The sequence below is a fragment of the Pseudomonas sp. NPDC090752 genome (assembly GCF_055584805.1).
This window is the reverse complement of record NZ_JBVJLI010000025.1, coordinates 1-56,865: the sequence shown is the minus strand read 5'-3', so window position 1 is coordinate 56,865 and position 56,865 is coordinate 1. Positions and strand designations below refer to the sequence as shown.

The window sequence follows — 56,865 nt, the reverse complement described above, 5'->3', positions numbered from 1 at the left end:
GGTGGTTGCCACCTCTAACCAGCCGCCGCAGCAGTTGTACCTTGACGGTTTCAATCGCGAGCGTTTCTTGCCGGCCATCCGTGCCATCGAGCGGCACATGCAGGTGTTGCCGGTGGCGGGCGAGCAGGACCACCGTCTTCACCCCGGCGTCGCACGCCAGCGCTACTGGGTCGCTGAAGGGGGCAAGGCAGGGGCACTGGCGGTGGTGTTCCAGCAGCTCAGCGCGGATGATCCGGGTAGCACGACGGCGCTGGCGATTGGGTCACGGCAGATCCAAGTGGTCCGGCACAGCCCGCAAGCGCTTTGGTCCCGCTTCACCGACCTCTGTGAACAGCCCCTGGCGGCCATTGACTTCATGGCCCTGTGTGACCGTTTCCCGGCGATCCTGGTGGAGGGCATCCCTGCCCTGAGCGGCGAGCAGCGCGCCGGGCGAATCGCTCGCGGTACCGAGGACGGCGCTGCGCGGGTGGAGGCGGGTGATCGTCAGCTGCCGGCCTTGTCGCCCAAGGATGACGCCGTACGCCGCTTCATTGCCTTGGTCGACGAATGCTACGACCGCAGGGTGGCGTTGTACCTGGAGGCGCAGGTACCGCTGGAAGCGCTCTACACTCATGGGTATCTGGTGTTCCCGTACCAGCGGACCCTGAGCCGGCTACGGGAGATGCAATTGCAACGCTTCGCCTGAAGGAGCCGACCCATGGAGCCGCTGTCGCACCATCTGCTGACCCAGGCCTACAACAATGGCTGGGCCAATCACCGCCTGTACAAGGCCTGCCTGCAACTGACCCAGGATGAATTTGTCGCCCCCCGTTGCAGTTACTTTCCGTCGATCAAGGCTACCCTCAACCATTTGCTGACGGTGGACTGGTTCTACCTGCACATGCTCGAGTGCGAGCAGCGCGGCGAGGCGCCTGAGCCTGATGGCGAGCGTTTCTTCGAGCCGGAACAGCCGTTTGCCACCTGTACCGACCTGCATGCCCAGCAGGCCCAGGCAGACCGCCGGTTGATTGCCTACTGCAGCGGGCTGCACGACGATCAATTGGCGCGCTATGTGAGCATCGTGCGGCCCGACCGAGTACAACGCGAGCAGCGCCTGCGCTTGCTGGCGCACCTGTTCGAGCATCAGGTCCATCACCGCGGGCAGGTCCATGCGATGCTCAGCGACTCGGCGGTGCGGCCACCGCAGCTTGATGAGTTTTTCTGCGAGGAAGAGGCCGAGTTGCGCGAGGTGGACTTTGCCGAGTTGGGCTGGACAGAAAGCCAGATCTGGCGGGGTTAAGGAATACTGTGGGAGCGGCTTTCAGCCCCGAACTCCAGCAAAGCCGGTGCCATCCACCGGGTTGTCCGCTTTGCGGCTAAAGCCGCTCCCACAGGTTGGGCTGGGTTCTACCTTCCAAGCCACTCGATCAATGTCTTGTTGAAGCGTCGCGGCTCTTCGATCTGCGGCGCATGCCCCATGCCTTCGAAGGTCACCAGTTCACCCTGCGGAATCAGCTTGGCCACCTGTGGGCCGAGTTGCTTGTAGTGCCCCAACCGCGCCTTGACCTCCGGCGGGGCGATGTCACTGCCGATGGCCGTGCTGTCTTGATCGCCGATCAGCAGCAGGGTTGGCATCTTCAGGTCCTTGAACTCGTGGTACACCGGCTGGGTGAAAATCATGTCGTAGATCAGCGCCGAGTTCCATGCCACCACTTCATGCCCCGGGCCCTTGTTCAGCCCCACCAGCATCTGCACCCAGCGCTCATACTCGGGTTTCCAGCGCCCCGCGTAATAGGTCTTGCGCTCATACTCGCGCACGCCCTCGGCATCGAGTTTCAGTTCGCGGGCATACCACTGGTCCACTGTGCGATAGGGCACGCCCAGGGCTTTCCAGTCTTCCAGGCCGATCGGGTTGACCATCGCCAGGCGCTCGACCTGCTGTGGGTACATCAGCGCATAACGGGTGGCGAGCATGCCACCGGTGGAATGGCCGAGGATGATTGCCTGCTTGATGCCCAATTGTTCGAGCAGGGCATGGGTGTTGTCGGCCAACTGCTGGAAGCTGTACTGGTAATAGTCCGGTTTGCTCGACGTGCAGAAGCCGATCTGGTCAGGTGCGATGACCCGGTAGCCCGCCTGGCTCAGTGCTTCGATCGTGGTTTCCCAGGTAGCGGCGCAGAAGTTCTTGCCGTGCATCAGCACCACGCTGCGGCCATTGGCCTTGCCTTTGGCAGGCACGTCCATGTAGCCCATCTGCAGGCGTTGGCCCTGGGACTGGAAGTCGAAATGCTTGAGGGGGTGAGGGTAGCTGAAGCCTTCGAGCTGTTTACCGTAGGTGGGCGATTCGGCGGCGATGGCCGGGGCGCCGACGAGGCAGGCCAAGGCCAGGGCGGTTGCGCGCAGCATGGGGGCACTCCGTGTAGGACCATGTAGGAATTGGCGACTTTAGCAGCCGCAGACGCACCTTAAACGTTAAAGGTGTTACCAGGCATGAAACCAGCGGTGCGCGTGGGCCCCCAAAAACCGAGCATCAGTAGTTGGCGACCACGGTGTCCTGGCCATCCTGGGTCACCCCGATAACCTGGTAGGCGTCCTTGTGGTCGCCCATTTCCATGCCCGGCGAGCCCATCGGCATACCCGGTACGGCCAGCCCTTTAAGATCGTTTCGCTGGGACAGCAGACGTACCTGCTCGGCCGGCACATGGCCTTCGACGAACTTGCCGTCGATTACCCCGGTGTGGCACGACGCCAGACGTGGCGCTACCCCCAGGCGCTGCTTGACGGCGCTCATGTTGGGCTCGACATGGTCGTTGACGGTGAAGCCGTTGTCGCGCAGGTGGCTGATCCAGGCCTTGCAGCATCCACAGTTGGGGTCGCGGTAGACATCGATGATCTCGGCGGCCTGGGCCAGGCCGGAGATGGCCAGCAGGCCGAAAGCGATCAGGTGTTTGTGCATCATGGTCAAGCCACTCCTTTAGAATCGCAGACGCACGCCTGCCACCAGGCGGGTCTGGCCGAGGTCTTCATCGTCCTCGCGGGCCTGATCGGCACGTTTGCCGTGCAGGCGGTTGAAGCTTACTCCGATATACGGCGCCAAACCTCGGGTGATTTCGTAGCGCAGGCGCAGGCCGAGCTCGCTGTCGGCCAGCCCCGCGCCTTGCTCGCGACCGGCGTCGTTGCGGCCGAAGAAATTCACTTCCAAGGTTGGCTCAAGGATCCAGCGATTGGTCAGCAGCATAGCGTAGGCAGCTTCCAGGCGCAGCGCGGTCTGTTGCCGCTCGCCCGCATAGGCCGTAGCTTCCAGCTCCAGGCCATACAGTGGCGTGCCCTGGATGCCGAACGCGGCCCAGGTTTGGCCGCTGGCGGGCTTGAAGTCCTGGCGTAGACCGCCGACCACCTCCCACCAGGGGCTGATCGCATGCCCCCACAATGCCTGCAGTTCGGCATTGTGCGTTTTACCCTGCTCCCGCTCGCCCTCGCTGCGCAGCCAGAGGCGGTCGATATCGCCGCCCACCCAGGCGGTGGCGTTCCAGTTCAGTACGCCGCTGCTATCGAAATGCTGGTATTCCAGCTGATCGACGGTCACTGCCCAGTTGACGGCGCGATCATGCACCTGGTGATCGGTCAGGGGCGCAGAGACGGCCATTGCTCGCTCGCTGGCAAGCAGCGTCAGCACGGCGACGCCGGCCACGATGCAGCGGTTATTGAGCTCATTCATCGACCCGTACCTCGCGGAACATGCCGGTCTCCATGTGATACAGCAAATGGCAGTGGTAGGCCCAGCGGCCATGGGCGTCGGCGCTGACCCGATAACTGCGGCGGCTTCCAGGCGGGATGTCGACGGTGTGCTTGCGCACCATGAAGCGCCCATGTTCGTCTTCCAGGTCGCTCCACATGCCGTGCAGGTGAATGGGGTGGGTCATCATGGTGTCGTTGACCAAGGTGATGCGCACGCGCTCGCCGTAAGTCAGTCGCAGCGGTTCGGCGTCACTGGACTTGACCCCGTCGAACGACCAGGCGAAGCGTTCCATGTGCCCGGTCAGGTGCAGTTCGATCTCCCGCGAGGGTTCGCGACCGTCCGGGTCGGGGTAGGGGCTGCGCAGGTCGGCATAGGCCAGCACCCGACGGCCGTTGTCGCGCAGACCGATGCCGGGGTCGGCCAAGTTGGGCCGGGGGGTCATGGTCTGCATGTCGACCAGCGGGTTGCCGGTTTCGCTGGCCGGATGCTGCTGCATGGCCGACATCGCCGAATGGTCCATGCCCGCCATGTTGCCGTGATCCATGCCTGCCATATTGCTGTGATTCATGCCGGCCATCGTGCCGTGGCCCATATCGTCCATGTTCAGCACGGGCCGTGGGTCGAGTTGCGGCACGGGGGCCTGCAGACCGCTGGCGCGGGCCAGGGTGCCGCGGGCATAGCCGCTGCGGTCCATGCTCTGGGCATACAAGGTGTAGGCGGGTAGGTCACCGACGGTTACCAGTACGTCGTAGGTTTCGGCCACGGCGATGCGCAGTTCGTCCACGGTCACCGGCGTCACCGGCAGGCCGTCGGCGGCGATCACCGTGAGCTGCAAGCCGGGAATGCGGAAATCGAAGTAGGTCATCGCCGAGGCGTTGATCAGCCGCAGGCGCACGGTCTCGCCTGGCTGGAACAGGCACGTGAAGTTGCCGTCCGGGGGCTGGCCGTTGAGCAGGTAGGTATAGGTGGCAGCGCTGATGTCGGCGAGGTCGGTGGGGCTCATGCGCATGCGAGCCCAGGCCATGCGTTCGTCGACGGTGTTGCTCCAGCCCTTTTGCGCGACGTCGTCGATGAAATCGCCGACCGTTCGTTTGTGGTAGTTGAAGGCATCCGACTGCTTTTTCAGCGTTGCCAGCAGGGCTTCGGGCGGCTGATCCGACCAGTCGCTGAACAGCAGCACATGATCGCGCTGGTAGCGGTGCGTTTCGGGCTCGCGCGGCTCGATGACGATGGCCCCGTACACCCCGGCCTGCTCCTGTAGACCGGAATGGCTGTGGTACCAGTAGGTGCCGCTCTGGCGCACGGTGAAGTGGTAAAGGTAATCGCCACCCGGAGCGATGCCTGCGAAACTCAGGCCAGGTACGCCGTCCATATTGGCGGGCAGGATGATGCCGTGCCAGTGAATCGAGGAGTCCTGGTCGAGTCGGTTGCGCACGCGCAGCGTCACCGTATCGCCTTCGCGCCAGCGCAGCAGCGGCCCGGGCAGGCTGTCGTTGATGGTCAGCGCAGTGCGTGGGCGGCCGGTTATGTTCACCGGTGTCCGGCCGATGAACAGCTCGAAATGCTGGCCGGCCAGTTCTCGGCCGTCGGCAGCCTGGGCAAGCGGGCGCCACAGGCCGAGGCCCACTAATGTGGTGGCGGCGCCCAGGCCTTTGACAAAGGTACGGCGGGTGGGGTTGCGCAACATGGCGTGGCCTCTTGCGGAAGAGCCACGATCTTCGCCTGGTGCGGCTGTCAGCCAGCTGAGGCAGACATTACAGCGTTGTCAGCCATCCTGTTCGCTCAGGTCGCGCATCAGCAGGCCGTAGTCCAGGGCAACCTGTTCAGGGATCGGCAGATACACTACATGGCCGTCTCCAGGTGCGACCTCGATGGCCAGCTGCTGACGATCGCACAGGCGGTGCAGGTCGAAGTGGTAGTTGCCGCGCGGGGTCATCAGTTCCAGGTGGTCTCCGATGGCGAAGCGGTTCTTTACCTTGACCTCGGCCAGTCCGTCGACCCGCACACCCGTCAGCTCGCCGACGAACTGCTGGCGTTCGGACAACGAATTGCCCCGTAGGTAATTTTGGTATTCGTCATGCACATGGCGGCGCAGAAACCCTTCGGTATATCCGCGTTGTGCCAGCGATTCCAGGTTGTCCATCAAGGCCATGTCGAACGGCCGCCCGGCGGCGGCGTCGTCGATCGCCTTGCGGTAAGACTGCACTGCGCGGGCGCAGTAGAAGTGCGACTTGGTGCGGCCCTCGATCTTCAGCGAGTGCACGCCAATCACCGCAAGCCGTTCGACGTGCTGGATGGCGCGCAGGTCCTTGGCATTCATGATGTAGGTGCCGTGTTCATCCTCGAACGCGGGCATTTCGCTGCCAGGACGGTTGCTTTCCTGCAACAGGAACACCTGCTCAGTCGGTGCGCCACGGCCCAAGGTCGGCTCGACCTCGCGCACGATGTCGCCCGTGGCGTTCTCGGTGGCCGCTGTGGCGTCGTACTTCCAGCGGCAGGCGTTAGTGCACGTGCCCTGGTTGGCATCGCGCTTGTTGAGGTAGCCCGACAACAGGCAGCGGCCGGAGTAGGCCATGCATAGCGCGCCATGGACAAACACCTCCAGTTCCATGTCCGGTACTTGCTGGCGGATTTCCTCGATCTCTTCCAGCGAAAGCTCCCGTGACAAGATCACCCGGCTCAGGCCCATCTGTTGCCAGAACCGCACGCTGGCCCAGTTGACCGTGTTGGCCTGTACCGACAAGTGCACCGGCATCTGCGGGAAGCGCTTGCGCACCAGCATGATCAGGCCGGGGTCCGACATGATCAGTGCATCGGGGCCCATCTCGATGACGGGTGCCAAGTCCTTGAGGAAGGTTTTCAGCTTGGCGTTGTGCGGGGCGATGTTGACTACCACATAGAACCGCTTGCCCAGCCGGTGTGCCTCTTCGATACCCACTGCCAAGTTAGCGTGATCGAATTCGTTGTTACGCACCCGCAAGCTGTAGCGCGGTTGCCCGGCATAGACCGCATCAGCCCCATAGGCGAACGCGTAGCGCAGGGTTTTCAGCGAGCCGGCGGGGGCCAGCAGTTCGGGCTTGGCGGAGGTCTTCATGTGCGCACCGGGGCAAAAAGCGCGGATGCTAAGGCCTGCCCGCCGGAGCCATGTTGATTTGAATCAAGGGTGCGACGGCACTTTTGCGAATACGCCGTGCACTAATGTTCAGGACACTTGAGGACGCTCCATGAACCAGACCGCTCTACAGAACAAAGCCCTGGCAGTATTGCTGGCGCTGGTGACCATAGCCTTCGGCTGGATCCTGCTGCCGTACTACGGCGCTATCTTCTGGGCGGTGATTCTTGGCATCCTGTTCGCGCCGCTGCAACGCAACTTGCTCATACGCTTTGGCCGGCGGCGCAATCTGGCTGCCGGCACGACGTTGCTGGTGTGCCTGTTGGTGGCCATCATGCCGGTGATCATCACCAGCGCCCTGCTGGTGCAGGAAGGTGCTGTGCTCTATCAGCGCATCGAGAGCGGGCAGCTGGATATTGCCGGCTACGTCGAGCGCGGCATGGACATGCTGCCCCCGTTCATCCAGCACAGCCTGGACAGCATGGGCATGGGTAATCTGGATGGGTTGCGAGACAAGATAACCAAATGGGCAACGCAAGGCAGTCAGGTCCTGGCCAGCCAAGCATTCAGTTTTGGCCAGGGCACCTTCGAGTTTCTGGTGAGCTTCGGCATCATGCTGTACCTGCTGTTCTTCTTCCTGCGCGAGGGCGCCGACGTGGCGCGCCGTGTACGCCTCGCTGTGCCCCTGCCGGAACACCAGAAACGCCGCCTGCAGCTGAAGTTCAACCGGGTGGTGCGGGCTACGGTCAAAGGCAATGTACTGGTGGCCATTACCCAAGGGGCGCTGGGTGGGTTCATCTTCTGGGTGCTGGACATTCCCAGTGCGCTGGTCTGGGCGGTGCTGATGGCTTTCCTGTCGCTGTTGCCGGCAGTGGGCGCGGGGATCATCTGGGCGCCGGTGGCGGCGTATTTCCTGTTGAGCGGGGCGATCCTGCAGGGGGCGATCCTGACCGCCTTTGGTGTGCTGGTGATCGGCTTGGTGGACAACGTGTTGCGGCCGATTCTGGTGGGTAAGGATACGCGCATGCCCGATTACCTGATTCTGGTGTCTACCCTGGGTGGGCTGGCGGTATTCGGGCTTAACGGGTTCGTGATCGGGCCGCTGATCGCCGCGCTGTTCATGTCCAGTTGGGGGATATTCGCGGCGACCAAGCCGCAGGTGCAATTGCCGTGACCCTCAGGCTACCAGCGGTGCTTCAAGCATGTAGAACTGGAACAGGTGATCGCATCCAGGCAACCCGCCCAGTGAGCCTACAACACGCAACCCAGCCTTGCGGGCGTGTATATGGACATCGATCAGTATCGGAGTGTGGCCGAACAGGATAACCACGCCACCTGGCTTGACTCGCTTGACCAGTGAGTGGAACAGCGTGATGGCTTGGGCGCGTAACAGGACTTCGCTGTTGAGAAACCGCAACACAAGCACGTTGCACTGTGTTCCTGCGGTCATCGAGCTGGCGGCATCAGCGACGTGAAACGCCAGATTGGGTCGGGAGTTCTTGCGCTGGGCATGCTCGATCATACGTGGCGACAGATCCGAGCCAATGCAACGGGCACTGGGCATGGCATCGGCGAGGGTACTGATGAACGTGCCCGTCGAACAGGCAGGGTCGTGGATCAAACCGCTCGTGATCCCATGCTGTTGCAAGCACTCGATGGAAAATTGACGAAAATGCGATTCCTGTTCGTCCCAGCGGGCGGCCAGTTGCTCGGTATCATTCCAGAATGCTTGCGGGCAGATCATTTCTGCACCCTTTTCATCCAGAACTGGAAAGGGGAAGTGGAGCTGATTGCCAGGGCTGGCCAGCGCTCCCCTCACCACAGCCTGTTTGCGCTCGAGTGAGAGGTTGATGTAGCGGCACGACAGTTCGGCATCGCCCCACTGCGAGGACTGCAAGGTACCTAGCAGCATGGAGGGCGTTATCAGGCTGTTTGTTCGAGCCTGCATCTCTGCCGTCCTGCGACCGAGGTACGAAATACCATCCACCTTGAGAACGAACACTTCGTGCAACGGCTGGCCCGCACAGAGGTGAAGGGTGCTGGCCTCATGCATGGGCAACGCCTTGGTCGGACGATGTGCCCATTGCGGCTCCACGTGTCCCAGGGCAGACGACATTGCCACTGATAACCAGATGGAAAGCTTCCAGGCCGGGTATGACGACGTTCACCAGGCAGGGCCTGTTGCTTCCGCCGAATATATCGCATATGCCAACCATGCGGCCTTTGCAGTTCAGGTCGGCAATCAGACGCTGAACTTGATCGCTCACGCTGGGCTGGGTGGTCATAGGGGGTAGCATGCACTCAGACCGTTGCGCGGCAATGAGGGGCAGCAGGCTCAGTTGCAAGCAGCGATAAAGTCGGGGGAACGGGCGCAAGTGGCACTCTGCCAATTGTTGTTGGGCAATGAGTTCGGGTTCCCGACCATTGATCTGCAGCTGTACCAGTTCACCGACCGCTCGCTGTACTGCGTGCCATGGATCGAGTGAAGCACCGGTACCAAAGAGCGCGCCATGGGGTTTGCTCAGATCGTCCATGCGTAGCGCCAGGAAGGTGCGGCTGGCGAATTCGGTGCTGATATCCAGTACTTCTATGGGTGCCTGCAAATATTGCTCTGCCCGCCGCCAGAATGTTCCCAGCGGCGTCGTCTCTGAGGGCTTGTCGAGCCAATGCACTGGGGAGGAGCATTGATAGAAATAATGACGAAGCAGAAATAGTGAGAGGGCATCACGTTCTATACGCTGATTGAGCGCATGCAGGATTGCTTCGTCGCGAGCGGCGCCAATCGCCGAGCCGTCATTGTTGCAGTAACGCCTAAGGCCGCTCTGGCTGATGGTTGCCTCAGATGCCGACGGATGTCTGAAGTCGGGGGCCGTGAGATGAATGGGGTAGTCAAAGAGCCATTGGCCGCTGTAGTCCTGATAGGCTTGGCAAGTATGTTGGGCGTCCGGGTGCTCGAGCAGCCAGGGGTAAAGCAAATCGCATCTAAGGAGTGGGGATTGCCGGAGTGTGCTGGCTGAACGCAGTACTGGGCGGCGTTCGGTATGGTTATCAAGATAATGCTCGAGTGCTTCATAGAGTGCCCCAACCTGCGCCTGTGGCTGGTAACCTTTGCCGCAACCCTGGCTGGTTTGGCCACTGGGCCCATCGAGCCATACGCGAGCCACGCCTAAAGTGTCACCTGACCAGCTACTCTGCACCTGCAATGACAGCGCTTCAAGTTGCGTTTCGATGCGTTGCCTGGCGTCGGCCAGAGACAGTTCGCGTTCGGGTTCCAACATGTCGTATTCCTTGTTGAACGGGCAAGGTGACCTCGACGGTCACCTTGCCAGGTGCATCACTCAGCGAGCAGTTCTTTTTGCTCGCGCTCGCTCAGTTTCAGCGTCTCGATGCGCTGAGCCATTTGCTGATGCTGTTCTTCAGGCGTGAACTCTTTAACCTGTTCGTCCAGTTTCCAACTAATGCCGCTGAAAGTGTAACCCATGATCTAACTCCTTTTTTTATTGAGGTGCGATGGCACTCATCGCGTTTCAATTATTGGAGTTAGTTTGAGGTGAAGCAAGATATCAGGTGGTGACGCTCGCGCAGTGGTGTGACAGTTTTCGTCTGGAGGGGTCGCGAATAGGTTCGTGTATAAACTTTTGAAAAATCAGCTAGTTAAATGCTCGAAGTGCGTGCCGTTTGAGCTTTATAAGTAGGAATAATTACTGAGGTTTGCAGTTTTTTTGGTTATGACATTCAAGATTTTCGAGGTGGGTTGATTAGTCGTGTTGCCTTTGAAGGTTAATTCACACAATAAAGGCAACCTACGACTGGTATCAGTGTTCAAATCCTACTTAAAAGTGTAAGAAATCCCCATGTAAGCGGCAAAGCCCTCGCCTGGTGTAGAGCGGGCAATGTCGGCTCCGTTGTCGTCATATCCAGGGGTAACCGTTGCTGCATAACGCTTGTTGGTCAGGTTGCGTAAGTCCAACCAGGTCCGCCAGTCCTGTTTCTGCGAGTCCCAGCCCAACCGCGCACCCAGCAGCGCGTAGGCATCGGCGTGGTAGCTATTGGCGTAGTCGACCTGCACCTTGGAGGCCATTTGCGTATTGATCCCGGTGTAGAACCCGCTGGGCCAGTCATAGCGCAGTTCGGCCTGGTAGTAGTGCATGGGGATACCAGGAAGACGGTTATCGCCGAACTTGTTGTCGTCGCGGTAATGGAAGTCATTGAAGGTGTAAGCCTGGCGCAGGCTCAGCTTGCCAGTGCCCGGGCGCTCCCAGAGGGTGCTCTCCAGGCCGGCCTCTACGCCTTGGTGCACGGTGGCGCTGGCGTTGAACTCCTTGGCCGGCTGGCCTTGTACGATTTCCACAGCGAGCAGCTCGTGGCGCACTTGCGAGTAGTACCAGGCCAGGTCCCAACGGCCCAATGCTGAATCGCCACGTGCACCCAATTCAAGGGTGGTGGCGGTCTGGTTCTGCATCTCGATCGGTTGCGTGGCGACCGTCGAGCTCCAGATCAGCGACCACGGGTGAGGCGGCTCGACCGAGCGGCTCAGGTTGCCATACACCTGCAGCTGCGGGTTGATGTCATAGCGCAGGCCCAGGCGCGGCGCGTAGTCCCAATCGTGCTGGCTGACCTTGCCGCCGGTGGCGGGGTAGGTGACGTCGCTTTCGCGGCGGGTGTAGATCATCGCCAGGCCCGTGGTCAGCCACAGGTCAGGGATCAGTTCCAGGTCGTTGCCGACATGCAGGACGGTGTCCGAGCCTTGGTAGCTGAAGTCGCGGCTGCGCGCGCCGAAGTTGTCGCCACTGCTGCGGGAAAACTGCGAGGCGCCGCTGTTGGGCAGGTGCTTGGTGGTCCGCCAACCCACGGTGGTCTTGCTTTCATGGCCGAACAAGGTGTCGCGGCGCATGTAATTGAGCGTACCGCTGACATCGGTGTAGGCGACCTTCAGGCGCATCGGGCCTTCGCGCAGGTCCATCGGGAAGTCGTGATAGACCAGCCCGGCTTCTACTCGGGCATCGTCTTCGAGGTAAAAGGTCGTCTTGTTGGCGACCCAGGTGCTGCCGGGCTGAGGGCGGCTGTCGTCGCGGGCCCGGTACGCGGCGTTGGCGGCGCGCGGGTCATGCTGGATCTGCTCTTTGGTCAGGCGCCCGGCCAGGTCGTTCTCGGTTTCCCGGTAGCGCAGGTAGAAGCGTGTTTCCAGGTTTGGGTTGAAGCGATAGCCGACATTGGCGGCAATGCCTTTGGCGCTACCGCTGCTGTGGTCCTGGTAGCCGTCATACTCCGAGTCGGTCAGGGCCACGTAGTAGTCGAGGTTGCCCAATACCTGCCCCGAACTGATGTGCCGGTGCTGGTAGCCACGGCTGCCCGCTTCGTAACGCACCTGCAGCGGCGCTGCATCGTAACCGGTGTGGGTCACGTAGTTGATTGCGCCGCCCAGAGCCAGCGAGCCCACATCGAAGCCGTTGGCACCGCGCAACACTTCGGCGCGGCTCAGCCACAGCGGCTCGAACAGCTCGTAGGGCGTACCGCCAGGGCCGGTCAGCGGCAGCCCGTCGAACATCGTGTACACGCCTGAACCGTGCGCCCCGGGTGCGCGGTTGATGCCCGAGCCACGGATCGACAGCTTGATGCCGTCGTTGCCCGCCGACTGGGCGAACACGCCGGGCTGGTAGGCCAGCACATCCTGATTGTTGGCGACCCGACCCTGGCCCACCTTGTCCATGTCCACCAGGTTGCTGGCGCCGGGGATCTCCCGCAGGCGCTCGGCGGCGCTTTCCAGTTCGGTCTGTTGCTGGTCCTCGATCAACACCTGATCAAGTTCGACGCGGCCTGTGGCCTGGGCAGCGTTGGCAGCCAACAGGGCCAGCAAGGAGAGGGGGAGGGAGGGGCGCATTTCATGGGTTCCAGATCGATAAGCGGGAATCTGACGCTGCAACTGTCAGACGAAGCACAGCTTTCGTTCTGTAGCCCGGAAAAAGAAAAACCCCGCCGAGGCGGGGTATTCCGAATCGCTGAACAATCAGCCGATCAGTTGCAGGCCAGCCTGCTGAACCATTTCCAGCAGTGGCTGCGGGTACACGCCCAGAATGAAGGCGAGGATGGCGATGGCCAGCAGCATGACGCCACCGGTGCGCTGTTCCCACTTCAGTGGGGCATCGTGGCGACGCAGGTTCGGCTCGACCAGGTACAGGGTGACCATGACGCGCAGGTAATAGTACACGCCGATGGCGCTACCGATTACCAGTGCCCCGACCAGCCACCACAGGTGCGACTCGACGCCGGTGGCGATGATGTAGAACTTGCCGATGAAGCCAGCGGTCAGGGGAATACCAGCCAGCGACAGCATCATCACGGTCAGCACTGCGGTCAGGTACGGGCGGCGCCAGAACAGGCCGCGGTACTCGTACAGCGCGTCGGCGTCACGGCCGCCATAAGGCGAGGACATCAGGGTGATCACACCGAAGGCGCCGAGGCTGGTGATCACGTAGGTGACCAGGTACACGCCCATGGCTTCCAGGGCCAGGCCCTTGCTGGCGATCAGGGCGATCAGCAGGTAGCCGAAGTGGGCGATGGACGAGTAACCGAGCAGACGCTTGAGGTTGCTCTGGGTCAGCGCCAGCAGGTTGCCGATCAGGATCGAGGCGACCGCGATCACTGCCAGCACGGTGCTCAGCACGCCGCTGCTGGCAGCTGGGGAGAGCATGAACAGGCGCACCACCACGGCGAACACCGCGACCTTGCTGGCGGTGGCCAGGAACGCGGCGACCGGCGCCGGGGCGCCCTCGTACACGTCCGGGGTCCACAGGTGGAAGGGTACCAGCGACAGCTTGAAGGCCAGGCCGACCAGCATCATGCCCAGGCCCAGCTGGGCCACCAGGCTTGGCATGCTGGTGGCAGCCAGTGCCTTGCCGATCTGGTCGAAGCTCAGGCTGCCCGCATCGGCATACAGCAGCGCCATGCCGAACAGCAGGAACGCCGAGCCTGCAGCCGACAGCACCATGTACTTGATGCCGGCTTCCAGCGACCGCTTGTTGAAGAACGCGTACGCCACCAGGCCATACACCGGCACCGACAGCAGTTCCAGGCCGATGAACAGGCCGGCGAGGTGGTTGGCGCTGACCAGCACCAGGCCACCGAGGGCCGACATCAGCAGCAGCAGGTAAAGTTCTTCACGGTTGCCCGGGAAGCCCTTGGCGCCTTCGCCCAGGTAGGCGTGGGCGAGGGTGACGCAGGCCAGCGTGGCCACCAGGATGATCGCCATGTACAGGCAGGCGAACTTGTCGATGGTGATCAGCGGGGTAACCGCCAGGGGCGCGACCTTCAAGACCGGAAGAATCGACAGCAGGGCCAGGTTCAGGCCTACAGTGGACAGCAGGAAGGTCTGCGAGTGGTTGCGCTTCCAGGCGATCGCCAGCATCACCACCACCGTGGTGATGGTGGTGATCAGCATCGGCGCCAATGCGATGAAGTGTTGAGTGGTGAATTCCATAGCGCTCTTACCGGGCCGAAGCGAGTTGAGTGAAAGCGGAACCGAGCCACTGCTGCACACCGCTCATGGTGGCGGCAGAGGTGTCGAGGAACGGCTGCGGATACACGCCCAGAACGATCAGCAGCACCGCCAGGCCCAGCACCATGATCAGCTCGCGGCCGTCCATGCCAGCCAGCACGGTGTCGCTCTTGCTTGGGCCGAAGTAGGCGCGGTGGATCATGATCAGCGAGTAGACGGAGCCGAACACCAGGCCAGTGGTGGCGATCACGGTGATCCACGGCACGCTGGCGAAGCTGCCGATCAGGATCAGAAACTCGCCGACGAAGTTGCCGGTACCCGGCAGGCCCAGGGAGGCGGCGGCGAAGAACAGGCTGATCGCGGGCAGGTAGGCGATGCGGTGCCACAGGCCACCCATCTGGCGCATGTCACGGGTGTGCAGGCGCTCGTACAGCTGGCCGGACAGGATGAACAGCGCGGCAGCCGATAGGCCATGGGCCAGCATCTGGATCACCGCGCCTTGCAGGGCCTGCTGGCTGCCGGAGTAGATACCGATCAGCACGAAGCCCATGTGCGAGACGCTGGAGAAGGCGATCAGGCGCTTGATGTCGCTTTGCGCGAAGGCCAGGAAGGCACCGTAGAAGATGCCGATCAGGCCCAGGGTCATGGCGATCGGCGCAAACTCCGCCGAGGCGTTCGGGAACAGCGGCAAGGCGAAGCGCAGCAGGCCGTAGGCCGCAGTCTTCAGCAAGATACCCGCCAGGTCCACGGAACCCGCGGTTGGCGCCTGGGCGTGGGCATCAGGCAGCCAGGAGTGGAACGGCACGACCGGCAGCTTGACCGCGAAGGCGATGAAGAAGCCCAGCATCAGGATGTACTCGACGCCGGCCGGCAGCTCGGCCTTGAGCAGGTCGCTGTAGTTGAAGGTCAGTACGCCGGTGGTGTTGTAGTTGAACAGCACCAGGCCAAGAATCGCCACCAGCATGATCAGGCCGCTGGCCTGGGTGAAGATGAAGAACTTGGTCGCAGCGTAGATCCGAGTCTTCTTGCCGTCTGCGGAGCTGTGACCCCAGAGCGCGATGAGGAAATACATCGGCACCAGCATCATTTCCCAGAAGAAGAAGAACAGGAACAGGTCCAGGGCCAGGAACACACCGACCACGCCGCCAAGGATCCACATCAGGTTGAGGTGGAAGAAGCCGACGTGGCGCTGGATTTCTTTCCAGGAGCACAGTACCGACAGCACACCGAGCAGGCCGGTGAGCAGGATCATCAGCAGCGACAGGCCGTCGAGGGCCAGGTGGATGCTGATGCCGAAGCGCTTGATCCACTCGACTTTGTATTCGATGGCCCAAGCAGGTTCGGCGCCTGGCGCAGGCGCCAGGGTGTAGTCGCCGGTGCCCCACAGGTAGAGGCCGATGCCAAGCAGTAGGGACATGGTCAGCAGCGCGATCCAGCGCGGCAGGGTGGCGCCGAAGCGCTCACCCAGCCAGCACAGGAAGCCGCCGATGAAGGGGATCAGGATCAGCCAAGGCAAAATCATGACGGGTTGGTTTCCTTTGGCAAAGTCGCAAGATTCATAGTCATACCGCAGCCACTACCACAGCACCGAGTACCAGCACGGCACCGACGGCGATCGAGGCGGTGTACCAGCGCAGCTGGCCGGTCTCGGTCTTGCTCATGGCGACGTGGCCGCCACGCGCCATCCGAGGGATCAGGCCGATGCTGCGGTCAACCGGGTCCTTGCGCAGGACGTGGCTGATCAGCAGGTAAGGTTTGACGAAGAGCTTGTCGTAGATCCAGTCGAAGCCCCAGGCGGCGAACCACCAGGCCGACAGGACGCGGCCGATGCCGCTGTTGGCGATGGCGCTGACGAAGCGGCGCTTGCCCAGGAACAGCAGAGCCGACAGCAGGATACCGGCGATGGCGATAGCGCCCGAGGCGATCTCCAGCGAGTGCTTGGCGTCACCACCGGCGTGGCCGGCGCTTTCCGGCAGCACACCGGCCAGCGGTGGGGTGATCCAGGCGCCGACGAAGGTCGACAGCACGATCAGCACGCCCAGTGGTAGCCAGTGGCTGATGCCGTGGCCGGCGTGGGCTTCGGTCTTGGCTTCGCCGTGGAAGGCGATGAAGATCAGGCGGAAGGTGTACAGCGAGGTCATGAACGCACCGACCAGGCCGGCATACAGCAGGCCGGTGTTGCCGCTGGCGAAGGCTTCCCAGAGGATCTCGTCCTTGGAGTAGAAACCAACGGTCACGATCGGCAAGGCGGCCAGGGCAGCACCACCGACCACGAAGCTGGCGTAGGCCAGTGGCAGTTTCTTCCACAGGCCGCCCATCTTGAAGATGTTCTGCTCGTGGTGGCAGGCAACGATCACCGCACCGGAGGCAAGGAACAGCAGGGCCTTGAAGAAGGCGTGGGTCATCAGGTGGAAGATCGCCGCGTCCCAGGCACCCACGCCCAGGGCCAGGAACATGTAGCCGATCTGGCTCATGGTCGAGTAGGCGAGGATCCGCTTGATGTCGGTCTGCACCAGCGCGGCGAAGCCGGCCAGTACCAGGGTCACGCCGCCGACCACACCCACCAGGTGCAGGATGTCCGGCGCCAGCAGGAACAGGCCGTTGGTACGGGCGATCAGGTACACGCCCGCGGTCACCATGGTTGCCGCGTGGATCAGTGCCGAAACCGGGGTCGGGCCCGCCATCGCGTCGGCCAGCCAGGTCTGCAGCGGCAGCTGTGCCGACTTACCGACCGCGCCACCCAGCAGCATCAGGGTCGCCAGGACCATCCAGGTATCACCCGCCTGGAACTTCTGCGGTGCCAGCACCAGCAGTTCCTGCACGTTCAGGGTACCCAGCTGGACGAACAGGATGAACAGGCCGATGGCCATGAACACGTCGCCGATACGGGTGACGATGAACGCCTTGAGTGCGGCGTTACCGTTGTTGCGGTTGCTGTAATAGAAGCCGATCAACAGGTACGAGCACAGGCCCACGCCTTCCCAGCCGAAGTAGATGAACAGCAGGTTATCGCCCAGCACCAGGAACAGCATGCTGGCGATGAACAGGTTGGTGTACGAGAAGAAGCGCGAGTAGCCGGCCTCGCCACGCATGTACCAGGAGGCGAACAGGTGGATCAGGAAGCCCACGCCAGTGACCACGCCGAGCATGGTGACCGACAGGCCATCCACGTACAGGGTGAAGTTCGGCGCGAAACCGTCCACCGACATCCACTGCCACAGCAGCTGGCTGTACGCGCCGCCTTCAGGCGGGGCGACGTTGAACTGCCAGATCACGTAGGCGGCAGTGGCCGCCGAGAGACCGACCGAGCCGACGCCGATCAGCGCGGACAGGTTCTCCGAGAACCGCCCCCGCGAGAACGACAGCAGCAGGAAGCCGATCAGGGGGAAGACGAAAGTCAGGAAGATAAGGTTCATCCGCGCATCTCACTGGCAGCATCGATGTCGAGAGTGTGGAAGCGGCGATACAGCTGCAGCAGGATCGCCAGGCCAATACTGGCCTCGGCGGCTGCCAGGCTGATCACCAGAATGAACATCACCTGGCCGTCGGGTTGGACCCAACGGGCACCGGCGACGACGAACGCCAGGGCAGAGGCGTTCATCATGACTTCCAGGCTCATGAGCACGAAGAGGATGTTGCGGCGGACCATCAGGCCAACCAGACCTAAGCAGAACAGGATGCCGGCAACCGCCAGACCATGCTCGAGAGGGATAGCACCCATGATTTACTCCTTCGCCTCATTGCGGCCCAGGTGGAAGGCAGTGACCGCTGCCGCGAGCAGCAGCATCGAAGCCAGTTCGACCACCAGCAGATAGGGGCCGAACAGGCTGATGCCCACTTCTTTCGGGCCCACGGTGGTGCCGCTGATGCCAGCGCCGCTTGGTGCGACGAACAGCACGTACAGCAGCTCGAGCAGCAACAGCGTGCCGAGGATCACAGGCCCCGCCCAGATACCGGGTTTGAGCCAACCGCGCTCCTGGGCGACCGAAGCCGGCCCGAGGTTGAGCATCATCACCACGAAGACGAACAGCACCATGATGGCGCCAGCGTAGGCGATCACTTCCAGGGCGCCGGCGAACGGCGCACCCAGGGCGAAGAAGATCATGGCCACGGAAATCAGCGAAATGATCAGGTAAAGCAAGGCGTGCACGGGGTTGGTGCCGGTCACCACACGCAGGGTGGAGACCACGGCGATCCCGGATGCGAAGTAGAAAGCGAATTCCATCTTTCTGTCCTTATGGGAGCAAGCTCTTCACGTTGATCGGCTCGGCTTCGTTCTGTGCAGTGCCTTTTGGCTTGCCAGCGATCGCCATACCCGCAACACGGTAGAAGTTGTAGTCAGGGTTCTTGCCGGGGCCGGAGATCAGCAGATCTTCTTTCTCGTACACCAGGTCCTGACGCTTGAACTCGGCCATTTCGAAATCCGGAGTCAACTGGATCGCGGTGGTCGGGCACGCTTCTTCACACAAGCCACAGAAGATGCAGCGCGAGAAGTTGATGCGGAAGAACTCCGGGTACCACCGACCGTCCTCGGTCTCGGCCTTCTGCAGCGAGATGCAGCCCACCGGGCAGGCCACCGCGCAGAGGTTGCACGCCACGCAGCGCTCTTCGCCATCGGGGTCGCGGGTGAGGACGATGCGGCCGCGGTAGCGCGGCGGCAGGTACACGGGTTCTTCGGGGTACTGCAGGGTGTCGCGCTTGCGGAACCCGTGGGAGAACACCATGGCCAGGCTGCGCAGCTGTGTGCCGGTGCCCTTAACGATGTCGCCGATATACTTGAACATGGGTCAAATCCTCACTGGGCCGCGACGGCTGGCGTGTTGTAAAGCACGATCGCAGCGGTCACCAGCAAATTGATCAGGGTCAGCGGCAGGCAGAACTTCCAGCTGAAGTCCATCACCTGGTCATAACGTGGGCGCGGGATCGAGGCGCGCAGCAGGATGAACAGCATGATGAAGAAGCCGGTCTTCAGGGCAAACCACAGGAACGGCAGCTGCGGCAGCAGGTCGAACGGACCGTGCCATCCACCGAAGAACAGGGTTACCAGCAGCGCCGAGATCAGGATGATGCCGATGTACTCACCGACAAAGAACATGCCCCATTTCATGCCGGCATATTCGATGTGGTAGCCGTCGGCCAGTTCCTGTTCCGCTTCCGGCTGGTCGAACGGGTGACGGTGAGTCACGGCGACGCCAGCGATGAAGAAGGTGCAGAAGCCGAAGAACTGCGGAATGATGAACCACAGGTTCTGGGCCTGATATTCAACGATGTCGCGCATGTTGAACGAACCCACCTGCACCACCACGCCCATCAGCGCCAGGCCCAGGAATACTTCGTACGACACGGTCTGCGCCGAAGCCCGCAAGCTGCCCAGCAGGGCGTACTTGTTGTTCGACGACCAGCCGGCGAACAGCACCGCATACACCGAAAGACCGGCCATGGCGAAGAAGAACAGCAGGCCGATGTTCAGGTCGGCGACGCCCCAGCCTGGGGTGATCGGGATGATCGAGAAGCCGATCAGCAGGGCGCTCATGGCCACGACCGGCGCCAGGGTGAAGATCATCTTGTCGACGAAGGGCGGGTTCCAGTCCTCCTTGAAGAACATCTTCAGCATGTCGGCGGCGATCTGGAACATGCCGAACGGGCCGACACGGTTCGGACCATAGCGGTCCTGCCACCAGCCCAGCAGGCGTCGTTCGACGAAGCTGAGCAGTGCGCCGCAGACCACCACGGCCAGTAGCACCACGATGGCCTTGACGACCTGAATGATCACATCGATCACTTCGGGGGTGAACCAGCTCATTGTGCTGCCTCCTGCAGGCCTTCGACGGATGCACCGAAGATGGCTGGCGGAATGCCGGCCAGGCCTTTCGGCAGCGCGACCAGGCCAGCGCCCAGCTCTTCATTGATACGCAGCGGCAGGCGCAGGGCGACACCGGCGACGTTCAGGCTCAGCAGCGCGCCTTCGTTGACGCCCAGGCGGTCGGCTTCGGACTTGGCCAGGGCCACGTAGGCAGGCTGGATGCGCTCTTGTACCGGGGCGGCGCGCGAGGAGCTTTCTTCGCTGCCGAACAGGTGGAAGAACGGTACTGCGGTCCAGGTGCCACGGGCCGGGTTGAAGGCGCCCGGGATGGCGTTGAACCAGTTCAGGCGATCGCCTTGCGATTCGATCAGGCGCACGCCCGGGTCACCGGCACGCAGGTGGCCACCGACCTCGTCCTGGAACTTGTTCCAGGCTTGCGGCGAGTTCCAGCCCGGCGACCAGGCGAACGGCACTTGCTGGCGCGGTTCGGCGGAACCCGAGTAGCCTTCCATCGAGAAGGCGAACGCGGTGTCCTTGTCTTGCGGGGTACGCGGCTCGTGCACGCTGATGTTGGCGCGCATGGCGGTACGGCCGGAGTAACGCAGCGGCTCACGAGCCAGCTTCATGCCCTTGATGCGGAACGCGGCGCTTGGTGCGGCGTTGACGATGCCGGCCAGTTGCGGGGCGGCTTCGGCGCAGGCGCTGGTGACGTGGTCCAGCTGGGTCCAGTCGACCGGCTTATTGAGCAGGGTGGCACGCAGGGCGTGCATCCAGCGCCAGCCTTCGTGGACCAGGATGCTGCTGTCCAGGTACTGCGGGTCGAACACCTGGAAGAAGCGCTGGGCACGGCCTTCCTGGCTGACCAGAGTGCCGTCGCCTTCGGCGAACGAGGCCGCTGGCAGCACCAGGTGGGCGCGTTCGAGGGTTGCCGTGCTGGAATGATCGGCGACGATCACTACTTTGGCGGCAGCCAGGGCAGCATTGACCTTGGCGGCCGGTACGCGGGTGTACAGGTCGTTTTCCAGGACCACGATGGCGTCGGCCTTGCCGCTGATGACCGCATCCAGCGCGGCATCGATGGACTCACCGCCCATCATCGCCATGCCGAGGCTGTTGGCCTCAGGCACGACCAGGCTCAGCGAACCGTTCTTCTCGCGCAGCTTCAGGGCCTTGGCGATGTTGGCGGCAGCTTCGATCAGCGCCGGGTCGGCCAGGGAAGTACCGGCAATCACCAGTGGGCGCTTGGCCGCGACCAGGGCGTCGGCAATGCGCTGGGCCAGGGCGTTGGCTTCATCGTCCAGGCCGGCTACTGCAGGTGCGCTCGGGTCGATGGCGTGGGCCACGGCGAAACCGATACGGGCCAGGTCGGCGGGGGCGGCGTGCACGCATTCTTCGGCGACGTCGTCCAGCTTGGTTTCAGCCAGCGAAGCAATGAACAGCGGGTACAGCGCATGCTGGCCGATGTTCTTCACTGCGGCGTCCAGCCAAGGCTGGACTTTCATCGCCTCGGCCATGGCTTCGGCCTTGCCTTTGGTAGCCTGGCGCACGGCCAGGGCAACGCGGGCGGCGGTCTGGGTCAGGTCTTCACCGAGCACGAATACCGCGTCGTGGTCTTCGATGTCGCGCAGGGTCGGCACCGGCAGCGGGCTGTTGTTCAGCACGCTCAGGGCCAGGCGCACGCGGGCCAGTTCGCCGGCTTCCATACCGGAGTAGAAATAGTCGGCGCCGACCAGCTCACGCAGGCCGTAGTTGCTTTCGAGACTGGCGCGTGGCGAACCGATACCGACGATGGTACGGCCGCGCAGCAGGTCGGCGGCCTTGTCCAGGGCGGCGTCCAGGCTCAGCTTGGTGCCATCGGCCAGGCGTGGTTGGCGTGGGCGGTCGGTGCGGTTGACGTAGCCATAGCCGAAGCGGCCACGGTCGCACAGGAAGTACTGGTTGACCGAGCCGTTGAAGCGGTTCTCGATCCTACGCAGCTCGCCGTAGCGCTCGCCCGGGCTGATGTTGCAGCCGCTGGAGCAGCCATGGCAGATGCTCGGGGCGAACTGCATGTCCCACTTGCGGTTGTAGCGCTCGGAGTGGGTCTTGTCGGTGAACACGCCAGTCGGGCAGACCTCGGTCAGGTTGCCGGAGAATTCGCTCTCCAGCACGCCGTCTTCAACGCGGCCAAAGTACACGTTGTCGTGGGCGCCGTAGACACCCAGGTCGGTACCACCTGCGTAGTCCTTGTAGTAACGCACGCAGCGGTAGCAGGCGATGCAGCGGTTCATCTCGTGGGCGATGAACGGGCCGAGGTCCTGGTTCTGGTGGGTACGCTTGGTGAAACGGTAGCGGCGCTCGTTGTGGCCGGTCATTACCGTCATGTCCTGCAGGTGGCAGTGACCGCCTTCCTCGCACACCGGGCAGTCGTGCGGGTGGTTGGTCATCAGCCACTCGACGACGCTGGCGCGAAACGCCTTGGACTCTTCATCTTCGATGGAGATCCAGGTGCCGTCGGAGGCAGGGGTCATGCAGGACATGACGATACGACCGCGGGTGTCGTTCTCGTCGGTGTACTGCTTGACCGCACATTGCCGGCAGGCGCCGACGCTACCGAGCGCCGGGTGCCAGCAGAAATAAGGGATATCGAGGCCGAGCGACAGACAGGCCTGTAACAGGTTGTCTGCACCGTTGACTTCGAGCGCTTTGCCGTCTACGTGGATAGTGGCCATTGTTCAAAGTTCTTCGTTGGCCCGCGTGAGCGGGCGTGGCTAATGGAAATCTGTACGCCTGCAGGCACGCCACGAATCACTCGGGCCGGCCAGCGGGCTGGCGGGTGGCACGGACCACCCGCCGTCTATCTTTTTATGCGCCGACTACAATCGGCCCGGCCTGGAGGGGCTTGGCCAGGTTAGGGCGCAGGGTGTCGGCAGCGCTTGCTGGCGCGACACCGGCCTCGAACTCGGACCGGAAGTATTTGATGGCACTGCCCAAGGGCTCGACGGCACCCGGTGCGTGAGCACAGAAGGTGCGGCCTGGGCCGAGGAAGTTGACCAGACCCAGCAGGGTCTCGATGTCTTCAGCGCGGCCCTGGCCGTTCTCCAGCGCGCGCAGCATTTTCACGCTCCACGGCAGACCGTCACGGCAAGGGGTGCACCAGCCGCACGATTCGCGGGCGAAGAACTCTTCCATGTTGCGCAGCAGCGAGACCATGTTGACGCTGTCGTCGACCGCCATGGCCAGGCCAGTACCCATGCGGGTGCCGACCTTGGCGATGCCACCGGCGTACATTTGCGCGTCGAGGTGCTCGGGCAACAGGAAGCCGGTACCGGCGCCGCCTGGCTGCCAGCACTTGAGCTTGAAGCCGTCGCGCATGCCACCGGCGTAGTCTTCGAACAGTTCGCGGGCGGTGACGCCGAACGGCAGCTCCCACAGGCCCGGGTTCTTCACCTTGCCGGAGAAGCCCATCAGCTTGGTGCCGTGGTCCTCGCTGCCTTCGCGGGCCAGCGACTTGTACCAGTCGTTGCCGTTGGCGACGATGGCCGGCACGTTGCACAGGGTCTCGACGTTGTTCACGCAAGTCGGTTTGCCCCACACGCCAACGGCGGCAGGGAAGGGCGGCTTGGAGCGCGGATTGGCGCGGCGGCCTTCCAGCGAGTTGATCAGCGCGGTTTCTTCACCGCAGATGTAACGGCCGGCACCGGTGTGCACGAACAGCTCGAAGTCGAAGCCCGAGCCGAGGATGTTCTTGCCCAACAGGCCCGCAGCCTTGGCTTCATCGATGGCGCGGTTGAGGTTCTTCGCCGCGGTGGTGTATTCGCCACGCAGGAAGATGTAGCCACGGTAGGCCTTGAGGGCGCGGGCGCTGATCAGCATGCCCTCGACCAGCAGATGGGGCTGTTGCTCCATCAGCATGCGGTCCTTCCAGGTGTTCGGCTCCATTTCATCCGCGTTGCACAGCAGGTAGCGGATGTTCATGGATTCGTCTTTGGGCATCAGGCCCCACTTCACGCCAGTGGGGAAGCCTGCACCGCCACGACCCTTGAGGCCGGAATCCTTGACCGACTGCACGATGTCGTCCTGCGACATCTCGCTCAATGCCTTGCGGGCAGCGGCGTAGCCGTTCTTGGATTCGTACTCGGCCAGCCAGACCGGCTCGCCGTCGTCGCGAAGGCGCCAGGTCAGCGGGTGGGTTTCGGCCGAACGCGCGATGCGGTTGGCCGGGCCGAAGGAAGTAATGGTCATACGTAACCCTCCAGCAGTTTGGTAACGCCAGCCGGCTGCACGTCGCCAAAGGTGTCATCGTCGATCATCAGCGCTGGGGCCTTGTCGCAGTTGCCCAGGCAGCACACTGGCAGCAGGGTGAAGCGGCCGTCGGCGGTGGTCTGGCCGAGGCCGATGCCCAGCTCGCTCTGGATCTGGCTGACCACGGATTCATGGCCGCCGATATAGCAGACCATGCTGTCGCACACGCGGATGATGTGGCGGCCGACCGGCTGGCGGAAGATCTGGCTATAGAAGGTGGCCACGCCCTCGACGTCGCTGGCCGGAATGCCCAGCACATCGCCGATCGCGTGAATGGCGCCGTCCGGCACCCAGCCACGTTCCTTCTGGACGATCTTCAGGGCTTCGATGGACGCCGCGCGCGGGTCCTCGTAGTGGTGCATCTCGTGCTCGATGGCCGAGCGCTCGGTTTCGCTCAGGGCGAAACGGTCTGTCTGGATAAGCGTGCTGTTCATGCTTAGCGGTCCACGTCAGCCATAACGAAGTCGATACTGCCCAGGTACGCAATGAGGTCGGCGACCATGCTGCCTTTGATCACCGAAGGGATCTGCTGCAGGTGCGGGTAGCTCGGGGTACGGATCCGGGTGCGGTAGCTCATGGTGCCGCCATCGCTCGTCAGGTAGTAACTGTTGATGCCCTTGGTCGCTTCGATCATCTGGAACGACTCGTTGGCCGGCATGACCGGGCCCCACGAGACTTGCAGGAAGTGCGTGATCAAGGTTTCGATGTGCTGCAAGGTGCGCTCTTTCGGCGGCGGCGTGGTCAGCGGGTGGTCCGCCTTGTACGGGCCTTCCGGCATGTTGCGCAGGCACTGGTCGATGATGCGGATACTCTGGCGCATCTCCTCGACACGGACCATGCAGCGATCGTAGGCATCGCCGTTATGGGCCAGCGGTACTTCGAACTCGAAGTTCTCGTAGCCGGAGTAGGGGCGAGCTTTACGCAGGTCGAAGTCGCAACCGGTGGAGCGCAGGCCAGCACCGGTGGTGCCCCATTCCAGCGCTTCCTTGGTGTTGTACGCGGCGACGCCGACGGTACGGCCCTTGAGGATGCTGTTCTGCAGGGCGGCCTTGGTGTACTCGTCGAGACGCTTGGGCAGCCAATCGACGAAGTCCTTGACCAGCTTGTCCCAGCCGCGCGGCAAGTCGTGGGCGACGCCACCGATGCGGTACCAGGCCGGGTGCAGGCGGAAACCGGTGATCGCTTCGATCACGGTGTAGGCGCGCTGGCGGTCGGTGAAGGTGAAGAACACCGGGGTCATGGCGCCGACGTCCTGGATGTAGGTGCCCAGGAACAGCAGGTGGCTGGTGATGCGGAAGAATTCGGCGAGCATGATGCGAATCACGTCGACCTTCTGCGGCACCTGAATGCCCGCCAGCTTCTCTACTGCCAGTACGTACGGCAGGTTGTTCATCACCCCGCCGAGGTAGTCGATACGGTCGGTGTAGGGAATGAAGCTGTGCCAGGACTGACGCTCGGCCATCTTTTCGGCACCACGGTGGTGGTAGCCGATGTCCGGGACGCAGTCGACGATCTCTTCGCCATCCAGCTGCAGGACGATACGAAATGCACCGTGGGCAGACGGGTGGTTCGGGCCCAGGTTGAGGAACATGTAGTCCTCGTTGGCGCCCTGACGCTTCATGCCCCAGGCTTCCGGGTTGAAACGTGCCGACTCCTCTTCAAGCTGCTGCTTGGCCAGGGTCAGGCTGTAGGGGTCGAACTCGGTGGCTCGGGCTGGGTAGTCCTTGCGCAGCGGGTGACCTTCCCAGGTCGGCGGCATCATGATGCGGCTCAGGTGGGGGTGGCCGGCAAAGTCGATGCCGAACATGTCCCAGACTTCACGCTCGTACCAGTTGGCGTTGGGCCAGATGCCGGTCACGGTCGGCAGGTTCAGGTCGCCTTCGCTGAGCGACACCTTGATCATCACGTCGCTGTTACGCTCGATCGACATCAGGTGGTAGAACACGCTGAAGTCGGCCGCCGGCAGGCCGCGACGCTGGGTACGCAGGCGCTCGTCGACGCCGTGCAAGTCGTACAGCATGCTGTACGGTTTGGCCACGCCGCGCAGGAAGCTGAGCACCTCTTTGAGCTGGGCGCGCTTGACCCACAGCACGGGCATGCCGGTGCGGGTTTCCTGGGCGACGAATGCTTCGGCGCCAAAACGATTGTTCAGTTCGACGACCACATCCTGGTCGTCAGCCTTGTAGGGCGGAATATAAATAGCGTTGTCCGCTGTCATGGTCTCGGTCGCTTTGGGTCAACGTTAAGAATGAAGCCAGGCCGCCGGCTCCTTATGGGAGCGGGCGGCAGGTCGCTGGATCAGACTTCGTCGGGGCTGCGCAGGTTGGTCACGGCAATGCGCTGCTCACGACGCAGGTCTTTCTGGGCTGGCATCTCGGCACGGTAAATACCTTGATCACCAACAACCCAGGAAAGCGGGCGTCGTTCTTGGCCGATCGACTCCTGCAGCAGCATCAAGCCTTGCAGGAAAGCCTCAGGGCGTGGCGGGCAGCCAGGCACATAGACGTCCACGGGGAGGAACTTGTCGACCCCCTGAACGACCGAGTAGATGTCGTACATGCCACCGGAGTTGGCGCACGACCCCATGGAGATGACCCACTTCGGTTCGAGCATCTGCTCGTAGAGGCGCTGGATGATCGGCGCCATCTTGATGAAGCAGGTACCGGCGATGACCATGAAGTCGGCCTGACGCGGCGATGCCCGGATGACTTCGGCGCCGAAGCGGGCGATGTCGTGGGGCGCCGTGAAGGCCGTGGTCATTTCCACGTAGCAGCAGGACAGGCCGAAGTTGTACGGCCAGAGGGAGTTCTTGCGACCCCAGTTGACCGCGCCACGCAGCACATCTTCGAGTTTCCCCATGTAGATGTTCTTGTGGACCTGGTCTTCCAGCAGTTGGTCGGTGACGGTTTCCCGATCACCTACCGGGTACTGCTCGTTGGGCGCATCCGGGTCGATTCTGGTGAGATTGTATTGCATTGCCAAAGCCTCATTGTTTCAGCTTCGCTTGCCGCTTGCGGCGACCTTCGGGAGCCCAATCAAGAGCACCGACGCGCCATAGGTAGACAAGACCTGCCAACAGAATTGCTATGAAAACGAGAGCTTCGACGAACCCGGTCCAGCCGCTTTCGCGGACGGACACAGACCATGCAAAGAGAAAGAGGGCTTCGATATCGAAGATCACGAACAGCATCGCGACCAGATAGAATTTGGCGGACAGGCGCAGGCGGGCGCTGCCGACGGGCAGCATTCCGGATTCGAAGGGTTCGTTCTTGGCGCGGCCCCAAGCCTTGCTACCGAGCAGGCTGGACAGGCCGAGCATGAAGGCGCACAGGCCGACGACACCCAGAAGGAAGATGGCAAAGCCCCAGTTGTGGGCGATGAGTCCTGCCGAATCGGACATGCTAGAGATCCTTATACAGAGACCCAGCTCTGCAGTCTGAAATAAGTAAAGCGGCGACGTGGTGTCGCAGGTGCAGTGACCAAATGTCGCAGCTGAATCAATCGGGCTGATTTTATGGGTAAACCCGGTGCAAGTAAAATTTCCGTTGCAAATTTATTCGTAGCATTTAGAACAAAACCTGTTCGTAACTGGCTGAAAGCCTTGATATTCGGGCATTGCGACTGGTTTTGTTAATTATGTTTCTTGCGAGTGGTAACGAATTACAAGTTGCGTAATGATAATTAATATCATTTGACCTGATGCTCTGTAATTGGGCTGTTCTGAGGCTTGTAAAGTTCATCTGGCTATTGGCCCCACTTGCAAATGCGAAAGACTCGTGTTCTATCAGTTTTTTGAGGTTGGGGTACCGCTCTGGGTCAATGGTTTGGCGGTTGGGTTGAAGCATAGACGGGATATGGGGGCTTGGCTGGGAGGGGGATTGCGTTGGGGCTGAGAGGTGCTCGCCACGACGGTTTCGGCGTTCATGAGATCGAGCGCCGCCCGCGCGGCGCTTCGCGGGGCAAGCCCGCTCCCAGATCCACCTTCGGCCAATCATGTCAGTGGCATATCCACTGTCAGCCTTGGTGCATGGCCTGAGGTAGAAGAGACTCAAACAGCATCCGCCTCGATATCGAGTCGGACAAACAAGGCGGACAGTGAAGAGGTCACAGGCATGACTGGCCGAAGGTAGACAGTGGGAGCGGGCTTGCCCCGCGAAGCGCCGCGCTGGCGGCGCTCGGTCTCATTGGCGCTGAAGCTGTTGTGACAGCCACAAAAAAGCCCGGGGCTCTCACAAGCCCCGGGCCTCCTTCACCACCTACACTATCAGTGGAACTGCTCTTCCTCAGTCGACCCGGTGAGTGCAGTCACCGACGAAGCCCCACCCTGAATCACGGTGGTCATGTCATCGAAGTACCCAGTACCCACTTCCTGCTGGTGCGCTACGAAGGTATAGCCCTTGCTGGCGTCAGCGAACTCCTGCTCCTGCAGCTTCACGTAGGCGGTCATGTCGTTGCGGGCGTAGTCGTGCGCCAGGTTGAACATGCCGTGCCACATGTTGTGGATGCCGGCCAGGGTGATGAACTGGTGCTTGTAGCCCATTGCCGACAGCTCGCGCTGGAACTTGGCGATGGTCGCGTCGTCAAGGTTCTTCTTCCAGTTGAAGGAAGGCGAGCAGTTGTACGACAGCAGCTGGTCCGGGTATTCCTTCTTGATCGCTTCGGCGAAGCGGCGGGCTTCGTCCAGGTCCGGCTTGGCAGTTTCACACCAGATCAGGTCGGCGTACGGTGCGTAGGCCAGGCCGCGGGCGATGGCCTGGTCGAGGCCGGCGCGCACTTTATAGAAGCCTTCACGGGTACGCTCACCGATCACGAACGGCTGGTCGTACGGGTCGCAGTCGCTGGTCAGCAGGTCGGCGGCGTTGGCGTCGGTACGGGCCAGAATGATGGTTGGTACGCCCGAAACGTCGGCAGCCAGGCGTGCTGCAACCAGTTTCTGTACGGCCTCCTGGGTGGGTACCAACACCTTGCCGCCCATATGGCCGCATTTTTTCACCGAGGCCAGCTGGTCTTCGAAGTGCACGCCGGCGGCGCCTGCTTCGATCATGTTCTTCATCAGCTCGTAGGCGTTCAGGACGCCACCGAAGCCGGCTTCTGCGTCAGCCACGATAGGCGCGAAGTAGTCGATGTAGCCTTCATCGCCTGGGTTCTTGCCCGCTTTCCACTGGATCTGGTCGGCGCGGCGGAACGAGTTGTTGATGCGCTTGACCACGGTCGGTACCGAGTCGACCGGGTACAGCGACTGGTCTGGGTACATGGACTCGGCCGAGTTGTTGTCGGCGGCCACCTGCCAGCCAGACAGGTAGATAGCCTGGATGCCGGCTTTTACCTGCTGCACTGCCTGGCCGCCGGTCAGGGCACCCATGCAGTTGACGAAATCTTTTTCAGGGCGGAAGGACGGGTGGGCACCTTCGGTGACCAGCTTCCACAGTTTTTCTGCACCCACGCGGGCCAAGGTGTGCTCTGGCTGCAGGGAGCCACGCAGGCGAACGACATCGGCGGCGGTATAGGTACGGGTCACGCCTTTCCAGCGCGGGTTTTCGGCCCAGTCTTTCTCGAGGGCTGCAATTTGCTGTTCGCGTGTCAGTGCCATGGAAATAAACCTCGTCGCATCGATCTTGGGGTAATTGTGCTGATGCTCACGAAGCGAATCAGGGGCCTGGCGGCTGTCCTGTCCGGGGGAGTGCGGCGGCGAACGCGAAGGCTCGAAGGGGGAAGGAGGTGCAGGCCGGGCGAGGCGGTACTCCGGCAGGTCGGCTCGTGGATGCCTTGCTGCGGTGCTACGCGATTGCCAGTACTGCGGTGATGCGCTTCCGTCCCTCGGGACAACTTCTCGTTGCAGTCGCAATCCCGTCGAACCGCCTTGTGGGCCGTATAGACACGAGGTGTCTCCAAGGGTGGTAGGAGTACGCCTCGAAGGCCCTTGCCAGGGCCCCTGATTAGCGGGAGCGAGGCCATCATGCCCTTGCCAAAAACGGCCTGTCAAATGTTTTGTAGTGCTTTTTTCTTCTTACTACATCTTTGGTCTAATGCGACTTGGCGGTCAGTTTCAAGGCCTTGGGTCGAGGCCTTGAATTGCTTGGGATCAGTCGAGAAGGTCGACTTTGACACGTAAAGTCATGTTTTCACCCCGTTGGGTGCTGTAAGTGCGACTTGACGGGCTGCGGTCGGCCTGGCTCTGCTGATTGAAGCCAGCCAGGGTGATCCATTCGCCCAGCCTTCCGGTAACGGTCGTGTCGGTACTTTGCACTTTTACTACATCAGCACGTTCCTGGCTCATTCGGTCATTATTGCTGCTTATTTGCAGACGAACCGTTTCGCCGCTCAGGCTTGGGGTGACGTAGAATCCTTGGGTGACGTTGCGGTATTCGGTGTCGCTCTGAATACGCCCGTAGCCATCGGTGCTGGTGCTGGTGATCGGGATGCTCTGGCCGACCTGGATCAGCGCTGGCTGGCCTTCGCTGGCTTGAACTTGCTGCAGGCCGCCGTCTCGATTGCTGGTGCCGTAATGGATGACACGCGCATTGCCGCGGTTGTCTTGAAAGTTGCTGTCGTTATTGTCGACACTGATCAGCAGGCGCTTGGGCGCAGTGTCCAGTTGCTGAAGCAGTGCGCGCAGGTCGTCGATGCGCTCGGGGGGGGCGTTGACGATCAGCTTGTTCTCGAAAGCATTGACGCTGCCGTCCTTGCCGATGAAGGACTGTGCGGCGGGCAGCAGTTCGGCGCTGCTGCGGTAATGCAGTGGCAACACTTCGGTGGCGGCTTGAGCGGCCAGGCTCGCAGCCAGCAGCAGCGAGGCGAAAAGAGGGCGTAGCGGCATGTCCATGATCTCCGCAGGTGGAATGGACATGATGGCAAATTTGTCGGGTTCTTGCCGGGTCGGTGGCGGTGAGGATGTTTTATCTTGCATTTATCTTGTACGCTATAAAATATAGTCGAAAGGATAATAGAGGATAGTTGATGAGCCCCTCCCGCCCAATCCTGCGTCGCGATCAATTGGCCAAGGCCTTGGCCCAGGACCTCGCCGGCGAGTCGCTGGTCGATTACAGCTCGGGGATGTTCCTGGCGGCGCCCCGACGTACCGGTAAAAGCACATTTCTGAACAACGACTTCGTGCCGGAATGTCTCCAGCGTAGCTGGTTACCTGTCTATGTTGACCTGTGGTCTGATCGCGACGCGGACCCTGCCGAGCTGATCAGTGGAGCCATCGGTACGGCCTTGGGCAGCTATGAGAGCGCGCTGGCCAAGGCCGCAAAAAAAGCTGGTGTCGATAAGATCAATCTGCTGCGCACCCTTAGTTGGGACTTCACGAGGCCCCAGCTACCGGCGGGAACAACCTTGGCCCAGGCGCTGGCGGTGCTGCATCAGGTGTCGGGGCAGATGGTGGTGCTGATCATCGATGAGGCCCAGCATGCCCTCAACAGCGAAGAGGGATTGAATGCGATGTTTGCTCTCAAGGCCGCACGAGACCATCTGAACCGTGGCGACCGTCCGGATGGCCTGCGGCTGGTTTTCACCGGCTCCAGTCGCGACAAGCTGGCTAACCTGGTGCTCAAGAGCAGGCAGCCGTTCTTTGGTGCCAGCATCACACCTTTCCCGCTGCTAGGGCGCGACTATGTCGAGTTCGTGACGCAGCTGTGGAACCGACGCCTGGCGCAGGATAACCAGTTCAAGGTTGAAGACCTGGAGTATGCCTTCGAGCTCGTAGGTCGGCGCCCGGAGATGCTCGGCAAGTTACTGGCGGAGGTCAGCGTCGGCCTAGGCGAGGCTGGCAACCTGGGTGAGCTTCTGCGCACAGGGGCACTTAACCATCAGGCTGGCGTCTGGAGCGATTATGAAAGTGCCTGGAACGACCTTTCGCCGTTGCAGCAGGCAGTACTGGAAGTCATGGCGGAGCGTACGTTGGCAAAACAACCGTTTTCGCCCTTCACCGAACAGACCTTCACAGACGTCAACCGCAAACTCGAACTGGCCCAGGCGCAAGCCAGCGCGGGCGCCCCGAATGTACAGAAAGCCCTGGACGCACTGCGCGACAAGGAACTGGTGTGGAAAGCCAACCGCGGCGAGTACGCGTTGGAGGATGTTTCGATGGCCGAGTGGTTGACGCGGGCAGGGCGATAGGCGCCCTCGCGGTGGTCCCTTCCCGACAAATTCCGTAACATCGCGATCCTTCGTTTTTGTTCCGTCCCCACGGACTGCGCCACAGGTATTTCATGAAACCCGCCCGACTTCGCGCCGACCTGCTCGCCGGCCTGACCACTTCGTTCGCCCTGGTGCCTGAGTGCATCGCCTTCGCCCTGGTAGCCCACCTCAACCCGCTGATGGGGCTGTACGGTGCGTTCATCATCTGTACCCTGACCGCGCTTTTCGGTGGTCGACCGGGCATGATCTCCGGTGCTGCCGGCTCGATGGCGGTGGTGATCGTCGCCCTGGTGGTGCAGCACGGCGCGCAGTACCTGCTGGCCACGGTGCTGCTGGGGGGGGTGGTGATGATCCTGTTTGGCCTGCTGCGCCTGGGCAAACTGGTGCGCCTGGTGCCTTACCCGGTGATGCTCGGCTTCGTCAACGGCCTGGCGATCGTCATCGCGCTGGCACAACTGGAACACTTCAAGCAGGGCGAGCACTGGCTCAGCGGCGCGCCGCTGTACTTGATGATCGGCCTGGTGGCATTGACCATGCTGGTGGTTTACGTGTTGCCGAAGCTGACCCGCGCCGTGCCGCCGGCGCTGGTGGCAATTCTCGGTGTCGGCCTGCTGGTGTATCTGCTTAATCTGCCGACCCGTACCCTCGGCGACATGGCGCACATCGCCGGTGGTCTGCCGACGCTGGCCTTGCCCGACGTGCCGTGGAATCTGGATACCCTGAAAATCATCGCCCCCTATGCGCTGTTGATGGCCATGGTCGGGCTGCTAGAAACCCTGCTGACCCTCAATCTCACCGATGAAATCACCGAAAGCCGCGGCTACCCAGACCGCGAGTGCGTGGCCCTGGGCGCGGCCAACATGGTCTCGGGCCTGTGCGGCGGCATGGGCGGTTGCGCGATGATCGGCCAGACCGTGATCAACCTGAGCTCCAATGGTCGGGGCCGACTTACTGGCGTGGTGGCGGGGGTGATGATCCTGCTGTTCGTGTTGTTCCTGTCGCCTCTGATCGAGCGTATTCCGCTGGCCGCGCTGGTCGGCGTGATGTTCGTGGTTGCCCAGCAGACGTTCGCCTGGGCGTCCTTGCGGGTGCTGCACAAGGTGCCGGTGAGCGATGTGTTGGCGATCATCGCCGTAACGGTGGTCACGGTGTTTACCGACCTGGCGACGGCGGTGCTGTTCGGTATCGTCATCGCGGCGGTGAACTTTGCCTGGCAGCATGCGCGGGAGCTGTATGCCGACAGCCATGAAGACGGGGAGGGTGTGAAGCATTACCAGGTGCATGGCACGCTGTTCTTCGCCTCGGTCACGCCGTTTCTAAACCAGTTCGACCCAGCCAATGACCCGGCCAAGGTTACGCTGGATTGCCAGCATGTGAGCTTTGTCGATTATTCGGCGATTGCGGCGCTGACGACTTTGCGGGAGCGGTATGCCAAGGCGGGCAAGCATTTGCGCGTGGTGCATTTGTCGGAGCGGTGCAAGAAATTGCTGAAGCGGGCGGGGGAGCAACACTGAAATGGGGTGCTGAATGTGCCGGCCTCTTCGCGGCTGAAGCCGCTCCCACAGGGGGTATGGGATCCCTGTGGGAGCGGCTTTAGCTGCGAAGAGGCCGGAACAGGCGCAACATTCACTCCCCGCGATTCTTCTTCACAATGCCATCGGCAATACTCGCCGGCGCCTCGGCATAGCGGGTGAACTCCATGGTGTAGCTGGCCCGCCCCTGGGTCATCGAGCGCATCGAGGTGGCATAGCCGAACATCTCACCCAGCGGCACTTCAGCGCGGATCACCTTGCCGGCGGGAGTCTCGTCGCCATCCTGAATCATCCCGCGGCGCCGGCTCAGGTCGCCCATGATGTCGCCCTGATACTCCTCGGGGGTAACCACCTCGACCTTCATCACCGGTTCCAGCAATACCGCGCCGCCTTTCTGCGACAGCTGCTTGGTGGCCATGGAGGCAGCGATCTTGTAGGCCATTTCGTTGGAGTCGACGTCGTGGTAAGAACCGTCGAACACTGCCGCCTTGAGGTTGATCAATGGGTAGCCGGCGAGCACGCCATTCTTCATCTGTTCCTCGATGCCCTTCTGGATCGCCGGGATGTACTCGCGCGGCACCACGCCGCCGACGATCTCGTTGATGAACTCCAGGCCTTCCTTGCCTTCATCGCCCGGCGCAAAGCGGATCCAGCAGTGGCCGTACTGGCCGCGCCCGCCGGACTGGCGAACGAAGCGGCCCTCGATTTCGCAGGTGTTGCGGATCTTTTCGCGGTAGGCCACCTGCGGCTTGCCGATATTGGCTTCGACGTTGAACTCGCGACGCATGCGGTCGACGATGATGTCCAGGTGCAGCTCGCCCATGCCGGAAATAATGGTTTGGGCGGTCTCCTCGTCGGTGCGCACGCGGAATGACGGGTCTTCCTGGGCCAGCTTGCTCAGGGCGATGCCCATTTTCTCCTGGTCGGCCTTGGTCTTCGGCTCCACGGCCACGGAAATCACCGGGTCGGGGAAGTCCATGCGCTCGAGGATGATCGGTTTGTCGATGTCGCAGAGGGTATCGCCGGTGGTCACGTCCTTCATGCCGATCAGCGCGGCGATGTCGCCGGCGCACACGTCCTTGATCTCGGCGCGCTGGTTGGCGTGCATCTGCACCATGCGGCCGATGCGTTCCTTCTTGCCCTTGACCGAGTTGAGCACGGCGTTACCGGAGCTGAGCACGCCGGAATAGACCCGGGCAAAGGTCAGGGTGCCGACAAACGGGTCGGTGGCGATCTTGAAGGCCAGGGCCGAGAACGGTTCCTTGTCGTCGGCGTGGCGCTCCAGATCCTTTTGTTCATCATCTGGGTCGGTGCCTTTGATCGCCGGGATTTCCGATGGCGCGGGCAGGTAGTCGATGACCGCATCGAGCATCAGCGGCACACCCTTGTTCTTGAACGATGAACCGAGGATGGTCGGCACGATTTCGTTGGCGATAGTGCGCTGGCGCAGCGCTGCCTTGATCTCGTCGATGCTCAGTTCCTCACCGTCGAGAAACTTCATCGTCAATTCATCATTGGCCTCGGCGGCGGCCTCGATCATGTGCGCGCGCCATTCGTCGGCCAGCGCCTGGAGTTCGGCGGGGATCTCTTCTTCGCGGTAGCTGGTGCCGTTGTCGGCATCGTTCCAGTAGATAGCTTTCATCTTCACCAGGTCGATCTGGCCGATGAAATTCTCTTCGCTGCCGATGGCCAGCTGGATCGGCACCGGGTGGTGCCCCAGGCGCTTGTCGATCTGCTTGACCACGCGCAGGAAGTCGGCGCCCTGACGGTCCATCTTGTTGATGTAGGCAAGGCGCGGCACATGGTACTTGTTGGCCTGGCGCCACACCGTCTCGGACTGCGGCTCGACGCCGTCGGCGCCGCTGAATACCACCACCGCGCCATCGAGCACGCGCAACGAGCGCTCCACCTCGATGGTGAAGTCGACGTGGCCCGGGGTGTCGATGATGTTGAAGCGGTACTTGTCGGCGAACTGCTTGGTCGAGCCTTGCCAGAAGGCCGTGGTCGCCGCCGAGGTGATGGTGATGCCGCGTTCTTGCTCCTGGGCCATCCAATCCATGGTCGCGGCACCGTCGTGCACTTCGCCCATCTTGTGATTGACCCCGGTGTAGAACAGGATGCGCTCGGTGGTCGTGGTCTTGCCAGCGTCTACGTGGGCAACGATACCGATATTGCGGTACAGCTCGATGGGCGTTGTGCGGGCCATGACGGACTACCTGCGGCTGTGCGGATTCTCCCACGGTAGCAGAGCGGGAGAATCCTGCTTTACCGCCGGGCCGTCAGTCGGCCTGGGCTTGCAGCAACCATTGGCCATCGACTTCGCGGGCCAGGCCGCTGGCCGGCAGCAGGGCCAGCAGGCGCTCGTGCAGGGCGGCATCGGTGAAAGTCTTGAGGGTGGTCAGGTCCAGCGCACCGATCAGGTTGAGGTCGGCCTTGGTGTACGACAGCCAGGCTTTTTTCAGCACCTGGGCCACATCGCTGCCGGCCGTGCTGGCAAAGCGGCGGTGCCATTGGCGGCCTTCGAAAGTGAAACTATGCGCGTGGCTGTAGGTACTTTCGTCGCCGCCTTCGGTGCAGCGGTGGCAGCGGCATGGGCCTTCGCCGAAGGCATTGCGCAGGTAGCTGTTGAAGTCCACGACGGGCTTGAGGGTCAGGCGTTTGTCGACCTCGAACAGGTCGGCGATCAGGGGTTCTTCGGCGCTCACTCGGTGTCCTCGTGTGGTGTGGCGTGCATCGGCGGGCACCCTAACAGATCGGGGCGGGGGAGGCCATGTGGATTCGGTCAGGCCGATAGAGACATCCGCGCCTTGCTCCCGTACTCTTACGCGCCCGCAAGCCCGCATTTTATCCCGAGGAAACTCCGCTTGAGCACCAAGTACCCGTACACCGCTACTGTGACCGTCAGCGCCGAAGACCGTGGCGGCGATATCGAAGCCTCGGAAAACCCCAACATGCGCGTCGGCCTCGAAGCGGTGACCGAAACCCTGAAGAAGGTGCATTTCGTCGGGACGCTCGCGGCGCCAGAAAAAAACGCCACACACATCTGCGTGACCCTGGAGAACGGCCTGACCTACTACGGCCCGATCGTCAACGGCCACGCCGAACTCGAAGGCGGCTGGATTGCTTTCGAGTCCGACATGCTCACCCCTGAAGAACTGGGCCTCTAAACTTCAGCTAAGCTCCGCCAGGCACTGCTCGAGGATATCCAACCCTTCATCGAGCAGCTCGGCTTCGATGGTCAGCGGTGCCAGCAGGCGAATGATGTGTCGCGCCTTGCCGCTGGGCATCAGCAACAAGCCTTTGGCCCGCGCCGCGTCCATCACCTTGGCCAGTTGCGCCGGTGCCGGGCTGCCGTCGGCATTGACGAACTCGATGCCACGCATCGCTCCCACACCGGTCAAGCGCCCGATGAATGGGTACTGGCTTTGCCAGCGTTGAACGCGGCTGACGATTGCCTGCTCCTGGCGTTCGCCCCAGGTCGCAAGGTTCTCATCGGTCATCTGCGCCAGGCTCGCCAGCGCCGCCGCACAGGCGATTGGGTTGCCGGAATAAGTACCCCCCAGGCCGCCCTTGGGCAGTGCTGCCATCAATTCTTTCCGTCCGACCACGGCGCCCAGCGGCATGCCGCCTGCGATGCTTTTCGCCAACAGCAGCAAGTCCGGCTCGACACCCAGGCGTGGGAAGGCGAAGCGCTGACCGGTGCGGCCGAAGCCGGACTGAATCTCGTCGATGATGATCAGCATCCCGTGCTCGTCGCAGAAGCGGCGCAGCGCCTTGGCGAAAGCCGGGTCGAGGGCGAGGAAGCCGCCTTCGCCCTGTACCGGCTCGAAGATGAACGCCGCTACGTCTTCCACCGCCAACTCGACGCTGAACAGGCGTTCCATGGCTTTCAGTGCCTGCTCGCAGCTGACTCCGGTGTCGTTGCTGGGGTAGGGCAAGTGGTGCACCGGCCCCGGCAGCTCTCCGACCCGTTGCTTGTACGGGGCGACTTTACCGTTGAGATTCAGGGTTGCCAGCGTACGGCCATGAAAGCCGCCATCGAAGGCGATGATGGCGCGTTTACCGGTGGCGGCCCTAACTACCTTCAGGGCGTTCTCCGCTGCTTCCGCACCGCTGTTGGTGAGCATGCCGGCCAGCGGGTAGCTGACCGGGACGAATGCGCTCAGGCGCTCCATCAACTCCAGGTACGGGCCGTGCGGCGCGGCGTTGAAGGCGTAGTGGGTCAGGCGCGTGGCTTGGGTTTGAATGGCCTCGACCACGGCGGGGTTGCAGTGGCCCAGGTTGAGGACACCGATACCCCCCACGAAGTCGATGTAACGTTTGCCCTCGGTATCCCAGACCTCAGCATTACGGCCGTGGGAAAGTGTGATCGGGTGAACGATGGCAATGGATTGGCTGACACTTTCCAGATTCATGGGCATGTGGACCTTGTTCGATGTTCCTACTATCGAAGCTCGCCTCTGTGTTATTCCGCAAACGAATTATCCGATTGCTGTAATTCCATAAATTCGCGATCTCCAGGCGGCTGATCACAGTGATGTGTTAACCATGGTGCTAGCGCCCCGCTGAATTCTGCAACTTCATTCCGTATCGGAATCATGTACTTCGAAAAGGTCGTTTGTTGACCTCGCTTTACAGATCAATACTGACCCGGATCAATAAGCCCAGCCGGTACTGCGAAGAGGAGGCAAGTGCGCCGCCGCCAATGTCACAACAAGAAAAAAGAGCAACACGAACTACAAGAATTCTGCTCCGACTTTTCAGCCGCCCGTGCGGCGGCCGACCCATTCGAGGGTTCTCCATGGCTTCGCTAGAAAACAACAAACAGCGTTCCCTGCAGCACGGCCTGACTTCCCGTCAGGTGTCCATGATCTCCATCGCCGGCATCATCGGCGCCGGGCTGTTCATCGGTTCCTCCAACGCCATCGCAACGGCTGGCCCGGCCATTCTGATTTCCTACGCCATGACCGGCCTGTTGGTGCTGCTGGTGATGCGCATGCTCGGCGAGATGGCCATCGCCAACCCCAACAGCGGCTCGTTCTCCACCTACGCCTCCGAAGCCATAGGCCCTTGGGCAGGCTTTACCATCGGCTGGCTGTACTGGTGGTTCTGGGTGCTGATCATCCCGGTCGAGGCCATCGCCGGGGCGGACATCCTGCACACCTATTTCCCCGACGTGCCGTCCTGGCTGTTCGCCTTCTTGATCATGCTCGTGCTGTCGGGTACCAACCTGATCAGCGTGAAGAATTTCGGTGCGTTCGAGTACTGGTTCGCGCTGGTCAAAGTGATTGCGATCATCGCCTTCATCGTGGTCTGCAGCCTGGCGGTATTCGGCTTCTGGCCGCTCGCCGAGGTGTCTGGGGTGAGCCGGCTGTGGGACAACGGCGGGTTCATGCCAAATGGTTTCGGCACGGTGCTGGGGGGCGTGCTGATCACCATCTTCTCATTCTTCGGCGCCGAGATCGTCACCATCGCGGCCGACGAAACCGCCAACCCGAAAGACAAGATCCGCCGAGCCACCAACCTGGTGGTCTACCGCATCGCGATCTTCTACCTGGCCTCGATCTTCCTGGTGGTGTCGCTGGTGGCCTGGAACGATCCGGCCTTGAAAGCGGTGGGTTCGTTCCAGCGCGTGCTGGAAGTGCTCAACGTGCCCGGCGCCAAGCTGCTGGTCGATCTGGTGGTACTGGTGGCCGTCACCAGTTGCATGAACTCCGGCCTGTATACCGCCTCGCGGATGCTGTATTCCCTGGGTGCCCGTGGTCAGGCGCTGAGCATGACCAAGCGCATTTCCGGTGCGGGCGTGCCAACCGTGGCGGTCATTCTTTCGACCCTGGCAGGCTTCGCCGGCTGCTTGGTCAACTATGTGTTCCCGGGCAAAGTGTTCGGCTTCCTGCTGTCCACGACCGGCGCCATCGCCTTGCTGGTGTACCTGGTGATCGCTGTGTCGCAACTGCGCATGCGTGCACGTGCAGACCGCGAAGGGCGGCCGCTGGAGCTGAAAATGTGGCTGTTCCCATGGCTGACCTGGCTGGTGATCGGCACCATCGTGATGGTCTTGGGATATATGCTATTCAGCGACGCCTACCGCTACGAGACGCTGATGACTGCCGGTGTGACCCTGTTCATCCTGTTGGTTGCGCTGACCCAGCGGCGCGGTAGAGTGGTTGCGCAGGCTGCGTGATCCTCGGGGCGCTTTGCGCCCCATTCCAACCAGCACAGGAAGCGTATGAACGAACAAGCTCTCTCTCTGCAGGCCCTGGCCGCCGCCGACGGCATCTGCTATGGCTGCGGTTGCGCCCACCCTAGCGGCCTGCATGTGCAAAGCCATTGGGATATCGACGGTATTCACCTGCTGTGCCGGCATTTGCCCGACAGCACCTTTACCGGCTGGCCCGGCCTGGTCTACGGCGGCCTGCTGGCGATGCTGGTCGATTGTCATTCCAATTGGACTGCCATGGCCTACCACTACCGGGCCGAAGGCCGCGAGGCGGGGAGTTTGCCGCGCATCGATTGCGTGACTGGCAGCCTCGGGCTCACTTACCTGAAACCCACCCCGATGGGCGTGGAACTGCTGCTCAGGGCCCGTGTGGAGGGCGAGGTCGGACGCAAGACGCGGGTGGTCTGCGAGGTGTGGGCCGGCGATGTACTGACCGTCAGCGCCGACTCGGTCTTCGTCCGAGTGGACACTGAAAAGCTCAAGCTCAAGGCGCACGGTCAGGCCTAGGTACAGGCTGTTAAGCGATGGTTCCGGCAATGCCTCGCAGGTGCTCCACCTAGCATTTCTGCCAGTAGACGCGTGTTGGCACCCGGCCTAATTTGGGCGGGCGCCAACAGGCGCTGAGCCGTCAGGAATGGAGCCTATGCCAACGCGGTTGTTGAATAAGCTGACTGGGTGCTTAGGAAAAGTCCTATTTGGCCGTCAGCCCAGTGGCAATAGTCTTACGTCGTTTCCAGATCAGGCTGTCTGATTTCTAACTGCCTGTGGTCACCGACGTCGGTAGCCACGATTTCGCGAGCGCATCAAAGGAGCCTATTCCATGCGTTTCAACTGCAAGACATTGCCGCTTGCCGGCCTGCTCGTAATCATGAGCGGCTGCGCCAGCGTGACCGTTCCCAATGAGCAGATCGAGCTGGCCCGCAGCGCTGTCAACCGCGCCGTCTCGGCCGATGCGACCCAGTACGCTCCTGTGGAGATGCGTGCTGCCCAGGACAAAGTAGGCGCCATGGATCGTGCGCTGGGCGAGAAAAAATTCGAACAGGTTCGCACGCTGGCCGAAGAGGCGCGAGCCGATGCCCGCGTGGCCGAGCGCAAGGCCCAGGCGGTCAAGGCCAAAGAGCAGTTGGAGGTCGCCCGCAAGGGGATCGAAGTGCTCAAGCAGGAGATCCTTGATGCTCCTGGCAGCCCGATTACCCCATACACTCGTTGAAGGAAGTGACCATGTCCAAAGTCTATCTGCTGCCCGCTGTGTCACTCCTTGGCCTGATGCTGACCGGCTGTGGCACCACGCCGGAAAACCCGAAGTTGCTTGAAGCCCGCGAAGCCTATTCGATCTTGCAGAGCAAGCCCGAGTCAAGCCGCCTCGCCGCGCTGGAAACCCAGGAGGCCTACTCTGCCCTGGGCAAGGCCGAAGCGGCCTCGCTCAAGGACCGCAAGTCTTCCGAGGTCGAGCGCCTGGCCTATCTGGCCGGTCGCCAGATCGAGTTTGCCGAGCAAACCATCGACTTGCGCACGACCGATGCCGCCCAGAAACGTATCGAGGTGGAACGCACCCAGGCCCGTTTGGATGCGCGAACTGCACAGCTCAAGGCGCTCCAGACCAAGCCAAGTGCGCGCGGCGAGGTGGTGACCTTCGGTGATGTGCTGTTCCAGACCGGCAAGGCCGAACTGAACGGCCGCAGCCATCGGAACATCCAGGAGCTGGCTGCCTACCTGCAGGCCAACCCTGAGCGCAAGGTGTTGGTGGAAGGCTTCACCGACTCCACCGGTAGCGATGCCTTGAACCAGCGGCTGTCCGAGCACCGGGCTGATTCGGTGGCCAGCGCGCTGCGCCGTCAGGGCGTGAGTGCAGAACGTATAAAGCGCGCCGGTTACGGCAAGGAATACCCGGTGGCGAGCAACAACACGGCGCAGTCACGTCAGCTCAACCGCCGCGTTGAGGTGGTGATTTCCAGGGGAGCCGAGGCCGTCCAGCCGCGCTTCTGAGTCGACCCCAGGGCGCAGCCGGTGGCTGCGCCCTCAGGCACGCTGCGATGGCCAAATCGCAGCGCTGTCCCTAAAGTGAAGGTTTTCACGCTTCCAGGGACCGAGCATGACCGATCTGAGCGCATTCCCCATCACCCGCAAATGGCCGGCACAACACCCCGAGCGCCTGCAGCTGTACTCGCTACCCACGCCCAATGGCGTCAAGGTATCAATCATGCTGGAAGAGATCGGCCTGGCGTACGAACCGCACAAGGTCAGTTTCGACAGTGACGACCAGCTTAGCCCTGAATTCATTTCACTGAGCGCCAACAACAAGATCCCCGCAATTCTCGACCCCGGTGGCCCAGGTGGCAAACCACTGCCGCTGTTCGAGTCGGGCGCAATCTTGCAGTATCTGGCGGAAAAGAGTGGGCAACTGCTCAGCCAGGATCCGGCAACCCGTTACCAGACCCTCCAGTGGCTGATGTTCCAGATGGGCGGCATTGGCCCGATGTTCGGCCAGGTTGGCTTCTTTCACTTTTTTGCGGGCAAGGAATACGAAGACAAACGCCCGCGGGATCGTTACGTCAAGGAGTCGAAGCGCCTGCTGGGTGTGCTGGACCGGCATCTGCGGGGGCGGCAGTGGATGGTGGATGAGTACAGCATCGCCGACATCGCCATATTCCCCTGGGTACGCAACCTGGTGGAGCGTTACAACGCGCGCGAACTGGTGGGGTTCGATGAATTCAAGGAAGTGCAGCGCGTACTGGGCTGCTTCCTTGAGCGGCCTGCCGTTCAGCGAGGCCTGAAAATTCCTGAATAAGGCCAGCATCGAACCTGTGGGAACGGCTTTAGCCGTGAAGCAAACGACGCGGTGGTTGGCACCGGCTTTGCCGGTGTTCGCGGCTGAAGCCGCTCCCACGGGTTCAATCTGCAGGCTAGAAAACCTGGTTTAGAACCCAGTACAGGGTGCCCGCCAGCAGCATCGCCGCTGGCAAGGTCAGCACCCACGCCATCAGCAGGTTGATCAGCGTGCGCTTCTGGATCCCCGAACCGCTGGCGACCATGGTCCCGGCCACGCCCGAACTCAGCACATGGGTGGTCGACACCGGTAGCCCGAACATGTCCGCTGCACCGATGGTGCACATAGCGACCACTTCCGCCGACGCGCCCTGGGCGTAGCTCAGGTGAGTCTTGCCAATCTTCTCACCCACCGTCACCACGATGCGCCGCCAGCCGACCATGGTCCCCAGGCCAAGGGCAATCGCAACGGCCACCTTCACCCAAAGCGGAATGTAGCGCGTGGCGTCATCCAATTGCGTCTTGAACAGCTGCACATGGCTGTGGGTATCGGGGTCGAAGGCCACCAGCTGGTGCTTTTCGATCAAGCGGATCGCTTCGCTGGTCAGGTACATGTCATTGCGTACGTTGGCCATGGCTTCGGCCGGTATGCGCTTGAGCGAGCCATAGCTTTTGACCTCTTCACCAATCATGCCGGTGAGTGCGGCAAGGGCCGGCACCAGTTGCGGATCGGCTTTGGGCTGAGTGATAAACAGCGTCAGTACCTGGCGCGGGTCAGCAGGTAGTGGTTGCGAATCACTGCGCACCAGTGCCTGACGGGTCACCTCGGCGACGGCGGAAAACTGCAGCGCCTGCTCGCTGGGCATGGTCTTGTTCAGCGCGTAGGCCATTGGCAGGGTGCCGACCAGGATCAGCATGATCAGGCCCATGCCTTTTTGCCCATCGTTGGAGCCGTGGGCGAAGGAAACGCCGGTGCAGGTCAATATCAGCACGCCGCGGATCCACCACGGTGGCGGCGTCTGGCCTTCTGGCGCCTGGTAGAGATCCTTGCGCTTGACCAGCGCGCGCAGCGCGAGCAGCAACAAAGCCGCGCAGGCAAAACCAATCAGCGGCGAAAACAGCAACGCATAGCCGACTTTGCTGGCCTGGCCCCAATCCACCCCGCTGGTGCCGTCACGCCCATGCATTAGCGCGTTCGCCACACCGACGCCGATGATCGAGCCGATCAAAGTGTGCGAGGACGAAGCCGGCAAACCCAGCCACCAGGTGCCGAGGTTCCAGATGATCGCGGCCAGCAACAGGGCGAAGACCATGGCAAAGCCGGCCGTCGAGCCCACCTGCAGGATCAGCTCCACCGGCAGCAGGGCGATGATGCCGAATGCCACCGCGCCGCTGGAAAACAACACGCCGAGGAAGTTGCACAGCCCGGACCAGACTACCGCCACTGGTGCAGGCAGCGCGTGGGTGTAGATCACCGTGGCCACGGCGTTGGCGGTATCGTGAAAGCCGTTGACGAACTCAAAGCCCAAAGCGATCAGCAGCGCCAGGCCCAACAGCAGAAACGGCGTGACCGTGGTGATCACGGTGCCGCTGGCGCTGACGTCTTGCTTGAGGCTCCAGGCGGTGTAGGCGATGCCGGCCATGAGCAGGCCGAAGAACAGGAGGAGGGTGGCACGGCCGGGTTTATGGTCTAGCTGCGGGCGGGAGTCGCGTTCGGCCAGTGGCGGCTGGCTGGCCAGTGACGGGGTTGCCATGGGGGCTCCGATGGGCGTCGGGCGAAGGTGCCGAAGGCTGTCAGCATAGAAACAAATCGTTACTTGGCCGTGACCTCGGTCAATGAATTATCTAGGCTCAAGACGAGTGGCGACGGTAGGGCAACACTATGATTCGCTGTAAGCGTGTCTATGACGCGGTCGAGACGGGCGATGGCCAACGCGTGCTGGTCGACCGCCTGTGGCCACGTAACGTACGCAAGGAGCAGTTGCACGGTCAGTGGCTGCGGGAGGCGGCGCCTTCGAATGATTTACGCAAGGCGTTTCATCAGGAAGAAGTGGATTTCGCCGGGTTCGCCCAGCGTTATCAACAGGAACTGGCGCAGCATCCCGAGCATTGGTATCCGCTCATAGATCTGGCTGCCAAGGGGGATTTGACCTTGCTGTATACCGGCAAGGATACCGAGCATAACAATGCCCGCGTGTTGGCAGAGTGGCTGGAGGACGAGCTGGAGCGGCGCGGCCCGGGAAGTTCTCCAGTGTGCTATGCCACCTGAGCGGTGCACAATGGTGACATGAAACTCACGCCTGCCGCTGATGAGCATTGCGCCTTTGCCCGTGACCTCACCCGACGGGCCATGCTGCCCTATTACCGCGAGTTTGACCTGTTGTGGATCGAAGAGGCATTCGACCAGGCTTGGGATTGGCGTGAGCAATGGCTGATCGTTGAAGACGAAGCTGTGCTGGGTTTCTGCAGCCTCAGCCAGGACCGCCAGGCGTTGTTCATCCGCGAGCTGCATCTGTTACCGGAGCATCGTGGGCGTGGCGTTGGCAGTTGGGTGCTGGAACAACTGGCCGATTGGGCAGGTCAGCGCCGATTGCCGTTGTTGCGGCTGATGGTGTTCAAGAGCAACCCGGCACGGCGGCTTTACCGGCGCAGTGGCTTTGTCGAGATGGGGGAGGATGAGTGTTTTGTGCGCATGCAACGGATCATCGGTGGACCTTTACAGGCCCTTTTACGGGTCACTGACGACTGTCGGTGATGGCTTAGTGATGGCTTAGTGATGGCTTGCGGCGAGGGGCGGTGAGGGGCATAGTGGCTGCGAAGTTTTCAAGCGCCCACAGGGTTGTGGGCAGTACCCGATGCCGGTAGGGAATAAGGAGCAGCGTCGTATGAATGGACTCGGTCAACGTCTTAGGGAAGAGCGCGAACGCTTGGGCATGACCCAGCGGGTATTTGGTGACATCGGCGGCGTCGAACCCAATGCTCAGGGTAAATACGAAAGTGGCGAGCGCACACCGCGGGTGGATTACCTGGCGGCGCTGGAAGCTCGAGGCGTGGACGCATTGTATGTGTTGAGTGGGGTTCGGACGCCCGCACCGCTGGCGAGCCTGACCCCCGATGAAACCGGTGTGCTTGGCGCTTTCCGGCGGTTGCCTGCGGCGGACCAGGCGGCCTTTTGGCATTTGTTGGGGCGCCTGGTGGGCGAGGGGGGCAAGCGTGAAACGTCGTGGCCGCAGCGCCGAGAGCGTCAGACATTTCTGACGGAAGTTTTACGCTAGGCCCACTGTGAAAAATTTTGTTAAGGTGGCGGGATCCAATCGCCCTGTTGACGAGGTGTCTGCTTGATTAGGGTCCTAGTGGTCGATGACCACGATCTGGTACGAACCGGTATTACACGCATGCTGGCCGACATTGACGGCCTGCAAGTGGTGGGTGAGGCGGATTCGGGCGAGTCGGCGCTCAAGCTGGCCCGAGAGCTCAAGCCGGATGTCGTGCTGATGGACGTGAAAATGCCCGGCATCGGCGGCCTGGAGGCCACCCGAAAACTGTTGCGCAGCTACCCCGACATCAAGGTGGTGGCGGTGACCGTATGCGAGGAAGACCCGTTCCCCACGCGATTGATGCAGGCCGGTGCGGCAGGCTATCTGACCAAGGGCGCTGGCCTGGACGAGATGGTTCAGGCCATTCGCCTGACGTTTGCCGGGCAGCGCTACATCAGCCCGCAGATCGCCCAGCAACTGGCGCTCAAATCGTTCCAGCCGCAAGGTTCGCCCTTCGATGCGCTGTCGGAGCGGGAAATCCAGATCGCTCTGATGATCGTCGGTTGTCAGAAGGTACAGATCATCTCCGACAAGTTGTGCCTGTCGCCCAAGACCGTCAATACTTACCGTTATCGGATCTTCGAAAAACTCTCGGTCACCAGCGACGTCGAACTGACCTTGCTGGCCGTTCGCCACGGTATGGTCGACGCAAGCCTGTAAAACCTCATGTCCCAAATCTTTGATGCCAGCGCGTTCCTGGCGACCTGCAGCGGTCGCCCGGGCGTCTACCGGATGTTCGACGCCGAGGCTCGGCTGCTCTATGTGGGCAAGGCCAAGAACCTCAAGAAGCGTTTGTCCAGCTATTTTCGCAAGACCGGCCTGGCGCCGAAAACCGCCGCGTTGGTGGGGCGTATCGCCCAGGTCGAAACCACCATCACTGCCAACGAAACCGAGGCGCTGCTGCTCGAGCAGAACCTGATCAAGCAGTGGCGACCGCCCTACAACATTCTGTTGCGCGACGATAAGTCCTACCCGTATGTGTTTTTGTCTGACGGCCAATTCCCACGCCTGGGGATTCACCGGGGTGCGAAAAAAGCCAAGGGCCGCTACTTCGGGCCGTATCCCAGTGCCGGGGCCATCCGTGAAAGTCTCAGCCTGCTGCAGAAAGCTTTCTCGGTACGCCAGTGCGAGGACAGTTACTACGCCAACCGCACCCGGCCCTGCCTGCAGTACCAGATCAAACGCTGCAAAGGGCCGTGCGTCGACCTGGTCGCTGCCGAGGAATATGCCGAGGACGTGCGCCACTCGGTGATGTTCCTCGAAGGCCGTAGCCAGCAGTTGGGCAATGAGCTGAACGTCGAGATGGAAAAAGCCGCCATGGCCCTGAACTTCGAGAAGGCCGCCGAGCTGCGCGACCAGATCGCCCTGTTGCGTCGGGTTCAGGACCAGCAGTACATGGAAGGCGGCTCTGGCGATGTCGATGTGGTTGCCGCTTTCGTCAACCCGGGCGGCGCTTGTGTGCATCTGATCAGCGTGCGCGGTGGGCGGGTGCTCGGCAGCAAGAATTTCTTCCCGCAAGTGGGCATCGAGGAGGAGGTGGCCGAAGTCATGTCGGCCTTCCTGTCCCAGTATTACCTGGGTAATGTCGAGCGCGAGCTGCCGGGTGAGTTGATCGTCAACGTGGTGCACGAAGACTTCAGCGCCATCAGCGAAGCGTTGCAGACCCTGCGCGGCCGCGAGCTGACCATCAGCCACCGGGTGCGTGGCACGCGTGCGCGCTGGCAGCAACTGGCAGTGACCAATGCCGAGCAGGCGCTCAACGCGCGCCTGGCCAACCGCCAGCACATGGCCGCACGCTTCGAGGCACTGGCCGAGGTGTTGGGCCTGGCCGAAGTGCCGCAACGCCTGGAGTGTTACGACATCAGCCACTCCAGCGGCGAAGCCACCGTGGCCAGCTGCGTGGTTTTCGGACCGGAAGGCCCGCTCAAATCCGACTACCGTCGTTTCAACATCGAAGGCGTGACTGCCGGTGACGACTATGCCGCCATGCACCAGGCCCTGACGCGTCGCTACGGGCGTATCAAGGACGGCGAGGGCAAGCTGCCCGACGTGCTGCTGGTGGACGGTGGCAAGGGCCAGCTGAACATGGCCCGCGAGGTGATGCAGGAGCTGGCTTTCACTGACCTGACCCTGCTCGGCGTGGCCAAGGGCGTGACCCGCAAGGCCGGTTTCGAGACCCTCTACCTCAACGACGTGGCCCACGAATTCACCCTCAAGGGCGACAACCCGGCGCTGCACCTGATCCAGCAGATACGTGACGAAGCCCACCGCTTCGCCATCACCGGCCACCGCGCCCGGCGCGGCAAGGCCCGACGCGTATCGAGCCTGGAAGACGTTGCCGGGGTCGGACCCAAGCGTCGCCGCGACCTGCTGAAACATTTCGGCGGCCTGCAGGAGCTCAACCGCGCCAGTATCGATGAGATCGCCAAAGCCCCCGGCATCAGTAAAAAGCTTGCCGAGTCGATTTATGCCAGCCTGCATAGCGAGTAGAATGCCGGGCTCAACCCGCAGCCAGTCGTACCGATGAATATTCCAAACCTGCTCACCGTTCTACGCGTCCTGCTCATTCCGATCTTCATTCTGCTGTTCTATATGCCCTATCACTGGAGCTATATGGCCGCCAGCAGTGTGTTCGCCGTTGCCGCCGCCACCGACTGGCTGGACGGCTACCTGGCGCGTCGGCTGCAGCAGAGCACGCCGTTCGGCGCCTTCCTCGACCCGGTGGCCGACAAGCTGATGGTCGCCGTGGCCCTGGTGCTGCTGGTGCAGGTGCACGCCAACTTCTGGCTGACCTTGCCGGCCGCCGTGATCATCGGGCGCGAAATCGTCGTCTCAGCACTGCGCGAGTGGATGGCCGAGCTGGGGGCGAGGGCGCACGTGGCGGTGTCCAACCTCGGCAAGTGGAAAACCGCCGCGCAGATGCTGGCGCTGGTGATCCTGCTGGCCAACCCGCCGCTGGTGAGCTTCTGGGTGATCCTGGGTTATGGTTTGCTGCTGGTGGCGGCGGCGCTGACGCTGTGGTCCATGGCGCATTACTTGCTGGCCGCCTGGCCGCACCTGCGCGAAGGTTCGGAGCAAAAATAAAACTTTTTTGAATCAAGGGGTTGACGCCGTTTTAGATATCGCTAGAATGGCACCCATCACGACGCGGGAATAGCTCAGTTGGTAGAGCACGACCTTGCCAAGGTCGGGGTCGCGAGTTCGAGTCTCGTTTCCCGCTCCAAATAAAGATCTGCAGAGTTCAATTGAGGTCTGCAAGTCGTGAGAAAAGGGCCTTAGGGCCCTTTTTTTCGTTCTCGTTTTCTATTCGGGGCCAGTCATCGCCTGGTCACTGTCATGCAGCGCCCCTCGTCGCGTCTATCCGGCTTGTCGCCTTGGCAAGTGGGCGAGCCTGTCAATACACTGCGCCAGGTCATCTAGCGTCCAAGGTTTGGATAGAAACGACGCGTTATCGGGCAGCGTCTCAAGCGCCACGATGGCATCGCCCGACGTGAGCAACACGGACACGTCAGGCCAAGTGCGCCAGATCTCCCGAGCCAGCTCCTGCCCATTCAGCTCCCCCGGCATATGGATGTCAGTGAAGACCAGCGAGACACTGACCCCTGCGCTCATCAGCGCCAACGCCTCGTCTGCATTTGCGCAGGGCAGCACCTGATCGGCGTACAGTGACGCTAGGCTCTCAGCGGTCAGTGCTCGGAGCAACTCATCGTCTTCTACTACCAGAATATGGCGGCTCATAGGGAATACTCGCGTCTCATACCGATTAGGGTCTCAGGCGTTTTTCTTGGTTGCCGCAGGGCGATGAGTGGCAATGCACACGCTTGCGCTCAACAGCGTCTATGGTTTCAGGGCCAAAAGCGAAACGTCGTCGGTAAAGTAGAGGAATCATCGCATTTCCTCCCGGCATCTCAATGGAGAGCGTATGCAACAGTTACCGCCGGATGAAACCATTCGGGCCGCCTTGAAAAAGTCTCACGCCCGGCTTCACCGGCAACATGAACTGGTTGTCGAATTTGGCGTGCTGTCACTCAAGGTCGATGATCTGGATACGCTGCTAACGCAAGCGTGTACGGTCGTCGCCGAGGGTATGAAGACTCGTTTCTCCAAGGTGCTCCAGCCGCTGCCCGACAGCGATGTCTGTGTGCTCTCACACGGTGTGGGTTGGGATAAATCGGACATCGGGCATGCCACCGTTGGCGCCGACGTTGCCAGCCCCGCTGGCTTTGCACTGGCGACTAATCGGCCTGTCCTGTCCAACCACCTGGGTTTGGAGGAACGCTTTCGCACCCCAGATCTGCTGAAAAAATACGGGATCGAGCGTGCCATCAACGTGCCGATTCGTGGCCCGCTCGGGCCATTTGGCGTTCTTGAAGCCGACAGTAGCAATGGCGATGACTTCGTAGAAAGCGATCTGGTCTTTCTGGAGGGCATTTCCAATGTCATCTCCTTGGGGATCGAGCGCATCGCAGCAGGAGTCGAGGCGCCGCACCCCGATCCCTACTCAGAAAGTTTTCTCAATGCCAGTCCCGATTGCGTGAAGGTCTTGTCGCCCAGCGGCGAGATCGAGTTCATGAATGAAAAGGGCCTTGAGCTCATGCACCTGGCCGCCTTGCATGAGGTAAAAGGACAGCGCTGGACCGAGTTCTGGCCCGAGGAGTCCAAGCCATTGGTTGTGGAGGCCTTGGGCAAGGTGACAGCCGGCGAGACGGCCAGGTTTGAAGCGTATTTCCCCACCGCAGCCGATGAACCTAAATGGTGGGATGTAACAGTCGCACCGATTCTTGGCGCAGACGGCCAACTGGAACGCGTCATGGCCGTGTCCAGGGACATCACCGAGCGCCATCAGTATGAAGCTCAGCTGCTATCGCTGATCGAAGCGCAGAATTCCAGGCAAAGCAGGAGCGACCTGTATCTGGAGGAGATCCATCATCGGGTCAAGAACAGCCTCCATCTCGTGAACACATTGTTGCTCCTGCAGGCGAACCTTTCTTTGGATACGGCGGTGAAGCTGCAGTTGGAAACTGCAGCGGGCCGCGTCGTGACCATTGCCAGCGTGCATGAGCGGCTCTACCACACCGCCGAAGACAAGAATGTGCTGGCCGCCGATTATTTGAATGCGTTGCTGGGTGACCTGGGCAAGGCCCTGGCTGACCGGAAAATTGTTCTGGAGACTGACGATTTTGTGCTTCCTCCAGAGCGAATGGCGCCACTGGGATTGGTGGTTTCCGAGCTGATTACCAATGCGTTGAAGTACGGCAAAGGTACAGTTGAAGTCCTGGTAAATCATGCCGGGGATCATGTACTGCTGACAGTGAAGGACGAGGGGGACGGCTTCCCCGACACCTACCCTAAACCCACAGGTACCGGCCTTGGGATGCGGTTGGTGAAAAGTTACTCGGGCTATGGAAGCGCAGCGGTGTCCATTGACCGTCTGGAAGGGAAAAGCTGTATCCACGTCCGCTTCAAGCTTTGAACTGTGTCGCTCGGATCATGGTCGCGTCAGGTCAATATTGCGTCGGTTTCAGTCGTGTTATACGGGTCGTTGATGGGTTAGGTTCAGGCTAGGCGCGTGCAGTAAGGCACCTGCGGATAGCCGATCCGAACCTTAAATAACAAGGAGAGCCATTCATGGCCCGTGTAATTTCACTGCACCGTTATCCCGTAAAAGGCTTTCGAGGTGAAACACTCGATCAGGTGACGCTGCGCAAGGGCGAGGGTGTGCCGGGTGATCGAGTCATCGGTATTACCAGAGGCGTGGCCGCTGCAGGCAGCGCACCTTTTCATCAATTGACCACCAATGCGGACCTTGTCCATTACTGGCCTGAAAGGTACGCCGACACGTTGGGGTTGAGGGACGCGACGTCGGGCGACTGCGTAAACCTGTTCAACGACCCGCCTCGCTTAAGGCAGGCCTTTGGCGAGCAGGCCAGGGTCATTCGTCGAGAGGACCGTTTAGGGCACTGGGACTTCGACGACTCGATGCTGTCGATCATCAATGTGGCCACGGTGGCCGCCCTCTCTGATCGGCTCGGCGTGCCGGTCGACCCGATGCGCTTTCGCGGCAACATCTACATCGAAGCCGAACCTTTCATCGAGTTCAGCTGGCTGGGGCAGGGTGTGCAGTTGGGTGACGCCTGTCTGTCGATCATCCGGCCAATCAAGCGCTGCAGCGCCACGTCGATGAACCCGCAGACCGGTGAGCGCGATATCAATACACCCGCACAGTTGAACCGGCATTTCGGCCACATCTATTGCGGCGTTTACGCCCATGTCGAAGCGGGTGGGCGAGTCCAGCCACGCGATCCGATTCGCGTCAGTGGGCAGTATTATCCGGGGCGCCTGGCCATTGCGGCGAGTGTGCCCAAGGCGCCACCGGTAGCCAACTGGCCGCGTCCGGCGCGTGTCGTCGAGGTAACAGAGGAGGCACCGGGCATCCGCTCTTTGTGGCTGCAGGACCCCTTGGCCAATCAAGGCTCGCTAGGCTCCATCAAGCCTGGGCAGCACATCGCGGTGCATGGGTTGACCGAGAGCGGTGACTGGCGCCGCTATACCGTCTCCGGACAACAGGGCGATCGGCTGCGCATTACCGTGAAGCGCGATACGGGTGTCGGCTCACGGGCGTTGCATGAGCAGGTCGTTGGACAACTCATCCAGATCACAGGGCCTTTTGGTCCGGACACGGTAGATACCAACAGCCCTGCCATTTTCATGCTCAGTGCAGGTATTGGCATTACCCCGACAATCACCAAACTGCAGGCGCTGGTGGACGCCGGTTATGACAAGCCGGTGCGCGTCATTCACACGATCAGAGGCAGGCAAGAACTGACGTTATGGGGTGAAGTGAAACACCTTGCCGCCCGACTGCCGTACTGTGTGCCCGCGCTGCATGTCACGGGCCTGGGACAGCCTGTTGACGATGCTTTGCTCGGCCGCCCTGATCTTGCCGCGCTGATACTCGAAGCCGCTCTACTTTCGGCAGACATCCATCTGTGCGGCCCCGAGACATTCCAGTCCAGCGTGCTGGCGATGGCGACTGAAGCGGGCATCGCCGCGCGCCTGCACATGGACAGTTTCGTCACGCCTGACAGCCCCGTGGAGATGCGCCCAATCCCGGACAGTGGCCCCTTCGCTGTGACCTTCAAGCGATCGGGCATCACTGCTCAATGGCAGCCGCAGGAGGGGCCGCTGCTCCAGTTCGCGGAGGCCAAAGGCCTGGTGATGGCCGCCCACTGTCGCGCCGGCCTGTGTCAGACCTGTGAATGCCGGTTGCTTGAAGGGGAGGTGCTGTCCTTGTCCGAAGCGGGCCGTGCACGGGGGGAGCATGCCTTGTTGTGCTGCATGGTGCCGGTCAGTGATGTTGTGCTGGATTGTTGAGGGGCTCTGCTGGGTATTAGTCGATAAGCCATCCCGGATCGCCTTCCAGAAGGATGCCGCCGTGGCTTGTCGTGTCTCCCTCCCTGGCCGCCGGTTGCCCCTTCGATGATCGTGCACTCTGCGCCAGTTTCGATAACCGCGCCGCAACTGATCCGGTCGCCGACACGGGCGACCGCCCTGTCATCGATGCGTGTGGCGCTGGAGCCAGTTTCTACTGTTCCTTCGCCATGGATCGGGCAGTGATGGCGATGGCCGACGAGTACGATAGGCTTCATTTTTAGCTTCCCTTTGCTTGATTGAGCAGGTCTTATACGCCCGTCCAACAATTTGCCTTGGACTGGGTGTTTCTTGTGGGTTATTCCTCTCGGCGACTGAAGAGCAAACGAACGCCTGCAAAGGTGGCTATAGCTAATGGAGGTAATGCAGACATGCCCATCTTCAATGTCATTGTCGCGATGATTAGTCCTCCACAGATTATAACGATGAGTGAGCCCATCACGTTGGCAAGGGCGGTTCCAAAGAAATGCTGCTGCTTGACCTGCTCCGACGTAGCGTCTCCGCACCAAGCGGCCATTGCAGCGCGGAACGTCTTTCGAAAGTCTTCGTGCCCCGGCGTTTTCTTGTTCCCAATGAGCGTCAAGGGCGGATTGTCATGACGTGTCAGTCGTATGCAGCCTTCTATGTATAGGCTTTGATACTGCTGAATGGAATTTCGCCGTGTCGCTTGAATGACAGGCCGTCAGGCGTCAAGTGCACGGAGTCTTTGTCGGCTGGGTAGACCCAGTGCACCAGAATTAAGGGGAGTGCACTACATGCGACTAGGAACGCAAAGGTTGCTTCCAGATGGATTTTATCTAGGGGCAGTAATGCTAATAAGCCTAGCAAGGTCGGCAAAGGTAATATCAGTGCTGCGAATGACGCGATCTGGCGCTTGCGGGTAATGATGATGACATTGGGTGCTAGGTTGGTCTTGTCAGCAGTTTTAGTGGTGGTGCGATTGTTCATGAAGTACTGTCCCGAACTCAGAGGTAATGGTTGGTGCGTGCAGTTAGTCTCGCTTTTTTTTCTTTCTATTAGGTTGAACGGGGGCTTCTTCAAAGGCTTCTGGAGGCGCAGCCGCGGCTCGGACGTTGAACAGTCGGCAGATGCTATACCATGCGATGGCGAGGGTGATGTTGTAAGGGAACAGCACTGCCCAGAACGGAAGTTGCCAGTTCTTTTTGCCCTGCATTTCACCGGGTTCGCCAGTTCGCCAAGGGGCGTAGTGGCGCCAGGCTTCTGCAGGTGTGAGGCAAATAGCGTACAGGGGGCGGTACCACCAGTTGGGCTCACGGGGTGGCGGTAGTTTGTCGGGGCCGTGCGCCATGAAGTGGCAGAGGTACTCCCATACTTCTCCGACGTGTTTGATTCCGGGCTCTGTTGGTTCGTTGCTATCGATCCAGAGGCAGCCCTTTTTGTGAAGCGAGCCGTCTGCTCGACGTGGAGCGAATGCGAGGGCGTAGCTGGTGCTGAAAGAGGCGCCTGCGAATTCAGTGCGTTTGAAGAGGCCGCCTGCTGTGTTGTGCCAGTCGAATACGATGAGTGTTCTTATACGTTGATAGTAAACTTTTTTTGTGCTGCGGTTTAGGTATATGCTCGACAGGTTTTTTATAAAAAAAATCCTATATGCCAAAAACGGAACGAATATTAAGGGGTATATTATTTGCATGGCAGTGAACGCATAAAATCCGGGGGGTGAGGAGTTTGCCCTGGAATTGATAAGGTCAGGGTAAGCGTATAGTGCAGTGCAGATGGTCATTGCTGTGTAAAGCTTGCCCATGAATACAGAGTCAGTGACCCAAGGATTGTATAAGGTAAGCAGTCGATCCGATAAAGATTGAAGTTGCCCGGATATGGCAGGGTTGTTGATGTTTTTATTGGTGCTGTCAAATAGCCAAATTACTGACATTTTTTCACCTATATAATTCGAAGCGAGCGGTTGATTTAGTTGGGTCGGAAAGGCTCTGGTTAGGCGTGTAACTGACGAAAAGGGCGGCTCCTGTCGCATGCTGCGCTTCACTTCGTATATTGATAACTAACCCCTGCTGTGAGCGGTAGCACATTAGGTTCATTGGGAGGTTCTACCGTACTGCCATCGTTGTTGATTTTGGTCACTACTACTGTCCACTCGCTTTGTCCGACGATAAATTCGCGTAAAAGTATTGTGAATTCAACGGTGGCTACAGCTTCTGGTATGTCACTGTGGGTGATCGCTGTCCAGTTAGGAGGTGACCAAGAATTGTTTTCACTCCAGGCGCTTCTAAGGTTTGCCAGCCCTATTCGTTGAGCCTCATCGGAGGTAAGCAGCCGAGGGGAGTAAAATTCACCGTGCCACGTTTCAATTTCGGATATTACATTCTCGTGGGGAGGTAACTTGCCCTCGAAATCAAGAGTTATATCGTTACGTTCCTCACCATCATTGATCCGGTTTCCGAAGACGCTTCTTGCAGCCCACAACTCAAGATGAGAGTGAACTTTTTCATGTGCCCGAGCGTGTAAGTAGATGCCGCCCATGATTATGGCTGCTCCTAATAACACTACGCCGAAGGCAGCCAAGGCGGCAAATGAGATGAGTTTAGCTGCTCCAGCAATAGCTAGACTTCCCTCTAGCGTTAGCACGGATCCGATGCCTACGGCCACTCCACCCGTGAGCGTAAAAGCGCCAGCCTCTCCACCGCCGTTTTGAATTTGGCGCTGAGACTTTTTATAGTCGGAATACATGCCTAGGAGAATTGCTGGGTAGCCCGCTAGTCTTGCAAATAAATTACTACTTAGGAACTTTATAAAGCCATTCCCAAACGCCATTCCAGGCGCCGTTGAACTCAGTCGCAACATCACCGCCTTCTGCGTAGCCCGCACCCCCACCAACGTCGCCGCCGAGGCCCCAATCACGCCAAATATCGAGGCCGCAAATCCTGCCGTGTATTCTGGCGCTTGGCTCTTTTGCAAATTGTTGTAAGCCGATTTGAGCGCAATCACGTTGAACCACAGCATCCCGGCGTTCAAACCCGTCCCGCCGCCTGAGGTGAGCAATGCTTTGGGCTTGGGCATCACCCGTGTGGTCGT

General features: G+C 61.2%; 50 protein-coding genes, 1 tRNA gene and 2 pseudogenes (1 of these 53 only partly in view). 20 read left to right on the top strand and 33 right to left on the bottom strand.

Annotated features, from left to right (window positions below; all coding sequences use genetic code 11):
• Together zapE and ACZ6YA_RS24195 are read left to right on the top strand one after the other, a co-directional pair.
• A protein-coding gene (gene zapE, locus ACZ6YA_RS24200; RefSeq protein WP_465900093.1) for a cell division protein ZapE crosses the window boundary here: on the top strand, positions 1–685 show its 3' portion. The gene continues 422 nt to the left of window position 1, outside the view; only the last 685 of its 1,107 coding nucleotides appear in the window; the start codon falls outside the window, past its left edge; the stop codon is at positions 683–685.
• Between the two features lie 12 nt (positions 686–697).
• The gene (locus tag ACZ6YA_RS24195) at positions 698–1,279 is read left to right on the top strand and encodes a DinB family protein (protein WP_465900092.1); all 582 of its coding nucleotides are present in this window, start codon (positions 698–700) and stop codon (positions 1,277–1,279) included.
• 107 nt (positions 1,280–1,386) lie between these two features.
• On the opposite strand, the gene ACZ6YA_RS24190 is transcribed toward ACZ6YA_RS24195, so the two are convergent.
• From ACZ6YA_RS24190 to trhP, 5 genes are all read right to left on the bottom strand, one after another.
• On the bottom strand, positions 1,387–2,385 hold the full coding sequence (locus ACZ6YA_RS24190) for an alpha/beta fold hydrolase (RefSeq protein WP_465900090.1): 999 nt from the start codon (positions 2,383–2,385) through the stop codon (positions 1,387–1,389).
• Positions 2,386–2,509: 124 nt separating this feature from the next.
• On the bottom strand, positions 2,510–2,938 hold the full coding sequence (locus ACZ6YA_RS24185; RefSeq protein WP_465900089.1) for a DUF411 domain-containing protein: 429 nt from the start codon (positions 2,936–2,938) through the stop codon (positions 2,510–2,512).
• A 15-nt stretch (positions 2,939–2,953) separates the two neighbouring features.
• Positions 2,954–3,697, bottom strand: coding sequence for a copper resistance protein B (locus ACZ6YA_RS24180; RefSeq protein ID WP_465900087.1), 744 nt, complete (start codon positions 3,695–3,697; stop codon positions 2,954–2,956).
• The gene (locus ACZ6YA_RS24175; RefSeq protein ID WP_465900113.1) at positions 3,690–5,402 is read right to left on the bottom strand and encodes a copper resistance system multicopper oxidase; all 1,713 of its coding nucleotides are present in this window, start codon (positions 5,400–5,402) and stop codon (positions 3,690–3,692) included. The genes ACZ6YA_RS24180 and ACZ6YA_RS24175 overlap by 8 nt, the downstream gene beginning before the upstream one ends.
• A gap of 81 nt (positions 5,403–5,483) precedes the next feature.
• Positions 5,484–6,812 carry a prephenate-dependent tRNA uridine(34) hydroxylase TrhP gene (gene trhP, locus ACZ6YA_RS24170; RefSeq protein ID WP_465900085.1) on the bottom strand — a complete coding sequence of 443 codons (1,329 nt, stop codon included), beginning with the start codon at positions 6,810–6,812 and terminating at the stop codon, positions 5,484–5,486.
• A 130-nt stretch (positions 6,813–6,942) separates the two neighbouring features.
• Between trhP and ACZ6YA_RS24165 the strand changes: the two genes are divergently transcribed.
• Positions 6,943–8,004 carry an AI-2E family transporter gene (locus ACZ6YA_RS24165; protein WP_465900084.1) on the top strand — a complete coding sequence of 354 codons (1,062 nt, stop codon included), beginning with the start codon at positions 6,943–6,945 and terminating at the stop codon, positions 8,002–8,004.
• Between the two features lie 3 nt (positions 8,005–8,007).
• On the opposite strand, the gene ACZ6YA_RS24160 is transcribed toward ACZ6YA_RS24165, so the two are convergent.
• The 19 genes from ACZ6YA_RS24160 to ACZ6YA_RS24070 form a co-directional block, all read right to left on the bottom strand.
• Positions 8,008–8,883: a class I SAM-dependent methyltransferase gene (locus ACZ6YA_RS24160; protein ID WP_465900083.1), complete on the bottom strand. Its 876-nt coding sequence runs from the start codon at positions 8,881–8,883 to the stop codon at positions 8,008–8,010.
• Positions 8,876–10,108, bottom strand: coding sequence for a YcaO-like family protein (locus ACZ6YA_RS24155; RefSeq protein ID WP_465900081.1), 1,233 nt, complete (start codon positions 10,106–10,108; stop codon positions 8,876–8,878). Before ACZ6YA_RS24155 ends, ACZ6YA_RS24160 begins: the two co-directional genes overlap by 8 nt.
• Before the next feature lie 56 nt (positions 10,109–10,164).
• Positions 10,165–10,311, bottom strand: a complete 147-nt coding sequence (locus ACZ6YA_RS24150) for a hypothetical protein (RefSeq protein WP_465900080.1) — start codon at positions 10,309–10,311, stop codon at positions 10,165–10,167.
• A 348-nt stretch (positions 10,312–10,659) separates the two neighbouring features.
• A complete protein-coding gene (locus ACZ6YA_RS24145) occupies positions 10,660–12,711 on the bottom strand; it encodes a TonB-dependent receptor family protein (protein ID WP_465900078.1) in 2,052 nt (683 codons plus the stop codon).
• A gap of 126 nt (positions 12,712–12,837) precedes the next feature.
• Positions 12,838–14,307: an NADH-quinone oxidoreductase subunit NuoN gene (gene nuoN / locus ACZ6YA_RS24140; RefSeq protein ID WP_465900077.1), complete on the bottom strand. Its 1,470-nt coding sequence runs from the start codon at positions 14,305–14,307 to the stop codon at positions 12,838–12,840.
• Positions 14,308–14,314: 7 nt separating this feature from the next.
• Positions 14,315–15,847: an NADH-quinone oxidoreductase subunit M gene (gene nuoM, locus ACZ6YA_RS24135; RefSeq protein ID WP_403126602.1), complete on the bottom strand. Its 1,533-nt coding sequence runs from the start codon at positions 15,845–15,847 to the stop codon at positions 14,315–14,317.
• Between the two features lie 40 nt (positions 15,848–15,887).
• A complete protein-coding gene (gene nuoL, locus ACZ6YA_RS24130) occupies positions 15,888–17,741 on the bottom strand; it encodes an NADH-quinone oxidoreductase subunit L (protein WP_465900075.1) in 1,854 nt (617 codons plus the stop codon).
• Positions 17,738–18,046, bottom strand: a complete 309-nt coding sequence (gene nuoK, locus ACZ6YA_RS24125) for an NADH-quinone oxidoreductase subunit NuoK (RefSeq protein WP_003251446.1) — start codon at positions 18,044–18,046, stop codon at positions 17,738–17,740. The genes nuoL and nuoK overlap by 4 nt, the downstream gene beginning before the upstream one ends.
• A gap of 3 nt (positions 18,047–18,049) precedes the next feature.
• Positions 18,050–18,550 (bottom strand): NADH-quinone oxidoreductase subunit J, encoded by a 501-nt coding sequence (nuoJ, locus tag ACZ6YA_RS24120; protein WP_019470483.1) that lies wholly within the window; start codon positions 18,548–18,550, stop codon positions 18,050–18,052.
• Positions 18,551–18,560: 10 nt separating this feature from the next.
• Positions 18,561–19,109 (bottom strand): NADH-quinone oxidoreductase subunit NuoI, encoded by a 549-nt coding sequence (gene nuoI, locus ACZ6YA_RS24115; RefSeq protein ID WP_465900073.1) that lies wholly within the window; start codon positions 19,107–19,109, stop codon positions 18,561–18,563.
• Between the two features lie 11 nt (positions 19,110–19,120).
• On the bottom strand, positions 19,121–20,128 hold the full coding sequence (gene nuoH / locus ACZ6YA_RS24110; protein ID WP_400802003.1) for an NADH-quinone oxidoreductase subunit NuoH: 1,008 nt from the start codon (positions 20,126–20,128) through the stop codon (positions 19,121–19,123).
• A complete protein-coding gene (gene nuoG, locus ACZ6YA_RS24105) occupies positions 20,125–22,839 on the bottom strand; it encodes an NADH-quinone oxidoreductase subunit NuoG (RefSeq protein WP_465900070.1) in 2,715 nt (904 codons plus the stop codon). Before nuoG ends, nuoH begins: the two co-directional genes overlap by 4 nt.
• A 133-nt stretch (positions 22,840–22,972) precedes the next feature.
• Complete coding sequence (nuoF, locus tag ACZ6YA_RS24100; protein WP_465900067.1) at positions 22,973–24,352, bottom strand: NADH-quinone oxidoreductase subunit NuoF; 1,380 nt, start codon at positions 24,350–24,352, stop codon at positions 22,973–22,975.
• The gene (gene nuoE, locus ACZ6YA_RS24095; protein WP_019470486.1) at positions 24,349–24,846 is read right to left on the bottom strand and encodes an NADH-quinone oxidoreductase subunit NuoE; all 498 of its coding nucleotides are present in this window, start codon (positions 24,844–24,846) and stop codon (positions 24,349–24,351) included. Before nuoE ends, nuoF begins: the two co-directional genes overlap by 4 nt.
• Before the next feature lie 2 nt (positions 24,847–24,848).
• Positions 24,849–26,630 carry an NADH-quinone oxidoreductase subunit C/D gene (nuoC, locus tag ACZ6YA_RS24090; RefSeq protein WP_465900065.1) on the bottom strand — a complete coding sequence of 594 codons (1,782 nt, stop codon included), beginning with the start codon at positions 26,628–26,630 and terminating at the stop codon, positions 24,849–24,851.
• 80 nt (positions 26,631–26,710) lie between these two features.
• Entirely contained in the window at positions 26,711–27,388 is a 678-nt protein-coding gene (locus tag ACZ6YA_RS24085; RefSeq protein ID WP_172227868.1) for a NuoB/complex I 20 kDa subunit family protein, read from the bottom strand.
• Positions 27,389–27,398: 10 nt separating this feature from the next.
• Positions 27,399–27,812, bottom strand: coding sequence for an NADH-quinone oxidoreductase subunit A (locus ACZ6YA_RS24080; protein ID WP_003251427.1), 414 nt, complete (start codon positions 27,810–27,812; stop codon positions 27,399–27,401).
• An 864-nt stretch (positions 27,813–28,676) separates the two neighbouring features.
• A complete protein-coding gene (gene aceA / locus ACZ6YA_RS24075) occupies positions 28,677–30,002 on the bottom strand; it encodes an isocitrate lyase (RefSeq protein WP_401082853.1) in 1,326 nt (441 codons plus the stop codon).
• A gap of 492 nt (positions 30,003–30,494) precedes the next feature.
• Positions 30,495–31,259, bottom strand: a complete 765-nt coding sequence (locus ACZ6YA_RS24070) for a secretin N-terminal domain-containing protein (RefSeq protein ID WP_465900062.1) — start codon at positions 31,257–31,259, stop codon at positions 30,495–30,497.
• A gap of 110 nt (positions 31,260–31,369) precedes the next feature.
• On the opposite strand from ACZ6YA_RS24070, the gene ACZ6YA_RS24065 reads away from it, so the two are divergent.
• Positions 31,370–32,530 carry an ATP-binding protein gene (locus ACZ6YA_RS24065; protein WP_465900060.1) on the top strand — a complete coding sequence of 387 codons (1,161 nt, stop codon included), beginning with the start codon at positions 31,370–31,372 and terminating at the stop codon, positions 32,528–32,530.
• 92 nt (positions 32,531–32,622) lie between these two features.
• Positions 32,623–34,065, top strand: coding sequence for a SulP family inorganic anion transporter (locus ACZ6YA_RS24060; protein WP_465900058.1), 1,443 nt, complete (start codon positions 32,623–32,625; stop codon positions 34,063–34,065).
• Between the two features lie 112 nt (positions 34,066–34,177).
• Here ACZ6YA_RS24060 and fusA read toward each other — a convergent pair whose 3' ends face one another.
• Together fusA and ACZ6YA_RS24050 are read right to left on the bottom strand one after the other, a co-directional pair.
• Positions 34,178–36,289 (bottom strand): elongation factor G, encoded by a 2,112-nt coding sequence (fusA, locus tag ACZ6YA_RS24055; RefSeq protein ID WP_465900056.1) that lies wholly within the window; start codon positions 36,287–36,289, stop codon positions 34,178–34,180.
• A 73-nt stretch (positions 36,290–36,362) separates the two neighbouring features.
• Complete coding sequence (locus ACZ6YA_RS24050; RefSeq protein ID WP_465900054.1) at positions 36,363–36,788, bottom strand: hypothetical protein; 426 nt, start codon at positions 36,786–36,788, stop codon at positions 36,363–36,365.
• Between the two features lie 159 nt (positions 36,789–36,947).
• Here ACZ6YA_RS24050 and ACZ6YA_RS24045 point away from each other — a divergent pair, with 159 nt between their 5' ends.
• The gene (locus ACZ6YA_RS24045; protein WP_465900052.1) at positions 36,948–37,250 is read left to right on the top strand and encodes a hypothetical protein; all 303 of its coding nucleotides are present in this window, start codon (positions 36,948–36,950) and stop codon (positions 37,248–37,250) included.
• A gap of 3 nt (positions 37,251–37,253) precedes the next feature.
• On the opposite strand, the gene ACZ6YA_RS24040 is transcribed toward ACZ6YA_RS24045, so the two are convergent.
• A complete protein-coding gene (locus ACZ6YA_RS24040) occupies positions 37,254–38,498 on the bottom strand; it encodes a 2-aminoadipate transaminase (RefSeq protein WP_465900050.1) in 1,245 nt (414 codons plus the stop codon).
• Between the two features lie 386 nt (positions 38,499–38,884).
• Here ACZ6YA_RS24040 and ACZ6YA_RS24035 point away from each other — a divergent pair, with 386 nt between their 5' ends.
• From ACZ6YA_RS24035 to ACZ6YA_RS24015, 5 genes are all read left to right on the top strand, one after another.
• On the top strand, positions 38,885–40,267 hold the full coding sequence (locus ACZ6YA_RS24035) for an amino acid permease (protein WP_465900049.1): 1,383 nt from the start codon (positions 38,885–38,887) through the stop codon (positions 40,265–40,267).
• 45 nt (positions 40,268–40,312) lie between these two features.
• On the top strand, positions 40,313–40,810 hold the full coding sequence (locus ACZ6YA_RS24030) for a PaaI family thioesterase (RefSeq protein WP_465900047.1): 498 nt from the start codon (positions 40,313–40,315) through the stop codon (positions 40,808–40,810).
• Between the two features lie 313 nt (positions 40,811–41,123).
• The gene (locus ACZ6YA_RS24025) at positions 41,124–41,513 is read left to right on the top strand and encodes a DUF4398 domain-containing protein (RefSeq protein WP_465900045.1); all 390 of its coding nucleotides are present in this window, start codon (positions 41,124–41,126) and stop codon (positions 41,511–41,513) included.
• Positions 41,514–41,524: 11 nt separating this feature from the next.
• The gene (locus ACZ6YA_RS24020) at positions 41,525–42,289 is read left to right on the top strand and encodes an OmpA family protein (protein WP_465900043.1); all 765 of its coding nucleotides are present in this window, start codon (positions 41,525–41,527) and stop codon (positions 42,287–42,289) included.
• Between the two features lie 106 nt (positions 42,290–42,395).
• On the top strand, positions 42,396–43,091 hold the full coding sequence (locus ACZ6YA_RS24015; RefSeq protein ID WP_465900042.1) for a glutathione S-transferase N-terminal domain-containing protein: 696 nt from the start codon (positions 42,396–42,398) through the stop codon (positions 43,089–43,091).
• Positions 43,092–43,206: 115 nt separating this feature from the next.
• Here ACZ6YA_RS24015 and ACZ6YA_RS24010 read toward each other — a convergent pair whose 3' ends face one another.
• Positions 43,207–44,823, bottom strand: coding sequence for an inorganic phosphate transporter (locus ACZ6YA_RS24010; RefSeq protein WP_465900040.1), 1,617 nt, complete (start codon positions 44,821–44,823; stop codon positions 43,207–43,209).
• Between the two features lie 128 nt (positions 44,824–44,951).
• Between ACZ6YA_RS24010 and ACZ6YA_RS24005 the strand changes: the two genes are divergently transcribed.
• The 7 genes from ACZ6YA_RS24005 to ACZ6YA_RS23975 all read left to right on the top strand — a co-directional run bounded on the left by ACZ6YA_RS24005 (position 44,952) and on the right by ACZ6YA_RS23975 (position 49,609).
• The gene (locus tag ACZ6YA_RS24005; protein ID WP_465900038.1) at positions 44,952–45,338 is read left to right on the top strand and encodes a DUF488 domain-containing protein; all 387 of its coding nucleotides are present in this window, start codon (positions 44,952–44,954) and stop codon (positions 45,336–45,338) included.
• Between the two features lie 18 nt (positions 45,339–45,356).
• Positions 45,357–45,824: a GNAT family N-acetyltransferase gene (locus ACZ6YA_RS24000; protein ID WP_465900037.1), complete on the top strand. Its 468-nt coding sequence runs from the start codon at positions 45,357–45,359 to the stop codon at positions 45,822–45,824.
• 130 nt (positions 45,825–45,954) lie between these two features.
• On the top strand, positions 45,955–46,344 hold the full coding sequence (locus tag ACZ6YA_RS23995; protein ID WP_465900035.1) for a helix-turn-helix domain-containing protein: 390 nt from the start codon (positions 45,955–45,957) through the stop codon (positions 46,342–46,344).
• 63 nt (positions 46,345–46,407) lie between these two features.
• A complete protein-coding gene (gacA, locus tag ACZ6YA_RS23990; RefSeq protein WP_403126667.1) occupies positions 46,408–47,046 on the top strand; it encodes a response regulator transcription factor GacA in 639 nt (212 codons plus the stop codon).
• Between the two features lie 6 nt (positions 47,047–47,052).
• On the top strand, positions 47,053–48,876 hold the full coding sequence (gene uvrC / locus ACZ6YA_RS23985) for an excinuclease ABC subunit UvrC (protein WP_465900033.1): 1,824 nt from the start codon (positions 47,053–47,055) through the stop codon (positions 48,874–48,876).
• Positions 48,877–48,909: 33 nt separating this feature from the next.
• Positions 48,910–49,470 (top strand): CDP-diacylglycerol--glycerol-3-phosphate 3-phosphatidyltransferase, encoded by a 561-nt coding sequence (gene pgsA, locus ACZ6YA_RS23980; protein ID WP_465900032.1) that lies wholly within the window; start codon positions 48,910–48,912, stop codon positions 49,468–49,470.
• Between the two features lie 63 nt (positions 49,471–49,533).
• Positions 49,534–49,609, top strand: a tRNA-Gly gene (locus ACZ6YA_RS23975).
• 134 nt (positions 49,610–49,743) lie between these two features.
• Here ACZ6YA_RS23975 and ACZ6YA_RS23970 read toward each other — a convergent pair.
• A complete protein-coding gene (locus ACZ6YA_RS23970) occupies positions 49,744–50,124 on the bottom strand; it encodes a response regulator (protein WP_465900030.1) in 381 nt (126 codons plus the stop codon).
• Positions 50,125–50,308: 184 nt separating this feature from the next.
• Here ACZ6YA_RS23970 and ACZ6YA_RS23965 point away from each other — a divergent pair, with 184 nt between their 5' ends.
• Both ACZ6YA_RS23965 and ACZ6YA_RS23960 read left to right on the top strand, forming a co-directional pair.
• Positions 50,309–51,859: a sensor histidine kinase gene (locus ACZ6YA_RS23965; RefSeq protein WP_465900028.1), complete on the top strand. Its 1,551-nt coding sequence runs from the start codon at positions 50,309–50,311 to the stop codon at positions 51,857–51,859.
• Positions 51,860–52,014: 155 nt separating this feature from the next.
• Positions 52,015–53,760 carry an MOSC domain-containing protein gene (locus tag ACZ6YA_RS23960; protein WP_465900027.1) on the top strand — a complete coding sequence of 582 codons (1,746 nt, stop codon included), beginning with the start codon at positions 52,015–52,017 and terminating at the stop codon, positions 53,758–53,760.
• A gap of 16 nt (positions 53,761–53,776) precedes the next feature.
• Here the strand turns inward: ACZ6YA_RS23960 and ACZ6YA_RS23955 are convergent.
• From ACZ6YA_RS23955 to ACZ6YA_RS23940, 4 genes and pseudogenes are all read right to left on the bottom strand, one after another.
• Positions 53,777–54,035, bottom strand: a pseudogene (locus ACZ6YA_RS23955) (PAAR domain-containing protein).
• 403 nt (positions 54,036–54,438) lie between these two features.
• Positions 54,439–54,765 carry a hypothetical protein gene (locus tag ACZ6YA_RS23950; RefSeq protein ID WP_465900026.1) on the bottom strand — a complete coding sequence of 109 codons (327 nt, stop codon included), beginning with the start codon at positions 54,763–54,765 and terminating at the stop codon, positions 54,439–54,441.
• A 43-nt stretch (positions 54,766–54,808) separates the two neighbouring features.
• Positions 54,809–55,708 (bottom strand): DUF6708 domain-containing protein, encoded by a 900-nt coding sequence (locus ACZ6YA_RS23945; protein ID WP_465900025.1) that lies wholly within the window; start codon positions 55,706–55,708, stop codon positions 54,809–54,811.
• Positions 55,709–55,815: 107 nt separating this feature from the next.
• Positions 55,816–56,865: pseudogene (locus ACZ6YA_RS23940) on the bottom strand (T6SS effector BTH_I2691 family protein); the annotation flags it as partial.

Bases quoted from the DNA above. Each gene is read 5' to 3' on its own strand.
- ACZ6YA_RS24195 (WP_465900092.1), top strand. From the start codon at position 698: ATGGAGCCGCTGTCGCACCATCTGCTGACCCAGGCCTACAACAATGGC.
- ACZ6YA_RS24190 (WP_465900090.1), bottom strand. From the start codon at position 2,385: ATGCTGCGCGCAACCGCCCTGGCCTTGGCCTGCCTCGTCGGCGCCCCG.
- ACZ6YA_RS24185 (WP_465900089.1), bottom strand. From the start codon at position 2,938: ATGATGCACAAACACCTGATCGCTTTCGGCCTGCTGGCCATCTCCGGC.
- ACZ6YA_RS24180 (WP_465900087.1), bottom strand. From the start codon at position 3,697: ATGAATGAGCTCAATAACCGCTGCATCGTGGCCGGCGTCGCCGTGCTG.
- trhP (WP_465900085.1), bottom strand. From the start codon at position 6,812: ATGAAGACCTCCGCCAAGCCCGAACTGCTGGCCCCCGCCGGCTCGCTG.
- ACZ6YA_RS24165 (WP_465900084.1), top strand. From the start codon at position 6,943: ATGAACCAGACCGCTCTACAGAACAAAGCCCTGGCAGTATTGCTGGCG.
- ACZ6YA_RS24160 (WP_465900083.1), bottom strand. From the start codon at position 8,883: ATGCATGAGGCCAGCACCCTTCACCTCTGTGCGGGCCAGCCGTTGCAC.
- ACZ6YA_RS24155 (WP_465900081.1), bottom strand. From the start codon at position 10,108: ATGTTGGAACCCGAACGCGAACTGTCTCTGGCCGACGCCAGGCAACGC.
- ACZ6YA_RS24150 (WP_465900080.1), bottom strand. From the start codon at position 10,311: ATGGGTTACACTTTCAGCGGCATTAGTTGGAAACTGGACGAACAGGTT.
- ACZ6YA_RS24145 (WP_465900078.1), bottom strand. From the start codon at position 12,711: ATGCGCCCCTCCCTCCCCCTCTCCTTGCTGGCCCTGTTGGCTGCCAAC.
- nuoN (WP_465900077.1), bottom strand. From the start codon at position 14,307: ATGGAATTCACCACTCAACACTTCATCGCATTGGCGCCGATGCTGATC.
- nuoM (WP_403126602.1), bottom strand. From the start codon at position 15,847: ATGATTTTGCCTTGGCTGATCCTGATCCCCTTCATCGGCGGCTTCCTG.
- nuoL (WP_465900075.1), bottom strand. From the start codon at position 17,741: ATGAACCTTATCTTCCTGACTTTCGTCTTCCCCCTGATCGGCTTCCTG.
- nuoK (WP_003251446.1), bottom strand. From the start codon at position 18,046: ATGGGTGCTATCCCTCTCGAGCATGGTCTGGCGGTTGCCGGCATCCTG.
- nuoJ (WP_019470483.1), bottom strand. From the start codon at position 18,550: ATGGAATTCGCTTTCTACTTCGCATCCGGGATCGCCGTGGTCTCCACC.
- nuoI (WP_465900073.1), bottom strand. From the start codon at position 19,109: ATGTTCAAGTATATCGGCGACATCGTTAAGGGCACCGGCACACAGCTG.
- nuoH (WP_400802003.1), bottom strand. From the start codon at position 20,128: ATGAGCTGGTTCACCCCCGAAGTGATCGATGTGATCATTCAGGTCGTC.
- nuoG (WP_465900070.1), bottom strand. From the start codon at position 22,839: ATGGCCACTATCCACGTAGACGGCAAAGCGCTCGAAGTCAACGGTGCA.
- nuoF (WP_465900067.1), bottom strand. From the start codon at position 24,352: ATGACCATTACTTCCTTCGGCCCGGCCAACCGCATCGCGCGTTCGGCC.
- nuoE (WP_019470486.1), bottom strand. From the start codon at position 24,846: ATGAACAGCACGCTTATCCAGACAGACCGTTTCGCCCTGAGCGAAACC.
- nuoC (WP_465900065.1), bottom strand. From the start codon at position 26,630: ATGACAGCGGACAACGCTATTTATATTCCGCCCTACAAGGCTGACGAC.
- ACZ6YA_RS24085 (WP_172227868.1), bottom strand. From the start codon at position 27,388: ATGCAATACAATCTCACCAGAATCGACCCGGATGCGCCCAACGAGCAG.
- ACZ6YA_RS24080 (WP_003251427.1), bottom strand. From the start codon at position 27,812: ATGTCCGATTCGGCAGGACTCATCGCCCACAACTGGGGCTTTGCCATC.
- aceA (WP_401082853.1), bottom strand. From the start codon at position 30,002: ATGGCACTGACACGCGAACAGCAAATTGCAGCCCTCGAGAAAGACTGG.
- ACZ6YA_RS24070 (WP_465900062.1), bottom strand. From the start codon at position 31,259: ATGTCCATTCCACCTGCGGAGATCATGGACATGCCGCTACGCCCTCTT.
- ACZ6YA_RS24065 (WP_465900060.1), top strand. From the start codon at position 31,370: ATGAGCCCCTCCCGCCCAATCCTGCGTCGCGATCAATTGGCCAAGGCC.
- ACZ6YA_RS24060 (WP_465900058.1), top strand. From the start codon at position 32,623: ATGAAACCCGCCCGACTTCGCGCCGACCTGCTCGCCGGCCTGACCACT.
- fusA (WP_465900056.1), bottom strand. From the start codon at position 36,289: ATGGCCCGCACAACGCCCATCGAGCTGTACCGCAATATCGGTATCGTT.
- ACZ6YA_RS24040 (WP_465900050.1), bottom strand. From the start codon at position 38,498: ATGAATCTGGAAAGTGTCAGCCAATCCATTGCCATCGTTCACCCGATC.
- ACZ6YA_RS24035 (WP_465900049.1), top strand. From the start codon at position 38,885: ATGGCTTCGCTAGAAAACAACAAACAGCGTTCCCTGCAGCACGGCCTG.
- ACZ6YA_RS24030 (WP_465900047.1), top strand. From the start codon at position 40,313: ATGAACGAACAAGCTCTCTCTCTGCAGGCCCTGGCCGCCGCCGACGGC.
- ACZ6YA_RS24025 (WP_465900045.1), top strand. From the start codon at position 41,124: ATGCGTTTCAACTGCAAGACATTGCCGCTTGCCGGCCTGCTCGTAATC.
- ACZ6YA_RS24020 (WP_465900043.1), top strand. From the start codon at position 41,525: ATGTCCAAAGTCTATCTGCTGCCCGCTGTGTCACTCCTTGGCCTGATG.
- ACZ6YA_RS24015 (WP_465900042.1), top strand. From the start codon at position 42,396: ATGACCGATCTGAGCGCATTCCCCATCACCCGCAAATGGCCGGCACAA.
- ACZ6YA_RS24010 (WP_465900040.1), bottom strand. From the start codon at position 44,823: ATGGCAACCCCGTCACTGGCCAGCCAGCCGCCACTGGCCGAACGCGAC.
- ACZ6YA_RS24005 (WP_465900038.1), top strand. From the start codon at position 44,952: ATGATTCGCTGTAAGCGTGTCTATGACGCGGTCGAGACGGGCGATGGC.
- ACZ6YA_RS24000 (WP_465900037.1), top strand. From the start codon at position 45,357: ATGAAACTCACGCCTGCCGCTGATGAGCATTGCGCCTTTGCCCGTGAC.
- ACZ6YA_RS23995 (WP_465900035.1), top strand. From the start codon at position 45,955: ATGAATGGACTCGGTCAACGTCTTAGGGAAGAGCGCGAACGCTTGGGC.
- uvrC (WP_465900033.1), top strand. From the start codon at position 47,053: ATGTCCCAAATCTTTGATGCCAGCGCGTTCCTGGCGACCTGCAGCGGT.
- pgsA (WP_465900032.1), top strand. From the start codon at position 48,910: ATGAATATTCCAAACCTGCTCACCGTTCTACGCGTCCTGCTCATTCCG.
- ACZ6YA_RS23970 (WP_465900030.1), bottom strand. From the start codon at position 50,124: ATGAGCCGCCATATTCTGGTAGTAGAAGACGATGAGTTGCTCCGAGCA.
- ACZ6YA_RS23965 (WP_465900028.1), top strand. From the start codon at position 50,309: ATGCAACAGTTACCGCCGGATGAAACCATTCGGGCCGCCTTGAAAAAG.
- ACZ6YA_RS23960 (WP_465900027.1), top strand. From the start codon at position 52,015: ATGGCCCGTGTAATTTCACTGCACCGTTATCCCGTAAAAGGCTTTCGA.
- ACZ6YA_RS23950 (WP_465900026.1), bottom strand. From the start codon at position 54,765: ATGAACAATCGCACCACCACTAAAACTGCTGACAAGACCAACCTAGCA.
- ACZ6YA_RS23945 (WP_465900025.1), bottom strand. From the start codon at position 55,708: ATGTCAGTAATTTGGCTATTTGACAGCACCAATAAAAACATCAACAAC.